We start from the raw sequence: 57671 nt of genomic DNA on the forward strand, positions 1-57671 counted from the left end.
ACATTTATAATACGTCCCCTTTCATCATGATAAGTTTAGTCTTACCATTACAGACTATGAGAAAAAGGGGAGACGTGTACTGATGAAATGACCTATTTATACAGAATAAGTATAAAACTATGTATGGCTGTCAATTAGTACACTTTAATTATAATATGGCTAACCCTTCAAATGCACCGAGGGTAATTTTCTATAAAAAGGAATAGAGACTGTCTTTTAATGATGTAAATAAAACAATCGTTAAACAAAGGACTACAAAAAATAGAAATAAAGTCGTTTTATACATTTCTCCGCTCCGCTTTCACCTTAAATTTATATGATGTAAAGGTATGAAATGAATGCCTCGGAATTTCACCCTCAACTCTTTCCATTTTACACATAATAGTCGAAGGCTACAATATTTGTATCCATATTTTTTTTCAGCCTTTCGCACTAAAAGACAATTCCGATCCCCTTATCTTATACAGAAATACCCTTAGATTCCTCTTTCTTTTCGAGCCGCCGGATCCTCTTTTCCAATTCCAACTGTTTTTTCCCTGGAATGGTCCCTTCCCTCACCATCTCTTGTTGTGCAATTTTTGCACATTTTAGAGCAGTTCCGACTTCCTTAAATTGATGTTCATATAATTTTGCACATTCAATTTGTGCCTGTATCCTTATTTGCACATTCCCTTTTAGGGCGACTTCCTTCCAAATTTCCAATGCTTCATTGAATTGTTGTTGCTTCTTTTTCTGGAAGGCTAAGGCATGGCCTGCAATTATCCGATCTTCCTCATTTCCCGCTTCCACTATTTTTTCATATGTCTCGACTGACTCCTCTTTTTTACCCAGATAAGCGAGCCAGCGTGCAATTTCCATGGACTCTTCCGTATATCCATCGATTTGGAGAATTTTCCGGGACAAATGAATATACAATGTTATCAGTGATAAGATATCCAATTCATTATGCTTCATGATTCCAAACAAAATTTCTGGATTCTTCCTCTCAACAAAATCAAAATAAATCATCGGTGCCAAATATCCAGGAATATCATCCTCCCTATGCACACCTAGAATATCTGTTTCGACTACTGATAATTTCACTCGTTCCAATTTGTTTTTCCAAAGGCGTCTTGAAGCATGATATAAATCGAAATGTCCGAATTCCGGTAGTTTTGGTACATGTTCCTTTACCAAAGTATGTCTGGTTTTTAGCTGGGGCCAATCAAAGGATTTACCATTATATGTGACAAGCGTTTCGTAATTGATGTTTTCCAGAAAGCTCTGGTAAAGCGGTATTTCACTTCCGGGCTGCGGAAGGATATGTTGTTTCACGACAACTTCTTCACCTTCTAAATAGGCATAACCTAGTAAAAAAATGGTGTTGCCGGCTCCGCCTCCAAGCCCTGTTGTTTCCGTATCGAAGAAAAACAGGTCTTCACTTTTAACGCCCTTAGCGGATAGTGGATGCTCCAAAGAGGTTTGATTCCACTCTTTTACGATCTTTTTCAGCTCAGAAAATGCATATAACCCGTGTTTATGATTTATAGGGTAGCGGACCTCCCTAATGAAACAATAGTCATCATCGAAATGAAAGGAAACGGTATCGTTCTCCTGCCACTTTTCAAGATAAGGAATTTCTTCATTCACTATATGGTTATTTTCTTCTTCGGAAGGATGTTTCACTGGCTCCAGGTTCATATGCGTTTTCATACGGTTCAATTTATTTTTTAATGACATAAACTACACCTCTTTTCACTTATCCCCGCAAACTATGCTTGTTTTTCCTTGAAAAATTGACCCAATAACTGTTTTGCATCACTCTTGGCCGTTTTCGTGGCGGATTCCGTTCCGATACAGGAAGGACAGCCGCTTTCACAAGTACAATTATCGATCATGGATATGCTTTCCAATAGAATGACTTCAGAGTTTTCATATACCTTATCACTTAAACCAATGCCTCCCGGATAACTATCATAGATAAAAATTGTTGGTTTTTCATTATGCGCTGCCTTAACCTGCGGATAAACATGGATATCATGTGGATCGCACATAACATATAGCGGAATCATGTAATTAAGAGCATGGGAAGCGCCTATCATTCCTTGTTCTATTCGATTTTCGTCCCATTCAAATATATCGGGCTCCATGGAAAGCATGGCCGAACTCGTGTGCAGTTCCATCTCAGGGAGACTGATTGGCCCCGAACCAATATTTTCATGAGTTTCAAATTTGATTTTTTTGAAGATCGTAGGCATCGCCCGGATGGCGACATCACCAAAGGCAGCTGCTGTGGAAGCAAAAGTTCGCTGTTTATCCACTTCCAATACAGACAACTGAACGGCAAGGTTAGCATCCGTATAATAGTCCACATTGACTTCACGTACATAAGCTTTTTTTTCCTCCCAATCAAGTTCTTCCACCTGAAATTGCATTCCCTGGTGCAAGTAAATGGCTTCATCGTGGAGAAGGGTCATTGCACTGAACGTATCCATTTCACCTATGACCCGATTAACCGGTGCGTTCGTTTGATCGATGATTACGACATTTTCCTGTGCCGCAGAACGCAGGCTGATATTGCTTGCGGGAAAAGCATCGTTCATCCAATGCCATTTGTCCCCATTCAGGTGTAAGACCCTTTCTTCCGTAAGGAATTCCAGTACGTCCATAATCTCTGTTTTTCCAAAGGTATCGCCTTTTTTAAATGGCAGCTCATATGCTGCACATTTGACATGATCAACCAAGATCAAAAGATTATCTGGATTGATTCTTGCAGTTTCTGGATTTCTGGTAAAAAAGTAATCGGGATGCTGGACGATATATTGATCAAGGGCACTAGAACTGCCGACCATGATGATCAGTGCTTCACCATGCCTTCTTCCTGCTCGTCCCGCCTGTTGCCATGCACTGGATATCGATCCAGGGTAACCAGTCATTATGCAAACCTGGAGCTGGCCGATATCGACACCCAACTCAAGTGCATTCGTAGATATAACCCCATAAATGGAACCATCCCTGAGGCCCTGTTCAATTTCTCTGCGCTGTGTTGGCAGATACCCCCCGCGATAGCCCCTGATCGATTTTGGCCCCAATTGCTTTGAGACGAGTTCCTGTAAATAGGTCAATAGAATTTCCACACGAACCCTACTTCGCGCAAAAACGATCGTTTGAATTTTATTCTTCAAAAATTCATTTGCGAGCTTCCTGACTTCCAAAACCGCACTCCTTCGAATGTTTAGTGGTTTATTGACTATTGGGGGATTGTAAAACACAAAATGCTTTTTCCCACTTGGGGCCCCGTTATTATCGATGAGGACCATTTTTTTTTCCGTAAGCTCTTCTGCCAACTCTTTTGGGTTATTGATCGTAGCGGAGGTACAGACGAAGACAGGGTCGCTTCCATAAAACTTGCAGATCCTTTTTAATCTTCTTATGACGTTAGCGGTATGACTTCCAAAAACGCCGCGGTAAATATGGAGTTCATCGATGACCACATACTTCAAGTTTTCAAACAAAGAAACCCATTTCGTGTGATGCGGCAAGATTCCGGAATGGAGCATATCAGGATTGGTGATCACGATATGCCCGGCCTGTCGGATTTTTTGCCTGATATTTGAAGGTGTGTCCCCGTCGTACGTATAACTATTTATCTGAGCATCCATTTCATGAATCATTTCGTTCAATTCGCTTTTCTGATCATAACTCAGCGCTTTTGTCGGAAAAATATACAGTGCTCTGGTTTTTTCATCTTCAAGTATTTTTTGAAGGACCGGCAAATTATAGCAAAATGTTTTACCAGAAGCTGTTGGGGTGACCGCTACAAGGCTATTGCCACTGACAGCTGTATCAAATGCCGTTGCCTGATGCGTATACAACCCATTAATTCCCCGTTTTTCAAGAGCATGCTTGATCTTATCATTCATTCGATCGGGAAAAGGGACATGTTTTGCTTCTTTCGCTTCAATTACTTGCCAATGTACAATATTATCTTTAAAATTTTCATTGGTTTTTAAATCCGTGATGATTTCTTGTAAATTTTTTCGCAGTTTCATATAACCACCTCATACTCCTATTCTATCGAATGAACGTTCTATGCAAAAGGGAAACTATTTCCTATTCAAAAAAAAAAGCAAGAAACGGCAACAGCCCGTTTCCTGCTTAGACTTTTTTCAGTTAATTTTTCTCGACATAGCGAATGATTTCTTCGATTAGTCTGTTTGGAGCTTCCAGCATTCCCATATGGCCGCTCCCCTCAAGTATAACTTCATTAATATGACTCCCTTTTACAGAAAAGGTTTTTTCAGCGGGAATCACCTTATCTTGTTCACCTGCAACCAAAAGGACCGGCAGCTTGGTATCTTTAAGTACATGATTTCTGTCTGTTCTGTTCCTCATGGCATGCAAAGATCCGATTGCTCCACTTTCACTGGTTTTATAACCGATTTCCTTAGTATGTTCAATATTTGGATCATCGGAATGAGCGAAAAGCTTTGGTACAAGTCCGTCAATGAAAGCAGGGATTCCATCCATTTCGATTTTCTCAACAGATTTTAAACGTCCCTCCTTACCAGCCTCATCATCCGGAAAAGCTGTAGAATGAATCAGTGAAAAACCAGACAATTTCCCAGGAAACCTTTCGGCGAATGCCAAGGTGACATATCCCCCTAGTGAATGACCAAACATATAAACCTGTCCGATTTTCAGTTCTTCCAAAAATGACGCAATATCAGCAGCCATATCTTCAATTGAGAAAGATTTCCCTATTTCCTCACTTGACCCATGTCCTCGTAAATCAACGGCAACAACCCGGTATTCATCCTTTAATTCAGCAATGATGTCACTCCAATATTCATGACTTCCACAAAATCCATGGATAAACAACAACGTTTTATTTCCTTTCCCGGTATCTATGTAGGAAAGCTTGCTATTTTTTGTCTTATTCATATCAATCCCTCATTTCCTTTATTGATCATTCAGTAACTTTATTCCCTATAGACCCGTATCTAAAACCCAAGAATGCATTCACAATTCTTCAGTCCTCACATAGCCTATAGGCAAAGGAATTTTTTAGGAAGGAGCACCGTGATGACCTCTTCTGAAAAAAAAAATAATCGGAATCGAATAGAACCCTTTACCCATTTCATTAACAAAATGGATCGACTGTTTTCCGAAAGGCCACCTAAAGGCATGCTGCAATCCCTTGACGATTTCTTCGGTTCAACTAAAGAACGCAGCTTTCCGGTTGATGTTCACGAGACGCTTTCAGAATATACCCTTACCGCTACCTTGCCTGGTATTGCACGCAGCCAGATTTCAATTGATGTGCTGACCCATGCAGTAACCATAACTGCAAAGCATGTAGATAGGAAGCACAAAACTCAAGGAATGTTTCAAAAAGAAGTTTCAGCAGGTACATTTTCAAGAACCATTTCCTTTCCAAAAGCGATTGATGAAGCAAAAGTGACCGCACGACATCGCGATGGCATCCTCACGCTTCACCTTCCCAAAATCAGAGGGAATCGAATTGAAATTAATTAGGCAAGATTAAAAGCAGACTTTAAAAAGTGGCTGGGTCACTTGTAAGTCTGCTTTTATACTTTATTCACCATTTAAACTTTGAAGAAGCCCCCTACTCCTTTGACCATTGAAGATACTTGAGAAACTGTATTCATCATTTGTCCAGCCGTATTCATCATCTTCGTTATATCCATTGAGCCATCTTGTGTTTTGAATTGATTCATGACCGATTTGATACCCGATGGCTGTGGCTTTTGCATGAACTGCTGCTTAGGATAAGGATTATAAGCCTGCTGCTGACTTTGTGGGGGCCGTTTAGCTGGCTGCAGCGGATTGGCGAACGGACTAAAAGCTTGCGGCTGCTGATTGGACTGCATTTGTGGCATTTGTGGCATTTGTGGCATTTGCGGCATTTGCGGCAGTGGCTGCATTACACTGGTGCCCGGATAAGCTCCCACAGGCATCGCCTGTTGCTGAACTGGTTGGAATGGGTGATAGGCCGCTTGCTGATATGGATCATGATATGGCGTCATATAGCCCCCTGTATCCTGGGGAAGATATGGATACATAAATGGTTGTTCAAGATTATGATTATTTGGCGGAGGATACTGCATTGGCTGCTGGTACCCTCCCCAATATTCCGGCATTGATTGAGGATACTGTCCTTGATTTGGGGAGACTTGGTTAAAACCGGATCTCATCATGTTCAATGAGCCCTCCTCTTTTTTCATTACATGGTTCTGATAATATATGAAAAAAGAGGAAATATAGTGTAGGTGATTTTATGATAAAATCCGATCGATTTCCGCTTTTACATTATGAAGGATAAATTCGACCGATTGGATATGACTTTTAAATCGCTTGTAACTGGTTTTAGGAAAGAATGCCTGAACGGCTACATCAGAAAGGTTATGAGCGGTTTGTTCGATTTGCTCGGGGAAAAGATGCTTAAACTCGGTTTCTTTCATCCACTCCTTCATTCCAGTTTCCCATTCGATGCAAACGGTCCTGACTTGGTCTGCGAAGGGCTTGACTTCCGAAAAGAAATCCTTTTCCTTTCCTTCCTTGCGTACACCCTCATAGATATCATCGGCTTGGACCGTATATTTTATTAATTGTTCAGTCAATAGCTGCAGTTTTTCTTTTTGCACAATATATTCCTCCGCACGTTTGTTTCCCTTTAGTATAATCCAGTTCTTTATAAAATGATATTCTGTTGGCTTATACGTGCAATTCAGTTAAAACCTTGTGATTAATTATTGATTTTTCCGGAACAATGGAAAAGGAATGGTTTTCACCTTCAGCATTCACCCAATAATCCTCGGCTTTTTCAATGGCTTCCTGGGCTTCATTAACTAATGTATATTGCTCTGCCCATAGTTTGCACCGGACTGTATTTACAGTTTCCCCATATGAAATTTCCAAACGATCCAGGCTGGTACTGATCTCAGCTATCATCCTTAATATTTCCTCTGTTGCGACACTTTTATTGACCATGCTGATCCCTCCCATTCTTTACCTGTACTATTCTTTTTTTTATCACAAAGCCCTTCATGACTGACAAAACTAGAAGGGAATCGGCAAAGAAAGTGTAATTCACTTAATTTATTATGCCCTTCGACAACAATGGCAGAATGAAGAATGGAGTTTTAAACAAAAATACAGACAGGAGGTGATTTTATGCAGTCGAATGAAAGCAGACAGCAAAAAAACGAAAAACGACAAAAGCCGCCCACTAAAAAGGCAGGAACGGGGAACCCGAAACTTAGTGGAGAAAACCGCCCCTCAACGTAAGTCTTAAATACTGTACAATAAACAGGGAAGGCTTAATCGACGCCTTCCCTGTTTCCTTTTATAAAAACCAATTCTTGATCATTGCTACTGTGTGCAGCTGCTTTTGTTTATGGTCATACCAATCGGTCAATTGCGGGTCTTCTTCCCATTGAGGTTCAATGAACCAATCCTTTTTAATCTTTTTTTTCAAATCCCATTGCTCCGTCTCACACACTTGATGATGAATCAATGGATAAACTCCCCTCAGCATCGGGGTTTCATAGTACCTAGGCTTTTTTCGATATCGTTCATAATCATATCTAGCCCCAGTTGGTTCAGTCCTGCAGGAAAATTCATGAAAAAGCGGAAACAAATCTTCAGAAAATAAAAGGCCAGCCAACCTTTTCCCCAATTCAATCCTTTTATCGATATTTCTAAAATGCGAAACGGAAGAGCCATACAGTCTTCCATTGCAGGTAGGAAATAAGACAGTGCTAAAATGCATCCAGTCCTGCAGGAAAAATAATATAGAATGAAAAACGAAAGATTGCTTTTTAATAACCGGTTTTTCAATGATATTTTGTTCATTTATTATAAGCGCAGTGACTAATCTTTCACGATTCCCATATTTCCAAAAGGAATACCATTCATTCGTCATGAATTTAGTAATAAAAAAATAATGACATAAGTGAAAAAAAGGACGTTCATACTTCGTCGAATAATGATAGAGAAGCAATTGCGGATAAGCATCTTGAAATATTCTCCAATTGGCATCTTCATACGTTAGAAATAAATGATGCCTGTATTTGGGGCTAAGCAAATGGGAAAGCCAAATCCCTTCAAGGTCACACATATTCCAGCCTGCATTTCTAGAAACCATCCCCGCTAAAAAAGACCATTGTATTTCTGGATGCATTTTGAAAAATTGTTCATATGCCTTTGTTCTTGATATATTATCCCTATTCCCTTTAGCGGTTTGGACTTTTATGGAATGGAGCAATTGCTTTTCCGTCTTTAACATTCGCATCTATGTGTCCAGCCTTTCTATAGCGATGAATTGTGACATATAGTTGTACATTAATCCTATCGTTCTAAGAAACAATTCTTTTTATTCACATATTGGATTCTTTTTTTGCTAATATAGATAAGTGAAAAAAAGGAGGGGTAAAAGTGGCATTTCATTATCCCAACGGACGAAGATTTGTACCGCAGGCTATGGAAGAAAAAAAAAGCCCACTAAAAAAAATCAGTTATAGCAACCGGGGAAAAACATTGGAAGACGATTTGAACGAAACCAATCAGTATTATTTAGCACACGGCATTGCCGTCATCCATAAAAAACCGACACCTATTCAAATTGTCGATGTCCACTACCCGAAGAGAAGTGCTGCAGTCATTAAAGAAGCCTACTTCAAACAAGCGTCGACCACCGATTACAATGGTGTTTATAAAGGAAAGTACATTGATTTTGAGGCAAAGGAAACGAAAAACAGCAGTTCGTTCCCACTGAAGAATTTTCATGACCATCAAATTGAACATATGAAACAGATCATTCAGCATGATGGAATTGCATTTGTCATCATCCGGTTTTCCGCAATGGATGATATATATCTAATGAGTTCTGAACAACTGAGTTTTTATTGGAAAAGAATGAAAGACGGTGGACGCAAATCTATAACTCTTCAAGAGGTTGAAAGTAGTTCACGAAAGATTACTCTTGGCTTTCAACCGAGAATTGACTATATTAAAGTAGTAGATTCGCTCATCGCAGAAAATTTTTAGTTTTTTTAGAAAGGCAGGTTAGCTGTAATGGCTGAAAAATATAATACGAGAGAAGAACGCCGAAAACAGAGTCAGACACAAAAAAAGGAACCGAAGAATGGACCTAAAAAGCCAACCAATATGCTTAAGCGCATTTTCCTTATACTAGTCACGATCGGAATTATAGGCTTGGTTGCCGGAGGAGCTGCAATGGCTTACTTTATAAGCGATGCTCCAAAACTTGACGAAAAGCTTTTGAAAGATCCAGTCACATCCAAAATTCTGGATGAAAACGGAAAATTGCTAGCTGAAGTCGGAACGGAAAACCGGGATTATGTAAATTATGAAGACATACCTGATCTTGTCGAAGAAGCTTTCCTTGCTACGGAAGATTCCCGCTTTTATGAACACCACGGGGTGGATTTCTTACGTCTGGGCAGTGCCGTCATAGCCAACTTCAAAAACGGATTCGGCTCAGAGGGTGCAAGTACATTGACCCAGCAGGTTATCAAGCGTTCTTATTTAACACCTGATAAGACCATTAAAAGGAAAGTCCAGGAAATGTGGCTATCCATTCAGCTTGAAAGAAAATATACAAAAGAAGAAATTTTCGAAATGTATGTGAATAAGATCTTCTTTGCAAACCGTGCCAACGGGGTCTTAACTGCTTCCCAGACTTATTATGGAAAAGATCTAAGCGAATTGAAATTAAACGAAGCGGCCATGCTTGTCGGATTACCGCAAAGCCCAAGCCGTTATGACCCTTATAAATACCCTGAACGTGCGAAAGAACGCCGTGATATTGTCCTGCACTTAATGAATAAACATGGATATATCACCGAAAATGAAATGAAAAGTGCACAAAGCATCGATATAACAGAAGGACTTCAAGAAATCGATAAAAGTCAAATCGATACGACTGCTTATGATGCATTCATCGATTTGGTAATTGAGGAAGTCGGAGATATGGGTGACTATAACGTCTTTACCGATGGTTTGGAAATCCAAACGACCATTGATAAAGATGCCCAGGAATATGTCTATAACATGTTGAACAGTGATGAAATCATTAATTATCCAAGTAAAGATCTCCAAGCTGGAGTCACCTTACTCGATACTGAAACTGGTGAAATAAAAGCAGTGGGCGGCGGCAGGAACACGACAGTTAAACGTGGCTGGAATTATGCAACGGATGCCAAGCGTTCACCTGGTTCGACCATTAAGCCAATTTTGGATTATGGTCCTGCCGTAGAATATTTAAATTGGTCCACCTACCATCAAATCAAAGATGAGGAATATAGTTACACTGATGGAACACCGCTTAAAAATGCTTCCGGGCGACATTATGGTACCGTAACGACTCGCGAAGCACTGGCACGTTCATTAAATATCCCTGCCTTAAAAACGCTTCAAGCAGTCGGATTGGACCGTGCGCGTGATTTTGCCACTGACCTGGGCATTCCTTTTGAAAAGGAAATAACAGAATCAGCAGCATTGGGTGGCGGTAAAGACGTTTCTACTCTTGAACTTGCCGGTGCATACAGTTCATTCGGAAACAACGGTATCTATAATGAACCGCATAGTGTGAAAAAGATTGTTTTACGTGACAAAACAACCATCAAAAACAAGACTGATTCGAAGCCGGTCATGAAAGATTCCACGGCTTTCATCGTGACGGACATGTTGAAGAGCGTAATGAAAGAAGCTTATGGAACAGGAAGGTTAGCCAATATACCTAATCTCCCAGTAGCCGGTAAAACGGGTTCAACCAATTTCACGCCTGAACAGCGTGCAGCGAACAACATCCCATCTTCCGGTGTAAAAGATAGCTGGATGGCGGGTTATACAACCAATTATACAGTCGCAGTATGGGCTGGTTATGATAATGCATCAGGTGAGAAATTGGAGTATCTGGGTGATTCTTCTCAAAGGATCCCTAAATCAATCTTTAAGAATTTAATGGAACATATGGCTCAATCAAAAGAAACGAAAGACTTTGATCAACCTGACAGCGTTGTAAAAGTTGGAGTCATAAAAGGTTCGAATCCGGCTGTTAAAGCCAATGAATATACGCCAAGCAGTAAAATCACTTATGAATACTATGTTAAAGGTCACGAGCCAACACAAGTGACGACAGAATATGAGAAAATTGACTCACCAGGCATTAACGCTTCTTACAATCAAGAAAGTAATGCAATCAATCTATCATGGTCATATCCTAAAGGAAATGCCCAATTCGAGGTTATGATGTCCGTTGATGGCGGAGCGCAGAGCGTGTTAAAAAAATCGAAGGATACTAGTTTAACGATCCCTAACCCAACCCCTGGAAGTAAATATACTTTCTCAGTGGTAGCGTTAGTGGATAACCAACAAAGTGATCCTGCAAGTACATCTGTCGAAATACCGGCTGAAGCGGCGGAACCTGAGGATACTGAAGAGGAGATTGAAGATCCAGCCGAAGGTGAAGATATGGAACAAGAAACTCCTGCTGAAGGCGAAGAAGATAAACAAGATGAAGACAAAAATAACAATGGCAACAATGGAAATGGTAATGAGAATGGAAACACTGATAATAATGGCAATGGAAATGGCAATGGAAACAATACTGATGATGGAAATGGCAATAAGGATGATGAAGACGTTGAAGGCGGGGATCCTGGCACCGACCCTGGGACGGTAGAAGAAAAACCAGTCGAAACCCCTGACCCGGACCCTAATCCTAACCCGGACCCTGATCCAGAAAAAGAGAAAGACAAGGATAAAGAAAATCAAGATTGACTAAAAAACGTCTAAGCTTATAGCTTAGACGTTTTTTTATTCTTATTTTTGATCATGAACTTCACATATTGTTTTTCAAATTCTCGGAACAATTCACTAAGTTGTCTATACGAATGGAAAGAAGCAGGTCTTTCAAGGATGAAAGACAGCCTTTCGGCCAGGTTCACCGGAATATGATTTAAAGATTTTATTTGTAGCCGGAAATCACTCAATACCACTGGCTTTCCATGCATCCAGAAGACTGCAGTTAAAAATAATCCTATACCCTGCTTCATGAGTCCCAAGGTCCGTCCCACTTTTCGCTCTGAAAATAGCAAGCTGCATTCTGTATCGATTCCCTTCCATTTTTCCATTAGTTCCTTTACATGAAAAGCCCCCTTAGTCCAAGGAGTATACGACTCAACATCATTATAGTAAAGTAACTCATATGGAAAAGCCTCGAATGGGATCGAAACACTCCACCCTGCATAGTGTTCTTTTTCCAAGATGGTTTCCTTTTCAGGGAAAAACAAAGGATGGGCCAATTCTGCAGGGACTTTTAATGATATGGACTGCGTCAATTGGCCTCTTTCCTTTTCATTCTTTTTTTTCCTTCACGGCATAATTCGAGAAGTGGGCAGGTTTCACATCTTGGTGACTGTGCCTTGCAATGATAGCGTCCAAAGAATATCAGGCGGTGATGCGTAACGGACCATTCATCCTTTGGTATCTTAGCCATCAACGTTTTCTCAACATCGAGGACACTATCCTTCCAACGGCATAATCCCAGGCGCTTGGAAACACGCTCTACATGGGTATCCACAGCTATCGCTGGCACATCAAACGCAACGGAAACGACTACATTAGCCGTCTTTCTGCCCACGCCAGGCAATTTAACAAGCTCATCACGATCTCTGGGTACTTCCTTACCGTAATCTTCGATCAGCATGCGCGACAACTTTTGTATGTTCTTAGCCTTGTTACGAAACAAACCGATTGAGCGAATGTCATTTTCCAACTCTTCTATCGGAACGCTTATGTAATCCTCAGGCGTTTTATATTTTTGAAATAAATCCTTAGTGATTTTATTGACTAATACATCCGTACATTGAGCTGACAGGGCAACGGCAATCACCAATTCAAATGGATTGGAGTGATTCAGCTCACAATGGGCATCCGGAAACATTTCCCCCATTGTATCCAGACAATATCGAATTTGAGCTTTATTCAACATATTGGTTCTCCTTCAATTTACATTACTGCTCGAGCCAGTTATAAAAAGGCACATCTTTCAATGGTTGTGCAGTTTCCGTCTTCCGATCCCTCTTTTGATGAACTCTAAATTTTTGTCCTTGCTCCCTTGCCTGTTCCAAGGTTTTTATTCCATTCTTTTTCCACTCGAATAAAATTCGATCAATGTATCGGAAATTCAATTTACCGGAAATGACAGACTCCCTAAGAGCTGACTTAATGATCTCAGGCTGATGGTCGTCCTCCATCCACATTGCCAATGTCTCACATTCAAATGGAGATAAAGGGCGGCCGAACTCCTGTTCAAAAATTGTATAAAGGCTCTCCCCCGCTTTTTGGACCTCAGCCGACTCTGACTGTTTCAAAGTTTTTAAGAAACAGTCCATCATTTTTTCATAAAGTGGAGACAACGAATATTTTTCCTGTCCGATTTCTTGACTCCCTTCAACAACCATTTCAACAAATCCCCTTTGAACCAAACGCTGGATTAGGAATAGACATTCCGTTTCCTGCAATGTCATTCGGTCAGATAGTTGGGATGGTGCAGGGAAATGGTTACCTTTATCGATAAAGCTTTGCAATTGTAATAATAGGACCATTTCTTGTTCATTCAGTCCCATTGTCTTATAGTTAGTCAACAAAAAGGATGGAATCGTTATCGTTCCTTCCTTAAACCACGCATATAAATGTTCTTTATTCATGTTTTTGGACACCTCTGATTAAGTATAACATGAATATGGCTCCCCGAATAAGCTTATAATTTTAACAAAAAACGGTTATCTGCCCAATATGACCAGATAACCGCTTCTTTAAGAGATCAAGGATATAAACGATTTAATAGACGTGGGAACGGAATGGTTTCACGGACATGTTCAACTCCACTGATCCAAGCAACAGTACGTTCTAACCCCAATCCGAAGCCCGAATGCGGTACAGATCCGTATTTTCTTAATTCCATATACCATTTGTAAGCATCTTCGCTCAAGCCATGCTCGTTGATTCTTTGTTCAAGCAATTCCAGATCATGAATCCGCTCCGAACCGCCAATTATTTCCCCGTATCCTTCGGGAGCGATCAAATCGGCACAAAGAACGACTTCTTCCCTGTCAGGAGCAGGCTGCATATAGAAAGGCTTGATTTTGGTTGGATAATGAGTTATGAAAACTGGCTTTTCATAACTTTCTGCTATTGCAGTTTCGTGCGGCGCCCCAAAATCATCTCCCCATTGGATATCATCAAATCCTTGTTCATGAAGGAACTTAATGGCTTCATCATAAGTAATACGCGGGAAAGGAGCTTTAATTTGTTCAAGCTTTGCTGTGTCACGGCCCAGGGTATTCAACTCAAGCTGACAGTTTTTCAATACAGATTGGATGATGGAAGATACGAATTGTTCCTGAACCTCCAGATTTTCTTTAAATTCGATGAAAGCCATTTCCGGTTCAATCATCCAGAACTCGATTAAATGCCGTCTTGTTTTGGATTTTTCTGCCCTGAAGGTAGGACCAAAAGAAAATACCTTCCCTAGTGCCATTGCTGCCGCTTCCATATAAAGCTGTCCACTTTGTGAAAGGTATGCATCCTCATCAAAATATTTAGTCGCGAACAATTCACTCGTTCCCTCTGGAGCGCTTCCTGTTAAAATTGGGGGATCAACTTTTACGAAACCTTCTTCATTAAAGAATTCATATGTAGCCCGGATTATTTCATTACGGATTTTCATGACTGCATGCTGTCGTTTTGAACGCAGCCACAAATGGCGGTTATCCATTAAGAATTCAGGACCATGCGCTTTAGGTGTAATTGGATAATCCAATGATTCATGAATGATTTCAATATCTTTCACTTGTAATTCAAAACCGAACGGCGAGCGTTCATCCTTTTGAATGACACCTGTTACATACATGGATGTCTCTTGCGAAACCGATTTCGCACGAGCGAAAACTTCTTCACCCACTTCAGCTTTCACGACCACTCCTTGAATGAAACCAGAGCCATCACGGATTTGAAGAAAAGCAATTTTCCCACTGGAACGCTTGCTGGCAAGCCAGCCTCCAATGGTAACTTCTTGATCGACGAATTTGCTAGCATCTTTTATTGTAATTTTCACGGAATTTACCTCCAAAAATAGCTTAACTTACTATGTAATTTACTCTACTTATTATACCCATAGCCCTGCTTACAAGCAAATAAATCAATTGAAGCGGAAGTTCCACGCCTTTGATACCACTTTCAGGTTTTTTGAGCGTATTCACCAGATTGCATGGTAGATACTACACTAACGAATTTGCTGACATGGTAGCCGTCCAAGCCAGTATGATCACCTCGATATATGTATCGATTGGCATTTCAGCTTTTAAAACTATGATTGAACCCTATCATCATAACTTTTAAATATCTGCTACAGGACCTGTTCAAATATCTATTTTCTTGTTCCCAGACCATTGATGGAACAACCACCTATAAGCAGTTATGTATGTGCTGTTGGGTAGAACAATGCCATTAGGTCCTTTCATCGTATTTGTAGCCATCGTTACCCAAAACAAATTCCTTAAAGTAATCACTTCCCCCCAATATAGGCACGAACACCCCTATATTGCCATTACAGTAGCATGCAGAGATTACAGCCATAAAGTCCAATTTTTTCGGATACTGTGTGCAGCCATGAATGCATATCGGTTCAACTACCCATTCTTAAGAATCTGAACCCAAAGGGAATTTCCACATTATTATAAGAGAATCCTCCTATGAGTTATGACCAAGGAAGATGTCTGGATGCTCTACTAACTAAATGTTCAAGACATTTTTCAGTTAAAACCAATCTTTTTAACAATTTTTGCATAATTATACTGAATAATCTAAAAATGTTGAACTTAAACAAAAAATCATATACGATATCATATATGATTAATAATAAATCAAGGGGTGAGTGTCCATGGCAAAAGCAAGAGTGAAACTCCAAAAATCTGAATATTCTGAAGAAGTGGAAATATTGTCGAAAAAGTATTTATTAATGAACGGTGATAAATATGAAGTATCTCAAATAAAGTTGGATATCCCTATTTCAGGAACGGTATATGGGACATTATTAAACTATAAAGGATCATTGGATGCATTCAAGGAGAAGTTCCACCAAGCTCCTTATAATGAACCTCCTAAAGGGCCGATCCTTTATATTAAACCTAGAAACACGTTATCTTCTTTTTCAAATCCAGTTCCCCTTCCAAATGGCATACCTGCATTGGAAATCGGGGCGGCACTTGGAATAGTTATCAATAAAACGGCAACAAGAGTCAAGAAAGAACATGCACTGGATTTTATAGAAGGTTTTACGATCGCCAATGATATTAGCATTCCGCATGAAAGCGTTTACCGCCCTGCGATCCGCTATAAAGCACGTGATGGATTTTGCCCGATCGGTCCCTGGATCGTATTCAAGGAATCCATATCCAACCCCGATTCTCTAGGGATCCGTGTATATATTAATGGGGTGCTTAGGCAAGAAAATTCAACTTCAAATCTAATTCGCTCCATCTCCCACCTAATTGAGGATGTAACAGACTTCATGACTTTGAATCCGGGTGACGTCCTTTTAGTAGGAGTCCCAGAGAATGCACCACTGGCAAAAGCCAATGACCATATTAGAATAGAAATTGACGAAATCGGATATTTGGAAAATACAATCATTTCCGAAGAAAAACTATCAATGGAGGGAATTTTATGAAGAGAGCACGTATAGCCTATGCAGGTGCCATACATCAAGCAAGTGAATATAATGGCCAGCTCCAATTGGCGGATGGCCGGATTGTCCATGAGCAAGATGTTGTCTGGCTTCCCCCAGTGGAACCGCGGACTGTGTTCGCACTTGGTTTGAATTATGCAGACCATGCGAAGGAGCTTGCTTTTAAAGCCCCGGAAGAACCCCTGGCGTTCTTAAAAGGTCCCAATACCTTTATCGGCCACCGTGGGCAGACAAGACGGCCTGCTGATGCATCTTATATGCACTATGAATGTGAACTGGCAGTCGTCATCGGTAAAAAGGCGAAGAACATAAAAAAGGAAGAAGCCTTTAAGTATGTAAGTGGATATACCATTGCAAATGATTATGCAATACGGGATTATCTTGAGAATTACTATCGACCTAACTTAAAGGTTAAAAATCGCGATACCTGCACCCCCATCGGTCCTTGGCTAGTAGATGCCGAAGATATTACAGACCCTTCAAATCTTGCCATCAAGTCATATGTCAACGGAAAATTGACTCAGGAAGGCAACACGAAAGACATGATTTTCAGCATCGCTGATTTAATTGAATATTTCAGCAGCTTCATGACATTGAGTCCAGGCGATATAATATTGACAGGCACACCGGAAGGATTGGCGGATACTGCTGTAGGCGATGAAATCATCACTGAAATTGAAGGTATCGGAAAACTCGTCAGCACAATAGTCGGTGACGATATATTTACAGAAGGCGGGGATCGGCCACATTTAAAATCCATAATTAACGGAAGGGACTAATTACATGCCTCATATTATTATAGAGTATACGGATAATATCAAAGATGAAATCCAGATTGACAGCTTATTGAGCAAGGTGAATGATGTACTGATCTCCTATCCTTCGATCTTTCCAATTGGCGGCATCCGATCCCGGGCCATTGAATTGAAGCATTATCGTGTTGCCGATGGTACAGAAGATGATGCCTTTGTTCATGCCATACTAAAAATTGGCGCTGGCCGCCAGGATAGTGATAAAACCAAAGTATGTGACCAACTTTTTGAAACGATGGAATCCCATTTGGCATCCCTCTTTTCAAAAAGATATCTTGCCCTCTCCATGGAACTTACGGAATTCAGTGATTTTGGCACATATAAAAAAAATAATATTCATGATCGATATAAATAAATGAACTATTGGAATTCCGACTGTACAATAAAAGGCCTTCCCGATCATCGGGAAGGCCTTGAAATGATCGGATACCGCTACCGGTCTCAGTTGATTTCTGCAAGATGTTCAGTACGGTTTAAGAACTCCTTGACACGATCCACATATTCCTGTTTATCATAGCCGTTATATAAAGCGCTGGCCATACGGACCGGATCCCCAAAAAAGAATCTTTCGTACAGTGTTTGCCTGGTTCCAAATGAACTCATGCATACATCCCATGCGAGGCGATACAATTTAACCCTGTCATAGGCTCCACCATTAGCGGCCTGAAGATATTTATCCAAATCCGGTCGAAGCTCCGAATTGAAATCGGCTTCATTAGGTATCGCCATTAAGCCACTAGCACCAAGAAGCTGCATTATTTCACTGAATCTAGGGTAAATCTTCGGATAATAATTACGGGCTATGTTTAACGGTGTGAAATCAGGTGTCATCATTCCCCACTTATCCACTTTCGCGTTTGCTTCCGAAGCTGTAATGAAAGCTTTTACCGTTTCAAGGGCTATGATGACTTCCGAAATTTTCTCCTGAACATGCTGGTATTGCCCTATATTGATGGTCTCCACCATTAGTTGCAAAATCCCTAGAACGAACTCGGTTTTGACGATATTCTTCGATACTACCTGATGGGTCATATGAACAACCGCATTGCTTTCATTATAAGCCTGGTTGCAAATGCCGACATCCCCATATGCAAATACCCGATTCCAAGGAACAACTACATCATCAAAAACGATAATCGAATCCATTTCCTCAAATCGTGAACCAAGTGGATGGTCGAAATGTGATTTTCCATAGTCAAATGATTCACGACAGATGAATTTTAACCCCGGTGTATTATTTGGTATGGAGAATGCGAATGCATAAGGGTTTTCTTCTTCAGATGGTTTAAGCAATGTTGAAGGGAAAACCATGATTTCATCCGTAATTCCTCCTTGTGTAGCTAATAACCTGGCTCCCTTTATAATAAGCCCTTCCGAATTCTTGCCGGCAATCCGGGCAGCGATGTAAGGGTCCGGAAGCTTTGCCGCACTAACTCCCCTATTTACCTGTGGTTGAATCAGGGTATGTGTCAACGACAAATCCTTTTCCCGGCAGAGCTCATAGTAATCTTTCATATTTTTCGCAAATGCCGAATCCTGGTTGCCGAACATATCCGCCGCAGAACCGTACGCCATCATCCCACTGTTGATATAATCAGGGGAACGTCCCATCATTCCATTATTATGTCTTGCCCATTCTTGAATCATTTTCCTCCTTTTTTCAAGGTCTTCCTTAGTACGGGGCTGCATGAATGAGGTTCCTACTCTTTCATTGGAAGTTGGTGAAATATAAGTCATGATGTCTTCTTTCCCAGAATCATGTTGGAGGTCATATAATTCCGCCTGTGTTTTCATGACCCCTTTAAAAGCTGGATGTTCACTGATCTTATCCTCTACTTGCTCCCCATTGATCCATACATTCGCCTTTGCTTTGTCTACCCTATTAATATATTCTTTACCCGTTTTTGCCGGCATGATTGTATCCCCCTTCAGCATCAATAAACGAAGCGCTTACAAATGAATAATTTCAAAAGTTCAATTAATTAATAGAATTGCAGTTAAGTGTGTGCTGAACATGAATGATATCCAAATCCATCTACAAGAAATTTTCCATTAAAAATTTCAGTAAGCAGTTCTTCCATAATATAGCGGTTTTCCATTTTATATTCACCAGTTCATTTTTTCCCTTAACCGGTAAACAGTTGGTATGATCGGATGAATTGTTTGTCACGGAAACGTGAACACATGCATAGTCACTCCAAAATCAGAGTCAACGTTAGCTTTGACGAGACGCTCATTCATTCACCCTATATCCGCGCTGCAATCAGATGATGAATTCAGGCTTGCTTTTTTCCAGGATCGGTTCTTCAAGAGTAACTTCTTCACCTGATATAATATCAAGAACAGCGGAAGCCTCATCAAACCATGAATCCGGAGCTTTGGCTCCCCAGAATGTCTGACGCCTTGGATCATTCAAATCCCAATGGATTGGTTCTGTATCTGGGTCGGACGTTAAGTAATCCCCATTGTATAATTCGATCCTATGACCGTCCGGGTCTCTTAAATATAGGAAGAATGCATTGGATAGGCCATGTCTTCCGGGGCCGCGTTCGATGGACTGTGCATATCCGAGTGATGCCAGCACATCACATGCATGGATAAGTGCAAGGGGATCTGGCAGAAAGAAGCCTACATGATGAAGTCTTGGACCGATTCCGTTCATGAATGCCTGGTCATGGACCGTTTGTTTTCTATGTAGCCATGTCGCCCATAATTGACCTGACTCATCAACAGTATCTTCCGAACAGGCAAAACCTAATTCCTTCACATAAAAATCATGGGCTTTTTGCACATTTGTTACACTACAATTCACATGATCGATCCTTTGGACCCTTGAACCCCTATGCAAATCGAATCGTTGCAGCAATCTCTCGGCTTTATCCATTTTGCTGAAAAATTCCACTGGCAATCCGGAAATATCCTGAACTCGAAGCGATTTGCCTAATGCATGCTGTGTTCCTTCTTTCATCCACTTCATTTTCATCCCCTTTGAAAGGAAAAAAGATTCCAATTCTTTAAGGTCTTCCTCTTTTTCAACTTTGTATCCTATCGCTTCAACGCTTGGCTTTTTTGCCTTTTTCAAGATAAGCGAGTGATGATGCGCTTCCTCTAAACCACGTAAATAAATGTGTTCATTTGTTCTTTCCGTTTCAACAAAACCTAAAGCATCCACATAAAAGGCCCTTGATTTATCTAAATCTGTTACATTAAGTATCGTTCTCGCAACACGAATAATAGAAAAATTCATAGTATTCTCCCCTTCTTTTGAAATCCGAATTATTTTTCAGCAGAAGAAACGGCATTTCGTTTCGAATCCCCGAATTTTGGAATATGGTGTTCTCCAATCGCCACGTGGATAACTTGTGTTTCTGTATAAAATTCAAAGCTATAATGGCCACCTTCACGTCCAACCCCACTATATTTCGATCCTCCAAATGGTATCCGTAAATCTCTTACATTTTGAGAATTCACCCAGACCATCCCACTATCGACAGCTTGAGCAAATCTATGTCCTCGTTTCATATCATTGGTCCATACATAAGCAGCAAGCCCATACTTTACATCGTTGGCCATTTTCAGTACTTCCTTTTCCGTCTTGAAAGGAATGACTGCCATGACAGGTCCAAAAATTTCTTCCTGTGCTACCGTCATATCATTTGTACAGTTCAAGAGAAGCGTCGGGGCGATAAAATTCCCTTCTTTAAATTCACCCGGTATGACACCGCTTACAATTTCTGCCCCTTCATCTTTTGCTATATCCAGATAACGGGAGACATTATCAAAATGATTCCGATGGATCAGCGGTCCAATTTCCGTTCCTGCTTCCATTGGATTTCCAATTTTGATATTATGAACACGTTCCTTCAATTCTGCAACGAACTGGTCTATTATCGATTCATGGACAAATAACCTGGAATTAGCCGTGCAGCGCTCCCCATTGAATGAATAGATTCCCCAAACCACTGAATCCATGGCCTTTTCCAGATCGGCATCTTCAAAAATGATAGCTGGTGATTTACCTCCGAGTTCCATGGAAAAACGTTTCATTGTATCCGCACCATTTTTAATGATTTCAGCGCCAGTAGTCGTTTCTCCGGTAAAGGATATCAATTGGACATCAGGATGGGCGACCAAGGAAGCTCCTGCTGTCTCCCCAAAACCGTGAACGATATTGAATACGCCTTTTGGCAAACCGGATTGGTCCACGATTTGAGCCAATTTATTAGCTGTCAACGGAGACCATTCCGCCGGTTTAAGGACACATGTATTACCTGTAGCCAGAGCCGGGGCGATCTTCCAGGTTTCTAACATGAAAGGCGCATTCCAAGGAGTGATCAACCCCGCCACTCCTATCGGTTTATGAATCGTATAATTAATGAAAGTGTCATCCACTTGATACGATTCTCCTATAAGCCTGCTTTTCACCATTTCAGAATAAAAACGGAAATTCTCCGCTCCCCTTGCAGCCTGTTTTTTTGTCTGGCTAATCGGCAACCCTGTATCAAGTGATTCCAAGTAGGAAATTTCTTCGGCATTTTCTTCAATTAAATCAGCAATCCTATTAATGTATTTCAATCTTTCTTCCACTTTCATCTTTCTCCATGGACCGTTATCGAATGCATCTTTTGCAGCAGCTACCGCTAGATCAATGTCCTGTTTAAACCCTTCTGCCACAATATTGATTACTTGATTATTAAAAGGGCTAAGATTTTCAAATGTTTTCCCTGAGGTACCATCAACAAATTGACCATTGATGTAATGTTGGACATCTTGCACGGGATAAGTTGGCATGATAAATCCTCCTTAATAATTAATTCGGGAAGAAGCCAAAAATAGTATGAAATTCTGCTACCTTCCCAATCTACCAATTATGAGCCGATCACTTGGTCAATAAGTCCGTATGATTGAAGGGTTTCACGCAGTTCCTTTTCTAATGGTTCCGAAGGCGGGCCCATAGGCGGCCTTAATGCAGGATTGATTTTTCCCATCATCCCCATCGCTGCTTTTAAAGGTCCTGGATTTGTTTCTTTAAACAAAACATCATTCAATGGCATTAATTTATAATGGAGGTCCAGAGCCTTATTCACATCACCTTCCACCCAATGGTTATAAATTTCCGCCACTTCTTTAGGAGTGATATTGGCTGTAGCACTTATATGTCCAGCTCCTCCTATAGCCAGCATTGGATAGCATAATAATTCTATGCCTGAATATAAGAGAAAATCCCTTCCACAATTCAATAAGACACGGTTCACATGTTCGAAATCCTTATTAGATTCCTTTACACCAATAATATTTTTACAATCTTCAGCAAGGCGTGCCAATGTCTTCACTTCTAAATTCGTCGCCGTTCTTCCAGGAATGTTATAAACGATAAGCGGGATGTCAACAGAATCAGCTACTGTCTTAAAATGATTGTAAAGTGCCTGTTGATTGGGCTTATTGTAATATGGAACGATCACTAAAGCAGCATCCGCCCCCATTTCCTGTGCCCTTTTTGTCAAATGCAACGTTTCTTTCTGATTAGCAGATCCAGTACCAGGAGCGACTGGAACACGGGAATTTGCTGTTTTAATGGCCGTTTCCATCACTAATTCCCGCTCCTCAATCGTTAGAGAACTGGGCTCGCCTGTAGTCCCGCATACCGAGATTCCATGGGAACCGCTTTCAATATGCCAGTTTACCAGATTTTCAATTGCTTTTACATCCACTTCCATCTTGTCATCAAACGGAGTGATTACAGGAGCGATGGATCCTCTTAAACGGCTTTTGATTTCTTCGTACATTTTTCCTACCACCTTTTCATTATTTGAATATTCGGAATAATATAAGTGAAAAAATCGGCCTTGCTTTTATAAATAATCGATCGACTATTATAAAACAAAGCCTTGATCATCAAAGTGCCTGATCGTGATTAGTTTCCGACCTCTGCTTGAATGTACTTATGGCATTCAGTTTATGCTTTCTCACCAATGATTCAATATCTTCAAAAGACGCTTTTTCCTTTAAAAGCTTTATGATGCTTTCATGTTCAAGAATGGATTGGACTGCGCGTTGCGGCACCATGGTGAACATTGACTTTCTGACTCTATTCATTCTTTGTTGCGCCTGTTTAATTTCCTCAATTAAAAAGGAATTTCCGCATCTTTCATAAATTTCAGCATGAAAACACTCGTTTAACTTACCAAACAGCTCTAATTCAAAGTTATGGAGCGCTTTTTCCATTTCTTTGTTTAATTTAATTAGATTTTCAAAATCATGATCATTCATCGTTAAAGAACTGAGTGCGGCTGCATAGCCTTCAAGCAAAGATAAAACAGAAAGAGTTTCAATGTATTCGCTCTCATTTATGCTTGTAACCACAGCTCCACTATAAGGCTTATATTGAATAAGGCCGTCAGATTCAAGTTGTCTGATTGCTTCCCTGACAGGAATCGGACTTAAACTAAGTTCTTTTGCCGTTTGATCGATAATGATCCGCTGTCCAGAACCGTATGTTCCATCCAAAATTAATTTACGAAGGTGTTCATAAGCAATTTGCTTTTTGTTGGGGTTTTTGTTTTTATCTTCCATATTTTCATCATATATGAAATCATATATGATTGCAATCGGTTTTCATTAAAAATCATATATGATTTTCCTTTTTCCTTTGCAAGCTTGATTTGCATTATATAATGTTCAGTTACCTATGAAAGGTTTGATGTGATAAAAACTCCCTTTAAAAGGGAGGGGTATTAATTCCACTAAAAAAAACCTGCAGCCCCTGTTGTAGCCAGGTAGTCTGCAGGTTTTTAAAAAAATTATGCCATTTTTGATGTAACGAATGAATGGATTCTTTCAACGGCTGCTTCAAGCAATTCCAATGAAGTTGCATAAGAGAGTCTGATGTTATCAGGTGCACCAAATCCTGAACCTGGAATAACAGCCACTTGTGCTTCCTCCAGCAATGCAGTCGTAAACTCTTCGACATTGCTGTAACCCGCTAATTCAACTGCACGTTTAACGTTCGGGAATAAGTAAAATGCCCCTTGTGGTTTAATGCAGCTAATGCCCGGAATCTCAACCAATTTATCATATATCTTATTCAAACGGCCTTCAAATGCCTGACGCATTTCTTCCACAGGCTCCTGCGAACCTTCATAAGCAGCAATTGCTCCATATTGAGCGGTTGTCGTAGGGTTGGATGTGCTATGGCTAGCAAGGTTCGTCATTGCCTTAATGATGGACTCTTCACCGACTGCATAACCAATTCTCCAGCCAGTCATCGAATGGGATTTAGATACACCATTGATGATGATCGTTTGCTTTTTCAATTCCGGTGAAATCTCTGCAATGGATGTATGTTCAGCATTTCCATAAACCAACTTTTCGTAAATCTCGTCGGAAACGATCAAGATATCATGAGCTAGGCAAACTTCCCCGATAGCCGCTAGTTCTTCCCTGGAATAAAGCATGCCCGTTGGATTGCTTGGCGAGTTGATGATAACAGCTTTGGTTTTTTCGGTAATCGCTTGTTCTAATTGTTCCTTAGTGATTTTATATTGGTTTTCTTCCGTTCCGACAACATAAACTGGCTTTCCGTCAGCAAGCTTGATTTGCTCAGGATAACTTACCCAATACGGTATCGGAACAATCACTTCATCTTCTTCATCCAGGATGGCTTGAAACAATGTGTAAAGTGCGTGCTTTGCACCAGAGCCAACTAAAATTTCAGAAGGTTTGTATTCCAGGCCTTGATCACGCTTCAATTTAGCTGCAATTGCTTCTTTTAGCTTCGGCAGACCAGCGGATGGGGTGTATTTTGTTTGACCTTCATTCATGGATTGAACGGCTGCATCTATAATATGTTGGGGCGTATTATAGTCTGGTTCACCTGCCCCCAAACCAATTATATCAAGACCTTGGGCCTTAAGTTCCTTTGCTTTTGCCGTGATGGCCAATGTTGTTGATGGGGTTAATGACTGAACCCGGTTCGCTAATTTCATTGTAAATTAATCCTCCATTCTAAATGCTTCGATAATACTTAAGCCATTCCCCAGTTTTAAAATCGTAATAATCATAGTTAAAACGCTCTGATTTATCAAGATAAGTTACTTCCCAAAGCGGAACGTTCTTTTCCATGCCTAGCTTAACTGAAATGATTTTTTGGGGATTGAGCTTTTCATTGACAATACTTAAGATTTCTTTTTTTGATTTACCATCTTTATAGTTTTCCACTACTATTTCTTTCTTCTTGTCCTCAGGAAGCCAGACTATTTTTTTAGTCCCTTTTTCTCCCTTACCAATGATGACAGAGTATGAATCCTGCCCATTATAAAGGTAGAAATCTTCCATAGTCACAAGGCCGCCCTCTTCCTTCGCCTTTTTAAAAGCCTCATCACCAGCTTCTTTTTTAGGCTGCAACGCTTTAATATATGCCCCGCTGACAAATCCGATAAAACAAAGGACCAGGATAGAAGCAATAATCAACCATTTTTTCAAAGCTGCTTTTCCCTCTTTCTATGTACGATAAATTGTAAATATCGCTTTTTCTTGATCTTCGGAATCCAATGCCAGACCGAACATTAAATCATCTTTTTTCAATGTTCGGTTCAAAGAATCCACAATTTTATACAGATCAGGAGAATGTTGCAACCTGACTGTTGAAATTACTTCAATTTTACTTTCCATGAAAACGCCCCTCCATTTTTAAATATTGTCAACAACCACTGGTATGAAAAGGATTTGAAGGCTTTACCACCTTTCACATTATACCAGTTCATAAGTTATTTTTCTTTATAAATTGATAAAAATTCAATTGGATTAATGAATAATCTAAAGATTCTTTATATCCACTCTTCTATCATATCAGCCATTTCTATTATTGAGGCTTGATGCCAGTCGACTGCCGGAATGGCCTTTTGAAATTCGGGACCATATTTGGCAGTGACGATGCGGCGATCAAGAATAACCAAAATCCCTTTATCTTCTGGAGTTCGTATAAGCCTGCCGAATCCTTGTCGGAACCTTAACAGGGCTTCAGGTAAAGAATACGCAGAAAAAGCATTACGCCCTTGCTTTTCGAGAAGTTGGCATTTTGCAGCTGTCACTGGTTCATCCGGAGGAGAAAAAGGCAGCCTGACAATGATTAAACAAGATAAATCCTCGCCTGGTATATCGACGCCTTCCCAAAGGCTGGTTGTCCCAAAAAGGACGGCTTTTTCGAAATTTTGGAAATTCCTGAGCAGCCTCATACGGCTTCCACCAGAAATCCCTTGTGCAAACAGGGTGAACTCATCCAGGACACCAGTGTCTTTAATGGAATGATACGTTGCCCGCAGCATCTCATGGGAGGTGAACAATACCATCATCCTGCCTTTAGCTGCCTGAGCGGCGGCAATAATATGGTTTGCTGCGGTTTCCGAGAATTCCTCCACCGTTAAGCAATTGATATCCGGTATATCATTTGGAACCAGAACCTTTACGAGTTCCTTATAAGGAAAGGGCGAAGGAAAACTCGCTGTCTGAATAAGCTCATTCTCTAAACCGAGTTGTTCTTTAAAATAATTAAAAGAATCCTTCACCACAAGGGTTGCTGATGTCATGATGACACTTTTTTGGCGCCCGAAATAGGAATCCCATAACCATTTACTTCCTGAAATCGGCTGAACCGTAAGAGTCACCCCGTGCTGAGGTGCTGAATTCGTATAATCAAGCCAATAAATATTTTCTTCATGAGGCTTAATGAAAAATTCATGTAGGGAGTCCCTGGTATCCTGCAAATGCCCAAGCAGCACTTCAATATCATTTAAGTAAAATAATGAATTTTTACCCAAGGGGGACTCTTTATTCAATAAAAGCGCCAATCTTTTCTCTAATTCCGTGATGATATAACCTAACAAGTCAACCAATCGCTCAGCCACCAGGATCGCTTTACCCCATCTGCCATCATCTATTTTGAATGAAAGCCGTTTCGGACTCATGGAACGGGAAAGTTTTTCCGCCTGACTGGAGATGTAATAAAAAAGCTGTTCGAATTCATAGGAAAAGTCACTAAGCTTTTGATCTAATTCATGCGAAGACTTCCCATCCGTCAGTCCATTATTTAAGAGTAACCTGTCCAATTTGTACAATAATTGCTTTTGATCTGATGTCCCTAGTCTATTCAAAACCGTCTTCACCGAAATATAATTAAGCCTGCTCCCAAGCTGTTTAGATGCAGCCTGTTCCAAATGGTGTGCTTCATCGAGTATCAGATACCCTTTCTTGGGAATCAAAGCGTCTTCTGTAAGTAGATCCGTCATTAAAAATGAGTGATTAGTGATGATGATATCCGCCTTGGTCGCCGTTTTTTTTGCCCTTTCAAAAAAATCCAATTCTAGCCAGGGCTGTTTTAAACCGGCGTATGTAAGACCATCACTTTGCAGCCTATTCCAAAACAGTTGACCGCCGCTTGTGAGATTCAATTCATCTTTATCGCCTGTTACGGTTTCAGTAAGCCAAACCAATATCTGCATTTTAGTTAATGCCGTTTCATAATTATCTTCCTTTTCACGCAATGCCCTTTCGAACTTTGCCAAGCTCAAATAATTACTTCTTCCCTTTAACAAAACAGCTTGAAAGGTAAAAGGAAGGATTGACTTAAGCTTAGGGACTTCGTTTTGGAGAAGTTGATCCTGTAGCTGAAGCGTATACGTCGAAATGACGACCGGTTTTTGATGTTTTCTTGCAAAATAAACGGCTGGAAGCAGGTAGCCTATGGATTTTCCAATACCTGTCCCAGCTTCAATGATTGCATCTTGGCTGGATTCGAAGGAATGGTGAATCATGTTCATCATATCAAGCTGACCGCTTCTTGCTTCAAAAGCAGGGAATGCACTTTGAAGCATGGAGATTTTTTCCTCATCATCGAGCGGGAATTCTGACTCCGTGTCTTTATGGTCACTCTCTTCTTCGGCCTTTTTAAATGCAAGGCCCCTATAAGTTATAAGATCTGGTGAATGGACTTCTGCTTTAGCAAGTTTGCTTGCTATGCAAGCATCTATCAATTCGGAAATCTCACTTTGTAAGGAATAAGATAATCGATATAATTGTTTAAGCGTCATCACCGGAAGATTCATCAGCTTTTTTTTCAATTCCAATAATAATAGAGCGGTGGCATATGCATCACTATCCGCTTGATGGGGCCTGGAATGATCTAGGTTTTCTTCTTTAGCCAGCTGGTGCAGCTTATATCCATCGGATGTTGGCTTTAATATTTTCGCTAATTCTACTGTATCAAGGGTGGAACCATAAAACGGCTCAAACCCACAGCGTACTAGTTCTTCCTGTAAAAAAGATAAGTCAAATAAAACATTATGGGCAACAAAACAAGCCCCTTCTATCAGCCGGGCAATATTTTCTGCGACATCTTCAAAGTCAGGTGCATTTTTTACCGTCTCGTTGCTTATTCCGGTCAATTCTTCAATAAACAAGGAAATTTCCTGTCCAGGGTGGATGAATGTCGAGTATTCATCAACAATTTGGTCATTTTCGATGACCACGCCAGCAAATTGAATAATTCTATCCCCTTTTTTCGGAGAATTCCCTGTTGTTTCCAAATCGACCACTACATATCGTTGCATCATGAATTGTACACCTCAAACTTCGCTTTCTCCACTTCCTGATGGAATTCTCTTATCTTTTTTATACCATAATAATCGTAATAAAGGAAACAAGCCGTTCATCATACCTATTCTAAAACCCGTTCCACCATTCATCATCCGCCGAAAAGGGCCGGCACCCGTGCATGATTCTGCACAAGTGCCGGCCCTCCGCTTACATGATTGTAGCTGCAGGTTCTTTTGAAATCAGTTCAATGATTTTGTTATTTTCATCCATGATCGCAACTTTTGGTTGGTGATCTCCCAGTTTATCCTCGGCAACCATCACGTAAGAAATGATTATCACGATATCATCCGGCTGCACCAGTCTTGCTGCCGCTCCGTTCAAACACACGACACCGCTCCCCCGTTCACCCGCAATCACATACGTTTCAAGTCGAGCACCATTATTATTATTCACGATGGTGACTTTTTCATTAGGCAGAATACCCACCGCATCGATTATGTCTTCATCAATTGTAATACTGCCAACATAGTTCAAATTAGCTTCAGTTACCCGTGCACGGTGGATTTTTCCATTCATCATCGTTCGAAACATCACATTTCCCCCTGATCTTCATGAATTATTCTACATTTAAAGTAATATTATCTATTAGCCTTGCATGCTTGAACTTAACGGCGATTGCAATGATGACGTTTCCAGAAAGCATTTCAATTGGTTTAAGTTCCGGATATTGATAGATTTCAATATAGTCGATCACCCCATTTGTATGGGCACCAATATGTTCACTTACCAGAGCCGTGACGGTTGCAGTATTTCTTTCACCTGATATAATCGCATCTTTGGCCTTTAATAAACTTTGGTACAGCTCTTTAGCTTCCATTCGTTCCTGATCTAATAGGTTAACATTTCGCGAGCTCTTCGCTAACCCATCTTCTTCTCGTACGGTATCTACAGCTACAAGCTGGATCGGGAAATTAAAGTCTTTGATCAATCCATCTATCACAGCGACTTGCTGGGCATCCTTCTTCCCGAAGTAAGCTCTATCAGGAAGGATGATATTGAAGAATTTCGTCAAGACCGTAGCTACACCATCAAAGTGTCCAGGCCTTTGTCTCCCGCATAAACAATCCGTCCTGCTTTGGACAACAACTTTGACTGATGGTTCTTCACCGTACATTTCGTGGACTGTTGGATAGAAGAGATAATCCACTCCGGCATTGGCTGCGACATTTTCATCCCGTTCCAAATCCCGTGGATATGTTTCAAAATCCTCATTTGGTCCAAATTGCAACGGATTAACAAATATACTCAATACCACAATATCATTTTCTTTGCGAGCCTTTTCCATTAGGGTTGCATGCCCCTCATGTAAAAAGCCCATTGTCGCTACATAGCCAATGCTTTGGTGATTGCTTTTTTCCTCCCGGAGCGCCTTTTGCAAATCTGCTGCTGATGTAAAAGTTTTCATCTTTTCCCTCCGTAAAGTTCTGTAAGCTGCTCTTCCTTCATCGTAAATGTATGTTCTTTCGACGGAAAATCTTTAGATTTCACTTCATTGACATACCTTGTTATCGATTGGCCAATCAGTTCATTCGCATCTCCATAAACTTTTACGAATTTTGCAACCCGATCTACCCCATACTTGATGACATCATGATAAACGAGGACTTGACCATCCGTGTCTGCACCTGCCCCAATTCCAATGGTAGGAATCCCCAGGTTCCTTGTGACGAGTTCCCCCACTTGATATGGTACACATTCAAACACTACTGCCATCGCACCTGCCGCCTCACACTTTTTCGCATCTTCCACAAGCTGTGCTGCAGCTTCGGCGTCTTTTCCTTGCACTTTATATCCGCCCAGAACGCCGACTGATTGAGGAGTCAAGCCAAGATGGGCTACAACCGGGATGCCCGCCTTCGTCAATGCTGATATTTTATATACAACATCGCCTGCTCCCTCAAGCTTTATGGCATCCGCATGACCTTCCTGCATGATACGGGCTGCATTCTTAAGTGTTTCATCCATGGATAGGTGATAGCTCATAAAGGGCATATCAGTCACGACAAATGTATTTGGGGCCCCGCGTTTTACTGCTTTTGTATGATGGATCATGTCATTCACCGTAACAGGGATCGTAGAGTCATAACCCAAAACGACCATTCCTAAAGAATCACCGACTAAAATCATGTCTACACCTGATTGTTCGGCTAACTTTGCCGACGGATAATCATAAGCCGTAAGCATGACAATTTTCTCTTGATTTTGTTTCATTTTCAAAAAATCTCCGGACAATTTCATTACGTTTCCTCCTTATAGTTGGAGGAGATGAAAACATCAGAGTAAACTGGTGTCTATACATTCATACGCAAAAAAAGACTGACTAAAAAAGTATCTGTTTAGCTAAGAAAAATGGCTTAAAAAGCCAGATTTCGTTCAATAAACAGCACTTGTCATTTTAGTCAATCCCTTTGTTCCATCAGAAGTTTCATCCCTCCGTCCCAGTCCAAACTCTGGATCAAGGCAGATTTTCAAATAATTTGGTATTTATGGGGGTGCAGTTCACATGAGATACTGCCCACTTGCATTATATCAAGCCAAATTCAATAATTCTATTTATTTTTCGCGGATTTGACAAAAATCTACTGAATTTCAATATCTGCAGAATAAATCGAATGTACTTTTCCTTTTCCGTCTTCAAGTAGTAAAACACCGGAATCCGTTATGCCCAATGCTTTTCCGACAATCGTGTCATTGACGGTACTGGCTTTGATAACCTGTCCAAGGCTGATCGCATAACTCTCCCATAGGTCCTTTATTGGCATGAAGCCTTGTTCTAAATAGAGTTCGTACAAGTTTTCCAGACGAAACAATGCTCGTTGAATGACCTTGGACCTTGAAACCGTCCCTCCACTTTCTATGAGAAGGGAAGACGCTTTTTCCTGCAGTTCTTCAGGAAAATCCTCCAATTGCTGGTTGATATTCATTCCAATTCCGATAATGACAGAATGGATTCTATCTGACTCCGCCTGCATCTCCGTCAGGATGCCCACCACTTTCTTGCGATTCACCAAAATATCATTCGGCCACTTTATTTGTGGCTTCAAATCAGTGGTATCCTCTATAGCCTGAGCCACGGCGACCGCGGCCAATAATGTAAGTTGTGGAGCCTCATGAATCGGGATTTTCGGTCTTAGTATGAGACTCATCCATATGCCGCTGAATTTTGGGGAATGCCAAGATCTCATCAATCTTCCTTTTCCGGATAATTGTTCCTCGGCAACGACGAGGGTCCCCTCCTGAACACCTTCATTTGCTAGTTGATGCGCAATTTTTTGAGTGGATTCCACAGTTTCCTTATAGTGGATCATTTTGCCGATCGTTTTTGTTTCCAAGCCAAGTTGTATTTCACTTTCTGACACTTTTTCCGGCGCTGATATGATCCGGTAGCCTTTTTTCCTAACGGCTTCAACATTATAACCTTCACTGCGCAGGTCTTCTATATGCTTCCATACTGCCGTACGCGAACAACCAATATATTCTGCAATTTCCTGACCGGATATAAATGCACCATCCGCTTTTGAGAGGGCTTCCATCAACTTTGTTCTTAACTCAGATTGCATTTCTCCAGCCACCTCTTTATTTCTTCTTTATCATTTCTTAATTCTTCATTCAAGACAGCTTTCAATATTTTTTCCAAGTATTCTTTCACCCATGGACCTGGTTTCTCTTGTTGCCAATTCAATAAATCCGTCCCCGTTACGGCAAGATCCGACATATGTTTAATAATGAGTTCATTGTAGCGTAGATGTGCATTCTCCTCTGCACGCGATACATTTCCCCCAGTCAGTGCTGCCCTGACTTTAGCAGCTTGTACAGTTACGCCATGACCTGCCTGAAATACATCGATAGCTGAATTTTCAAAAGAGGGTTCTTTCTTTACTAGCTGTATGATACGTTGAACGTTTCTTATCGTTTTCAATGGCAGCTTCCATGCCCTTAATGCCTCTTCCATTTCCCGATCACTTGTATGAACCATGATTACTGACCATATTTCTGCCGCTTCAAGTTGATGAAGCGGAAGATTTAGTAATTTACTTAAATGCTCCTTCTTACTGGAGAATTGAGGCAGGTATCGATATAATCCGCTTTCTAGCAAGAGTGAGAGAGCCCTTAACTTATTGGATCCGGCCAATAACTTTTCAAATTCAACCAGGATTCTTTCGACAGCGATTTCACTTATGATCTGGGCGTTTTCTTTAAGGGAATCAAAGGTTTCTTGATCCAGTTCAAAATCAAGTTGACTGACGAACCTTAATGCACGCATCATTCTCAAAGCATCCTCATGAAACCTTTCATGCGGGTTGCCAACCGTGATGATCCTTTTTTCAGTCAAATCACGCTTTCCATTAAATGGATCGATAATGTTTCCGGACTTATCCATGGCCATTGCATTCATCGTGAAATCTCTTCTCCGTAAATCCTCAGTCAAAGAACGGACAAATTGCACAGAATCCGGTCTGCGGAAGTCCGAATACCCGCTTTCCGTTCTAAACGTCGTAATTTCGTATGTACCCGAATCCGTAATTACAAGGACTGTTCCATGGTCAATCCCGATATCAGCCGTTTTAGAAAAAATCAGTTTGATTTCCTGGGGTGTTGCGGAAGTAGCAATGTCCACATCGTTGATGGGCCTGCCGAGGATATAATCCCTTACTGAACCACCAACGAAATAGGCCTCGAATCCTGCTCCTTCAATCAATTCGAGAATGGGTACTGATTTTAAGAATAACTGATCCATCAGCATCCCCTCCCTATTCCATAGATTTACTTTCAAGTGCTTGAAGGTAGATGGCTTCATACTCTGACATGATTGTAGCCGAATGAAAATTGGTATTGGCCCTTTCCAGCGCAGCCTCAGAAAAGCGTTTATGCAAAATCGGGTCGCTTAAAAGTCCAATCGCTTTTTCTGCAACCATTTTGACATCACCCAATTCACAAATATAACCAGTCTCCCCATCTACGATGACTTCAGGAATTCCCCCGATATTCGTCCCGATACAAGGAACTCCACATGCCATCGCCTCGAGAAGCACGAGTCCGAAACTCTCCTTTTCAGATAATAGGAATATCAGATCACTGATTGAATATAATTCGGCAAGGTTATCCTGCTTGCCAAGAAACAAGACCGATCCATCGATCCCAAGATCTTTAGCCAATTTCAAAACGGTTGTCACTTCCGGTCCGTCACCTACGAGCAGAAGCTTGGCAGGCATTTTCTTTTGTGTTAAATAAAACGCCTGGATGACATCTTTCACACGCTTGACCGAACGGAAATTCGAGACGTGTATGATCACTCTTTCATCTTCCCTGATTCCGTATTCATCCCTCAGGTATTCTGAATTGGATTTATGGTAATCCCTTTCATCAATAAAATTATAAACGGTTTTGATTTCCTTATCCGGTGCGATTAAATCATGCGTTTCCTGGACAAGGGAATTAGATACCCCTGTAACGACATCGGACTGCTCTATCCCGAACTTTATCAAATTGGTCAATGAGGGATCATGGCCTAATACGGTTATGTCCGTACCATGCAGTGTGGTCACGATCTTTACTTCATTACCTGACATCTGCTTTGCAAGGATCGCACAAACAGCATGTGGAATTGCATAATGAACGTGAAGGATATCTAGTTTCTCCCGTTTTACCACATCCGCTATCTTGCTGGCAAGGGCCAGGTCATATGGTGGATATTGAAAGACTGAGTAAGAGTTCACTTCAACCTGGTGATAATAAATATTACAGTACATCTTATTCAAGCGAAAAGGGAGGCTTGATGAAATGAAATGTATTTCATGTCCTTTTTCTGCAAGCATTTTACCTAATTCAGTTGCTACGACACCAGAACCCCCAACTGTAGGGTAACAGGTAATTCCAATTTTTAATTTCATAAGATTATTTTTCTCCTAACAAGTCGGCATCGATCAGTAACGGTTTTTTTGTCATGAATCCTTCCGCATAGGCGACACCCACTTCTTTTCCGAACATCCGCTCCCGTGCCTCCACTGTCTCGATATAGCCATTCACTAGCGGGGTTTCAACAGTTCGTTCACTTTTTTCGAATTGGCTGCCATAGGCTCTAAGACTATCCAGCTTTTGTGATATTGAAGAAGTGATGTCCACGACGAAGTCCGGTTTGTGAAAACCATTTATCATAAAATAGTACATATTCTGGACACGATGAGAATCCAGGCCTTCTTCTTCCATATACTTTCTGACTCCTGCCGAAAAAACTGCTTCTTCGACCAATTTGGCACAGTTTCCATGATCGGGATGGCGATCTTCAAAAAAAGGGGCAAATACAAGGGCAGGTTTATATTGACGAATGACTGTAATGATTTGATCTATGTATTCCGCTTTCATATATAAACCCCGGTCGGGTAAATCAAGGGAAATCCTTTTCACCCCAAGGATTTCAGCAGCCTTATCCGCTTCCTCCTGACGCAATGGAACGGTTCCATTGGATGACATTTCAGCTTTTGTCAAATCACAAATGACAATTTCCTTTCCTTGCTTCACATATTTAGCAATCGTGCCCCCCATACCTATTTCAACATCATCCGCATGCGCGCCGAAAGCCAGGATATCTATGTTACTTTTGTTTATCATTTATCTCACCTTGTTTTTTCCGTAGTTTTAGCCAGTCCATATACCCATGTTTCAAACCTTGTATCAGCACTTCTGCCGTGCCCATATTTGTCGCTAAGGGAATTTCATAGACATCGGATAGGCGTATAAGCGCTGATACATCCGGTTCATGTGGCTGTGATGTCAATGGATCGCGGAAAAATAGGACCATATCCATTTCTCCGCGCGCAATCATTGCACCTATTTCCTGATCTCCGCCAAGAGGTCCTGAATGAAAACGATGGACAGGCAGTGATACTTCTTCCATAATTCTTTTACCAGTCGTACCTGTAGCAAATAATTCATGCTGCTCAAATACAGCTTTATAGGCTGTTATAAATTGAATGATATCTTCTTTTTTCTTATCATGGGCAATTAAGGCAATTCTCATCGTAAATCCTCCTTCTCCCTATTCGATAATATTTTCCAGGCCGTATACAAGAACATCCAATTTCATGACGGTATCGACAGCTAGTTTGACTCCTGACATGAAGGATGCTCGATTAAAGGAATCATGTCGGACCGTCAATAGCTCTCCCTCACTTCCAAAAAGCACCTGTTGATGAGCAACTAGGCCCGGAAGGCGTACACTATGGATATGCATACCGTCTACATTTGCTCCTCTTGCCCCCTGGATGGTTTCTTTTTCATTTGGGTGTCCTTGTTGTTTTGTTTCACGTACCGCTGCAATCATATCTGCCGTTTTGGAAGCCGTACCAGAAGGTGCATCCAGTTTTTGATCATGATGCATTTCGATGATTTCCACATCCGGGAAATACTTTGCGGCCATTTGTGAAAACTTCATCATCAAAATGGCTCCGATTGCAAAGTTTGGCGCGATGATGCAGCCGATGCCCTTTTCTTTTGTAAGTGAATCAAGCTTTGCTAAATCTTCCTTTGTAAAACCTGTCGTCCCCACTACAGGGCGGATGCCATGATTAAGTGCCGTTTCGGTATGAAACATCCCCACTTCAGGTGTAGTTAAATCGATCAATACGTCTGCTTCAACAGAAGAAAAGCATTCATTTATATCCGAAAAAACAGGTGCTTCAATACCGTGGAAACCTTCTATTGCGGAGAGGCTTTCCCCGTTATACTTACGATCTATGACAGCGGCCAATTCAAACCCTTCTGTCCCATGTACGAGCTTCACCGCTTCATTTCCCATTCTGCCACGAGGACCAGCTACAATTACTTTCACTTTACTCATTTTTACCTTCCCCTTCCATTTCCTCTTCTTTTCTTGTCCATCTATCTTTATCACGGGTTGTAAACTTTTCCATGACCTTATCATGTGAGCTTTGAAGGTCAATCCCTAAAGAATTGGCAAAACAAATTAACACAAAAAGCATGTCCCCCAATTCCGCTTCAATACTATTCTCTTCCTCGGTTGGTTTCTTCGGTTTTTCACCATGGTAGTGATTGACTTCCCTAGCCAATTCCCCAAGTTCTTCCGACATGCGGGCAAGCATGGCCAAGGGGCTGAAATATCCTTCTTTGAATTGTCCTATGTATTGGTCGACTTCCGCTTGCATTTGTTGGAGCGTCTTTTGCTTTTCCATATAGTCACCCATTCTTGATTTTCGTTTTCAAACATTATACCTTCTCCATGTTAGCTAAAAGTGAAACGGATGACAACAGATACGTTTGCGAATCAAAATTGCCCATAGTTGGTTAATTAGTTATAATAAGTAAATTACTGATATGCTAACCTTTGGAGGTATGGGACATGCTTTTGGGCTTAAAATTGAAAAATACTATATTCATCCTTTTTGGGGCTGGAATCTTCGCCTTTGGCCTTGTGCATTTTAACATGCAGAACCACTTGGCCGAAGGCGGATTCACCGGTCTCACCTTGATTATATATCAACTTATCGGGATAAATCCTTCTTATTCTAATTTGATTTTGAATATTCCCCTATTTTTAATAGGGTGGAAATATTTAGGCCGCACATCTTTCTTTTATACGATTATCGGAACAGTCGGCCTCTCCGTTTGGCTCTGGGTTTTCGAGAGATACCAAATCGATATCGATCTCGGAAACGATTTGATGCTGGTGGCATTGTTTGCCGGGGTCTTTGTTGGTGTCGGGCTCGGGATCATCTTTCGTTACGGAGGGACAACAGGCGGAGTAGATATCATTGCCCGTTTTGCCCACCGTTACTTAGGAATGGGCATGGGACGGACCATGTTCATCTTTGATGCAGTTGTAATTGGCCTGTCCATCCTTACCTACCTGGATTACCGGGAAGCGATGTATACCCTCGTTGCCGTATTTATAGGCGCTAGAGTAATCGACTTTATGCAAGAAGGAGCCTATGCAGCCAGAGGTGCAATGATCATTAGTGAGAAGAACAAGGAAATTGCCGAGAAAATCATGAATGATATGGAGCGTGGCGTAACGGTATTACGGGGATACGGGTCCTTTACACGCAATGACCGGGAAGTCCTCTATTGTGTTGTTGGGAAAAATGAGCTTGTCCGCTTAAAAAATGCCATAACATCGGTGGACCCTCATGCATTCGTATCTGTAAGTGAAGTGCATGACGTATTGGGCGAGGGCTTTACACTTGATGAGAATAAGAACCCCATTGAAAGGTAATCGAGGGGCTGGTGGCATACCGAATGGAATGTAATCCTTTTGAATGTTTCCCCGAATACCTGACTTTTATAAGCAATGTACAACAAATATTTTTAAAAAGCGTTTATAATTGCATGTTAAAAAGGACCCCATCCCGTGATGGCGTCCTTTTATCATTAATCTTCTTCTCTCATTCCTGTATACATAAGCAGAAGACGAACTAATTCCAGTACGGCTACAAGAGCGGCAGCAACATAAGTCATTGCAGCTGCACTTAATACTTTTTTCGTTTCCCGTTCTTCATCATTTCGGATGACCCCAACTGAAACGAGTTGATCCATCGCCCGTGAAGAAGCATTGAACTCAACCGGCAGTGTTATCACTTGGAAGAGAACAGCGGCTGCCATGAAAACGATACCCGCCAATAGCAACTCAGGAATTGAGGCTAACATCCCGATTAATATTAAAATCCAAGATATGTTAGAACCAAAGTTAGCTACCGGTACTAACGCATGGCGGAAACGTAAGAATGCATATGCTTCTTTATCTTGAATCGCATGTCCAACTTCATGGGCTGCAACCGCTACACCGGCAACTGAATCGCCGTGATAGTTATCTGTTGATAAACGCACCGTTTTATCCCTTGGATCATAATGGTCCGATAGCATTCCAGGTGTCTCTTCGACCCTGACATTGAACAGTCCATTTTGATCCAAAATGGCCCGCGCCGTCTCAGCACCATTCATACCAGAAGAAGCCGGTACCTTTGCATATTTTTTATACGTGCTTTTCACTTTCATTTGTGCATAAATCGGGATTAAAATGATAATCGCCAAATAAATGAAATACATGGTATCCTCCTATGACTATAATTACTCTTAATTCTATGGATTGAGGGCACCCCTGTCAAATATAGTGTTCTCTTCCCCTGTCTTTTTAATCATTATGTTCTTTCCTTGGTTTCTCCCTATCACCTTTATATTTTCTCCAGCCTACATAAGAAAGCGTCATAATGATGATACTGCCTGTCGATATGATGACCCACCAAAGGGAAGGATCTGCATCATCTTCCCCCATTTCATCAAAAATGGAGGTTAGTTCGCTTTGTAATGCATCCAGTTCCTTTTGACTCTCTCCATCACTGATTACTTCCGGTCGGTATTGGTTGATGTATTGAATCCTCGTGTCCAGTTGCTGCATCGTTTCTTTAGAAAGGTCGACTTTCAAGCTAGGATATATCATTTCATATTGTGAAAGGAATAAGTTCAATTGGCTATTGAATGTAATCGTGTCTTGATTGATGGCGGCATTCTTTGTCTGCTGGAAAGAATTCATCATTTGATCCTCCATCTCTGTCCAAAGGGGCTGATGGGTAGACTTGACCGCATCAACGACAAGCCGGAACTTTGTTACAGAATTAACCTTTTCGGAATCTCCCTTATTCATATCCTTTATTGTCATCAACGCTTCATTATGAGCTACAGTAATAATTCGAAGTTCGTCCATGTCAAGGATCTGCTCTTTCGCTGTCTCTTTTAAAAACCGATCAGAAAAAAACGTCAGCATCTTTTCCGAATCTCCATATCGCTTCAACTTGGCCATTTCCAAGGCACTATCGGAAATGTTATCTAATTGCTCCAAACTTGAAGAGGATTCTGCATAGACAGGGAAATGTAAGACGACAAATAAAACAGCAATGGTTAATATGAATTTTTTCAACATGCTACTCGTCCCTCCTCATATCTCTACTAAAACGATATGAAAGAACAAACATGAGTAGACCTCGTTCAACACAAAAAAAAATTAACCCTGCTTTTACAAAGCTGTATACAGGGCTAACTTTTTAATGGATGAAGGATAGGGTGATCCGCTTTTTTCTATATCCAAAATACCAGCCGACAAAAATGGAAAGTATGCTGAGCCAAAAAGTAAAATAACCTATCGAGTTCATATATACCAATAGATCACGATATATTGGCATCATTTCAAAAACATAATCGATTATGTCATTATGTATGGTCCAAATCCCTGCGACTATCAAATGCCAAGGTTTTATTCGATAAAATGGTGCATATAATACCCCTTGAATCGCCATTCCCAAATGAGAAGCCATTAACATATAGCCTTCCCATGGCAATGAACCTGTTGTCACTAATGTCATTAGATTCATAACAACTGCCCATATACCATATTTGAATAGTGTTATTATCGCCAACGCTTCCATAAGTCCAAAGTTTCTTTTTAATAGGAACCCCAATAAAACAAATACAAAAAACAGGCTAGCTGTCGGGCTGTCCGGTACAAAAGCCAAAAAAATGGCCGGAGTGTTTTCCAATTGACTTCCGTACCAATAATATCCAAAGGCTGTTCCGAATATATTTATTATTAATAACAAAAAGAGCATTTGCCGATTTGCAAGCCAACTGTAGATAACATTCATTCTTTTACCCTCACTTACATACTCATGTATACTCATTTTACATTCCATCACCTTGAAAACCAAGCATTCATTTCAATTTCCTTTCATTTACGCTTCAATTTACCAATAAAAAAGCCGACAACCGTAGTCGTCAGCTTTTCATTTACAGCATATGAAAGAAAATGCTGTTGATGGTTATATTATTTTGCTGATAATCCAGATACAAATTCAGCTAATGTTGCCAATTCTTCATCTGTACCTTTGAACATGCCAGCTGGCATGGCACCTTGGCCTTCGCGAGCGATTTTAGAGATTTCTTCTGGCTTTAAACCTGTGTCAATTAAGCTTGGCGCTCCAGCTCCACCAGTTAATTCTGCTCCGTGACAGCTAATACAGCCACTAGAATCCATCAGTTTATACCCATCGCTTTCTTTATCAATGTCTGCACCTTCTACGATTGCTCCTTGCTTCTTGGAAGCTTCCCAATCGTGATGTGCCGCAGACTCCCATGTTAAATAGAAAACACCTGCCATTGCCAATAGCATGAAGCCTACAGCAAAAGGACGTTTCGCTGGGCTCCGCTCTGGACCACGATCTAAAAAAGGTGCCAAGAGCAATGCCCCGAAAGCCAAACCAGGTATTACCATGGACCCGATTGCATTATAAGGGCCTGAAGCATAAGTATACTTAAGTAATTGGTAAAGGAATAGGAAATACCAGTCTGGCAGCGGAATATACGCTGTATCTGTAGGATCTGCTATCCTTTCCAATGGCGATGGATGTGCGATTGTCAGGCATAGATAACCTACAAGAAATACGGCTCCGACCATCCATTCTTTTAAAAGGAAATTAGGCCAAAATGCTTCAGTTTTCCCAGGATATTCTGAATAATCTTTCGGAATATTCGGTTTACGGTCCGCGGAGATACGCGAGTCACCTACGAATTTCATACCTTTCCCACGATGCATTGAACAATTCCCCTCCTTTATGAAAAGGTTTTTTTGGTTCTTGATTCACCATTCTTTTATAGTGGACCTGAAATACCTTGTTTTCGGATCATTAGGAAATGAGCCGCCAGTAAAGCAAATAATGCTGCAGGCAGGAAGAATACATGAATTGCAAAGAATCGTGTCAATGTCTGTGCTCCAACGATGGTTGGATCTCCTGCTATCAATGTCTTGAGTGCCGGTCCCATTAACGGTACCGATTCGACAATTGTCAACGTAACTTTCGTTGCGAATAGCGCTTTCATATCCCATGGCAATAAATAACCAGTCAAGCCTAATGCCAGCATGATGAAGAAAATCAATACGCCGACCATCCAGTTCAATTCACGCGGTTTTTTGTAAGCTCCCTGGAAGAAGACACGAAGAGTATGTAAAAACATCATAACGATAACTAGACTTGCTCCCCAGTGATGCATACCACGGACAATTTGACCGAAGGCAACTTCATTTTGCAAATAATAAACAGATTCCCAAGCGTTTTTAATGTCCGGGACATAGTACATCGTCAAGAACATGCCTGACAAGATTTGGATGACCGTAATAAAGAAAGTTAACCCACCAAAACAATATACGAATGCAGAAAAATGATGTGCGGGGTTAACATGTTCAGGAACCTCATGGTCAGCAATATCCCGCCATAATGGCGTAATATCTAAACGCTCGTCCACCCAGTCATATAACTTTGTTAGCAATGTTTACGCCTCCCCATGCGGTTTTAGTTGACCCAAATAAAGAATTCCATCTTTTTCTTTCGTTCCATAGACATCCAATGGTGAAACCGGCGGTGTCCCTTTCACGTTCACTCCATCTTTCGTATACCTGCCGTAATGGCAAGGACAGAAAAATTGATTCGGATTAGACTTATCCGTATTCCATGCTACCGTACAGCCTAAATGCTTACAGATTGGAGATAATGCAACGATATTGCCATCATCCGTTTTGTAAACCCACGCTGTATTTGTTTCTTCAGACTCATACCACCCATCGACCTGCTTGAAACTAAAGTCGACACGGGTTGGTTCGGTAGTCAGTTCACTTACCTTCTGCTTAGTTGCAATGTAATCCCCGCCTTTATCTGCTGATAATACAGGATCAATTGCAAACCTAACCATAGGCATCAACATACCGGCCGCCATAAATCCACCAACGCCAGTAAGTGTGTAATTAAGGAATTGACGTCGTGAAACATTATGCTTGCTCATGCGTTTTCCCCCCTCTATTACTATACTGAGAGCCCGAAAGGACCAATAAATAGCAACACTATAAAACTAGGACATTTCCATGATATCTCAATAATTTACCAAGGTCAATATTTGTAAAACCCAAAAGGTGGCAACTATGTGTCAAATAATGCGAAAAATCCTACTTTTTTTCATTTTTCCAATTATAAGTGAATATATCAAGGATCTGGAGAACCTGCTGGTTAATCATTTCCCTGGCTTGTTCAATTTCAAGCCCCTCCAGGGGGACGGCAGGAATCCATACTAAATTATTTTCCAATTCCCGCTCTTCCTTTTTCCACTCGAAATCTGATGTAAGAAAAAAAACATGCTTGAAATTATTTTCTTTCACTTCATTGGCCCAACCCTTTAACCGCTCAATCTTATCCAATTCATCACTTAAATAATGAAATGTTGGCAATAAAAGAATTCTTCCTTTCATCTGCTTTTCAAGTTCCAAGCTTAAAATGGTAAGAAATTCATTCATTGAACCCGTTTGCTTCATTTGCGATCCAAAAGATAGGGGAACCAAAGGAATTAATACGGTATCCACATATTCTTTAGATTGCATATACATGTCAAGATCTTTTGCTGTCCACTTCATGCTTTTCTTCACTCCCGATTTTTTAAATCAACTCCTTATCATTTTACCATTATTTTTATAACATCTTTACCATATACCCATAGTCTTTACAAAAATGTGGATTTTATCAATGTTTTATAAAAAATAAAAACCTTTCCTGATTACGGAAAGGTCATTTTATTTCATCCAAGTACTTTTAGTTGATTCAATTGTTCGGTTAAATCCTTAAATGCTTGTTCATCATGCTTATCAAGTGCTTCATCGATTTCCTTTAGCAGACGATCCCTTTGAAAATAAAGCATGCTTTTTTCTAAAAATTGTTCAGCCAGCAGCTGATCTTTTTCGTTCGATGCCGTAGATTTCGGCATGAAGGGATTATTTTCCAATACCGCTGCATATTGATAGGAAGAGTAAGCGGATTTAAAATTGAGCTGAATATAAATGTCTTCATCCCGATTTAACCGGATATCATGAAAAGATTTCTCTGCATCGGTCGTCATGATATTGGACTTATAGAACCTGAAAGGGACTTCATCCACACAATGTGTCGACATAATTAGTCCGCGTGGGCAATATTGGGCATTTTCTACAAAATGAACCTTTTTCATTAGTTGATCATGACTCATTAAGTAATTCAATATCCACACGCATTCTCTTCGTTTTAGTTGATAATGATTTAAAAACCACCGAATAAAATCCTTCTTCTCATTCACAGAAACAGGGGCAGCCACCATGAATTCCCTCCTCTGTCTTGATTTAGTTTCATTTCGCTTATCTACAGTTCATCTGTACTTTCACCTAGCCGCTCCAAAATCATCGCATACTCATCATTTGCTGGGTTTATCTCAAGCAGCTTATTAAATACTTCTCTAGATGTGGCTCTGTCTCCTTCTTCAATTAAAAAGAAACCATAGTCTTCCAGGAAATCTTGATTGTTCTTGAATGAATTATATGCTTTATGATAGCTGGTTAATGACTCTTTAAATTGTTCGGTGTGTTGATAAGATACAGCAGCTATCCAGTCAAACTGCGGATCATCCTCTCCATACCGCCTTACTTCACCAATACACTCGAGTACATCTTCATACCTTTCGTGGTGCATATACAGTTTCAAGAGGGTAAGTGCAGCTTCCAGGTATCCTGGATCAATGGCAAGAGCTTCTTTAAATAGATTTTCCGCCTCTTCATCAAGTCCGCTTTTCAAGGCAATTTTTCCACCGAAGAAGTAAAGTTCCTTATTGAATTCATCAGCCTTGATTCCTTCTTTGACCGTTTTCAGGGCATTTTCCAAATCCTCAAGATGTTCATAACTCTTTGCCAGGTATAAATATAGGGAATGGTATTCATGATCTAATTCTTTCAGTTCAACAAACTTTCGTACCGCTGTCTCATAAAGACCTGCCTGAAAAGCCGTAAATGCATATTCAAATAGGGTATTGATTTCAAGTCCATCATTCAAGGCCTTTTCAAAGTGCGGAAGGGCCTCCTCGAATTTCCCAGAACTGCTTAATGCTTCAGCAAGCCTCTGATTGACATTAACTCCAGCGATTTCTTGTTCCTGTTCCAAAACCTTTATGTAATTTGCAATGGCTTCCTGATCCCTTCCTTGATGAAAGAACAGTTCAGCTAGCGCAAAATCAATGATGATCTCATCGGGAAGTATTTCCTTTGCCTGCAGTAATTTTCGTTCACTGACCTCATCCATCCCCTGTAATTGATAAAGGTCCGCTTCCAAAAGCAAAGCACTTGGATATACTTCATCATCTGCACTTACTTTTTCAAGCATCAGCATCGCTTCATCTTCCTGGTCCATGTCAATCAGGATTTCCGCCAACGAAACAATCAATTCTCCTTCATCAGGATAGAGTTCCAGAAGATGTTCAAAAAGATCCTTTGCCTCCTCCACAAAACCAAGCTGGAGCATTTCCTCGGCCAGCAACAATATGTCCTCTGCTGACTCTGATGATTTAATACGATTTATATGTTTAAGAGCTTCTGTTAATTCCCCTTTTTTTAAATGCTGTATAACTTGTTCCACTGTGTTCATTGTTGATTCCTTCCTTTTGCATGATTGACTTGGTCTCTAGTCATACACACTCACGTCATTATGTGACATTCTCTGCCATCAAGACAAAATACCCATGTTGCAATAGTGAGATGCATAGTAAACAGTATTTATTAGTTTACCATACTGTAGCCCTGTATTCCATTGATGAAGTCCCCTCCTCATTCTCATTAAAAAAAGGTTACTAGTTAATTCTCCATGATCCATTCATTCTCCTTTTTGATCAGGAATCCCTTTTTCTTAATTTTCATGATTAATACAGGCAAAAACGCCTAAATGTTAGCGCTTTCAACACTTTAGAGCGTTTAAAAAAAAAGTTTACAGACCAAAAAGGTTTGTAAACTTTTTTAATATTTACTTTATCAATTCCGTCAAATGCTCAAAAAATTGTGGATATGATACATCTATGGCATCAGGGTCGGCAAGTTCCACTTCCCCATTCGTTATCAAAGCTGCAACAGCGAGCATCATTCCGATACGATGATCTCCATGGCTTGTAACCGTACCTCCATTCAGGGCATTACGTCCTTTGATAATCAATCCGTCTGCTGTCGGAGTTATATCTGCCCCCAGGATGGAAAGCTCATTTGCGACCGTATCAATTCGATTGGTCTCTTTCACTTTTAGTTCTGCTGCATCCTTGATTGTCGTTATCCCTTCAGCCTGTGTTGCCAATAGTGCAATTACCGGTATTTCATCGATGAGACGGGGAATTAGATCACCGCTGATGGTGGTTCCTTTTAGTCGGGAGCTTCTGACAATGATATCTCCTGCAGGTTCACCTACGCCCGTCTTCTTCTCAATCGTAATGTCCGCCCCCATCGATTTCATGACTTCGATGATTCCAGTTCTGGTCGAATTAAGACCCACATTCTTTAGTACCACTTCGCTATTTTCCGTAATCGCTGCAGCCACCATGAAGAAAGCCGCTGAAGAAATATCACCCGGCACATGGATGGCCGTTCCTTTGAAGACTTGATTTCCGCTTACTTTAATCGTTTGACCGTCTTTTTCGATTTTCCCGCCAAACTCTTGGATCATTCGTTCTGTATGATCACGGGTCTCTTCCGGTTCGATAATGATCGTTTCCCCTTCAGCCTGTAGACCAGCCAGGATTATCGCAGATTTGACCTGCGCACTTGCCACAGGTAATTCATAGCGAAACCCTTGTAGTTTGCCTCCTCTTATGAAGAGCGGGGTATATTCGGCTCCTTTACGGCCATCAATGACCGCTCCCATCTGACGAAGTGGGTTGACCACCCTTGTCATTGGACGTTTGGCTATCGATTCGTCACCTGCCAAAACAGCCGAAAAATCTTGACCCGCCAAAATGCCCATCATTAACCTGATCGTTGTACCCGAATTTCCGACATCAAGCACTGCTTCCGGTTCCTTTAATCCATTAAAACCCTTGCCTTCAATTCTGACGTGCTGGCCTTCTTGTTCGATATGGACTCCAAGCTGCTTAAAACAGGAAATCGTACTTAAACAATCGGCTCCTGGAAGAAAATTAGAGACTGTCGTTTCCCCCTCGGCAAGGGCTCCGAACATTATCGAACGATGGGAGATGGACTTGTCTCCCGGTATGGCAATCGAACCACGTAATGACTGGATGTTCGTTTGTAATTTTTTTGTATTCATACAACCATCCTTCCCTATTAATATCATGCTAGGATCGTTTCATAATCTGTATGTCTTGAGATACAATCCGCGGCTTTTATGCGATCAACATCCGTTTGGAAGCTGATGACCAGCACTCCGTATATCTCTTCCCTGGTTTCTATGATCCTTATGTTTGTAATGCTGATACCTTCTTGTGCCAAATATCCGGTAATTTCAGAAATTATCCCGGCATAATCCGGTATATCGATATATAAGTCATAAAACGCTGGTATGGCGCCTTTCGCATGGGTTGGCAAATCATCCCTGAAAATCTTTGCATCAGTAAAGAATCGAAGGATTTCTTCACTATCTTCATCTGCTACCAGCCCTTTTATATGCTCCATTTCATTAAGCCAATCATTCATTAATTCTAGTAACACATCCCGGTTATGTAACAAAATGTCACGCCACATTTCCGGACTGCTTGAAGCAATTCTTGTAATATCCCGAAAACCACCTGCAGCAAGCCTTGAAATCAACTTATTTTCCTTACTATAATTTTCTGCCTGCTTAACAAGCCCCGATGCGACAATGTGCGGAAAATGACTAATGACTCCAGTCAGTTTATCATGGGTAGCAGGAGTGACAACCAAAAAGTTCGCTCTTGTCCCTTGTAACCACTCTTTCAGTTGCTCCACTTTTTCTTCTTCGATGGAATCGCCGGGAGTAAGCAAATAAAATGCATGTTCAAATAAATGAAGTTTGGCTGCTCCGGCACCGCTTTTATGGGAACCAGCCATAGGGTGCCCTCCGATGAAGGCCACCCCTTTATCTATCAATGGTTTTGCTGCCTTAACGACTGTATCCTTCGTACTTCCTGCATCCGATATGATTACATCACTTTTTAAATCCATTTCAGCCAATTGAGCTAAAATCTTGACGGTTTCATTTACAGGCACAGCAAGTAGAATCAAATCAGCTTCACATGCTCCCGCTTCCAGAGATGATACAGAATCATCAATGATCCCCAATAGCATCGATAGTTGAATATTCTTTTCACTTAGGTCCGTACCAACAATCACGGCTTCAGGATGTGCATGGCGTACAGCCATGGCCAATGATCCGCCAATTAGACCTAGACCTATTACAAAAACCTTTCCCTTCACTCTTCTCTCCCCCGCATCTTTTATGCTCCTCTAGGTTTGATAAAACCTTATAGCAGCGAATCAGAAGGTGCCTCAACTTCATTCAAGAAAGTTTTAATAGCGTTAATCATTCCTTCATTTTCTTCAGTAGAACCAATTGTTACCCTTAGGCTGTTAGGAAAACCGAAAGATTTCCCCGATCTTGCAATGAATCCGCGCTCAAGCAAATATTGAAACACCATGTCGGCATCCTGTTTAAAATGGATAAAGATAAAATTACCTTGTGACGGGTAATAAGCTAAATTTTCTTTACTGCAAAATTCATAGTACCGCTTGAGCCCCTTCTGATTTTCTTCCTTGCATTTTTCAATGAAAGCTTGATCTTCCAAAGCGACTATAGCAATATTCTGTGCGAATGTGTTGACATTGAATGGTTCCCGGGATGGATCCAGTTTCTGAATGATATCCTCATCAGCTAATCCGTACCCTACCCTAAAACTGGCTAGACCATAAATTTTTGAAAATGTACGAAGTATGATCAAGTTTTTAAATTTATTAATCCATTGATTCGTTCTCGGGTAATCCTCAGCCGTTGCATATTCACAATAAGCTTCATCCAGAACGATAAGAACATCTTCCGGAACTTTTTCGATGAACGATAATAAGTCCTGTTCCGAGATATATTTACCTGTAGGATTATTTGGTGTACAAAGCCAGACAACCGCGGTTTTTTCATCTATAACTTTTAGCATTCCTTCTAGATCATGAGCTCCGTCAATATGAGGAACTTCCCTGATTTCCGCACCTTCAAGCGTGGCATTATGGCGATACTGCGAAAAAGTGCCTGTTGCCATGACCGTATTCTTCCCGGCTCCCAATATGCTTCTGGATATGATTTGTATGTTCTCATCAGATCCATTCCCAAATATAAGCTGAGTTTTCTTTCACACCTGTATGTTTTGCAACAGCTTCCCTAAGCATCGTTGCATATCCATCCGGATAGATGGCAAAAGAATGGGTTGAATTCCTTACGGACTCCTTGACCTTTTCCGAACAGCCAAAAGGATTTTCATTTGAAGCTAATTTCGTGATTTTTTCCAACCCGTATAATTTTTTCACTTCATCAGTGGATTTTCCCGGTTGATAAGACTTCAAGGAAAGGACCGCTTCATTCCATTTCATGTCAATCACCTCTATATTTTTATCACTTTAAAGTAAGAAAGTGTGAGAATAGTATATCATATTCATAGCTTTAAAATCATCTTATATCTGCTTTGTCAAATCTGGCCGTAATACCGTAGCCCCTGCCTGATATACATGCTGTATCTCTTTTTGAGATTTCGTCGTATTTACGTGAATCATGACCCGGATGCAAAATGGCAAGGAATTGCTCACCGGTATTTCTTTCATGCATGTAACCGGTACATAAGTCCAGCCTTCGAATTTCCTCAAGGCTTTGGCAGGGAAGACAGAACGAATCTCTTCCGTAGCAGAAAAAAATACAGAAGCCACCATATCGGGATCAATCTCGTTGACCTGAATGATCTCTGCCATCAACTTTTCGACAGCTGAAATCACTTCCATTTCTGTGTCTCTTTCTACTGTAGTGGCACCCCTTATTCCTCTTATCACACATAGTCCCCCTTCTCCTGAACTCTATATCATATCCGCCATTTCCTCTATCAGATCAGAGTCGCCTATATCCATTAGTTGCGGTGACCCCACTTCGTTTAGCAGGACAAAGGTAGCTGCATCATTGACTGATTTTTTGTCCGTTTTCATTAATTCCAGTAGCATTGCATGTTCAAGTCGGGTTGGAATGGTCATTTGATAACCTAAAGAAGAAACCCAATTAATAAACTCATCCAGTTTAAAATCGAGACCCACTTTCTTTTTGCTTAATTTAAGAGCATATACCATCCCGATTAAAATGGATTCCCCATGCGTAAAGTTTCCATATCCCATTGAACCTTCCACTGCATGCCCAAGCGTATGACCAAAATTCAAAAAGGCACGAATGCCGGTTTCCTTCTCATCCTCTTCGACAATTTTAGCTTTGATGCCGATCCCTTTTGTAATCATTGTTAGGAATTGCTCATCCGTAATATCATTCAAATCCACAATATTCGACTTTAACCATAGATAAAACTCATTATCGGCTATCAAGGAATGTTTAATGACTTCGGCAAAACCTGACCTTAATTCTTTAAGCGGCAGGGTTTTTAAGAATTCAAGATCATATATGACCGCTTCAGGCTGGTGAAAGGCCCCAATCATATTTTTTCCTAGTGGATGATTGATGGCAACCTTGCCGCCCACTGCACTATCGTGGGCGAGCAAAGTCGTCGGTACCTGTATGAATGGAATCCCTCTCATAAATGTAGCCGCAACAAATCCAGCCAAGTCACCGACCGCACCACCACCAAGGGCGATAATCAATGACTTGCGATTAAGCTGTTGGGATAAGCAGTAGCTTTGGCATTCATAAAACACATCGAAAGTTTTAGCATGCTCCCCCTCTGGCACAACATGATGCAGGACAGGTTTCCCCGTCTTGACAAGGGCGTTTTTCACAGTTTGCAAATGAAGTTCCGCCACTTTCTCATCAGTTATAATCAGAATCTTGTTTAGATGATTTAATTCATGTGTTATTAATTCAGGCAATTCATTAATCGCCTTCTTGCCAATTAAAACCGGATATTGCTTGGAAGCCGTTTTTATTTGGATGGATTCCATGATTTAAAACTCCTTTACTTCTTCCCGATAAGATCTAATGTATTCAGCTAATTGCTCATATCGATCTGAAGGGAATTGATCAACGATGGCAGCCGCCAGTTCCCACGCAACTACTGCCTCGGCAACTACTGCCGCTGCAGGAACTGCACAACTATCGGAACGTTCCACACTTGCTTCGAACACTTCCTTCGTGTCAATATCAACACTTTTCAAAGGTTTATATAAAGTAGGGATCGGCTTCATTACACCGCGCACAACTATCGGCATTCCCGTTGTCATACCGCCTTCAAAACCGCCGAGGCGATTGGTTTTCCGGTAATAACCCTGTTCTTCATCCCATGCGATTTCATCATGGACATCACTGCCGAATAGATGGGCCGCTTCGAATCCAAGACCTATTTCCACCCCTTTAAATGCATTGATGCTCATTATCGCTGCTGCAAGTTTTGCATCAAGCTTACGGTCATAATGCACATAACTCCCTACACCCACCGGCATTCCTTCTACAATGACTTCAACGATGCCTCCGATGGAATCTCCTTTTTGTTTCGCTTCATCAATTGCATCCTTCATTTGTTGCTCTACGTTTTTGTCAAAACATCTTACAGAAGATTCTTCTGTAACCTGTTGCAACTGCTGAATCGTTTCGTATTTGGGGGGTTCTGCCTTCACTCCACCAATTTCCAAAACATGCGATGCCACTTCTATTCCCAATAGAGACAATAGCTTTTTAGCGACAGCCCCAGCTGCCACCCTTACAGTCGTTTCACGGGCTGAAGACCGTTCCAAAACATTTCTCAGATCACGGTGACCGTATTTAATCCCACCGTTCAAATCGGCATGACCAGGGCGAGGGCGGGTGATTTTACGTTTGATTTCTTCAGCCTCTTCCTCTGAAAGCCCTTCACTTCCCATGATCTTTGTCCAATGCTTCCAGTCGTCGTTCTCAACCACCAAAGCCACCGGTGAACCTAGTGTGTAGCCATGTCTGATTCCCGAAGATATGAAAACCTGATCTTTCTCGATTTGCATCCTTCTTCCACGCCCATGCCCTTTTTGCCGGCGTCCTAATTCTTGATTAATATCCTCATTCGTTATCGGCATTCCTGCCGGTAATCCCTCAATTATAGTAGTCAGTTGCGGACCATGTGATTCTCCCGCTGTTAAATATCTCATCTTCCAGCCCCCTTTTAGCACTTTAAAGTGTATATGTATCAATATACCACAATTTTATGAAATGTGGGTATATGTAAAACGTAAAAACCATATTGTTTGAATTTAATCACTTTTCTATCTATTTTACAAGTACTTAAACATTTTCGATATAGTTTAATCTTTCAAATTGAAGTTCTACTGGATTTGCTATTACACGACAAACGAAAAGGGACTGAATGCTCTGTGCAGAATCAGTCCCTTTCAAGGTATTTACTTTTTCTTATAAAAAAATGTGTCGATCGTTTCAAATTGATATTTTCCTGGGGTGAATATTTGCTCGGTACTTCCTACAAAAAAAACCCCGCCGCCTTTTAGTGATGCACTGAATTTTTCATATAATAAACTTTTGGCTTCTTCAGTGAAATAAATCAAAACATTGCGGCAAACGATTAAATCGAATCCCTGTTCGAACCGATCTGCGAGAAGGTTTTGCTTTTTAAATGTCACTCTCTTTTTGATTTCATCATCGACACGATAAAAATCCGCTTGTTTTTTAAAGTATTTCCTTTTTATTTCTTCAGGTACTTCATTTAAGGATCGGTCAGGATAAATTCCCAATTTCGCACGCGCCAATACATTTTCATCCAGATCCGTCGCCAATATCTCTATCTGGTTAATTGGAACGAGATTGGATAGTATCATTGCAATCGTATATGGTTCCTCACCAGTAGAACAGGCGGCACTCCATATTTTCAACTTTTTTTTGCTTCCTAATAACCCAGGAAGGATTTTTCGCTCCAACACTTCCCATCTTTTCGCATTTCTATAAAATTCTGAAACATTGATTGTCATTCTATCCAAAAACTCATTTAATACTCCCGGACTTGTTTGAATGTCTTTATAGTATTCACGAAATGAATGATATCCTCTTTTTTCATATAGAGAAGTTAGTCGCCTTTTCATTTGCCCTTCCTTATATGATGCCAAATCAATCCCTGTCAACATTTTGATATTACGAATAAACTCTTCATATTCTTGAGGCATTCCTACGACTCCCCTGCACATAATTATTTTAAGTAGTTCTACTCTTTATATATCGGAAAATGCCATATTTTCTTTAAATTAAATAAGCTCAAAACAAAAAAAGCGGGTTCCATCTCATAATGATGATGGAACCCGCTTTTTTTATGTGTGTTCGTATTAATTAATAAACCCACTCGTTTACAAGTTTTGAATACTCAACAAGTTCTTCTTCTTTGAAGAATAAACCGATTTCACGTACAGCGCTTTCAGCTGAATCAGATCCGTGAATGATGTTTTTGCCAACAGTTACGGCAAAATCACCACGAATTGTTGCTGCAGCTGCATCTTTAGGGTTAGTAGCACCCATCATTTGACGTGCAGTAGCGATTACATTTTCACCTTCCCAAACCATTGCGAAGACAGGACCTGAAGTAATGAAGTCCACTAATTCGCCAAAGAAAGGACGTTCTTTGTGTTCGCCGTAATGTTGCTCAGCCAATTCCTGAGAGATGACCATTAATTTTGCTCCTGCAAGAAGGAAGCCTTTCTTTTCAAAACGGGAAACGATTTCACCGATTAAATTACGTTGAACGCCGTCAGGTTTAACCATTAAAAATGTTCTTTCCATGAATGTCACTCCTAATATGTATCATTGTTATTTGCCTATATAAGGCAATCCTTTTAGAATATTACCATTGTTTGATGAGTTTCGCAACTCCCAGTATTAAAACTTTCTTTTTCCGATATTTTTCGCGATATCGGATAAAGTTTTTCTGGCTTTAATTGCAGGAAGACCTTTCAACTCAGTAAAAGCCTTTTCTAAATACATATCACTGATCCTCGCAGCCTGTTCAATGGCACCGGATGATTTTATCTCATTGATTATGTGGGACATTTCGTCTTTTGGCGTATCTTCCCGAACTGTTTCGATAAGCCTTTTCAACTTTGGATCTTCCATTGCAATCAAAACTGGTAAAGTGATATTTCCTTGAATCAAATCACTTCCGGCTGGTTTACCAAGCTCTTCTTCCGAAGCTGTAAAATCCAATATATCATCGGTGATTTGATAAGACATACCGACATAATATCCGAATTTAAATAGCTTTTGGTGAATTTTCTCTTCAACACCGGCTGAAATGGCTCCCAACTGGCAGCTGGATGCAATGAGTAATGCCGTTTTTCGTTTGATCCTTCTGAAATATATCCGCCAATTCTGTTCGAAATTGTATTTATCTTTTATTTGTTCAATTTCCCCAAGGCATAGTTCAACCATAGTATCAGCAAGAATTTGATGCGCAAGGGGCGACTCTATCACCGCCATCATTTCCAGTGCACGAGCAAAAATGAAGTCGCCTGTGTACATGGCGACGCGATTATCCCATTTTGACTTAATGGTGGCAGATCCCCTGCGTAAATCTGCATCATCTACAACATCATCATGCACAAGGGAAGCTGTATGGATCAGTTCCAATGTCGCTGCGACATGCTTTACGACATGTATATCATAATCGCCAAACTTCGCACCCAAAAGGACGAATACCGGACGGATCCGCTTTCCACCGGATTGCAGTAAATGTAGGGAAGCCTCCCTTAAAACAGTGGAATCCGCTTCAATTGCGGCTTCCAGTTCTTTTTCTATTAATTGCAAATCTGCATTCAAAAACGAATACATCATTTTAAATTTCATACATTCCACCCAGCTTTGTCCATTCCTATTATGCTTATTTTGAAGACTTGTACCCGAAATGTGTTGCTGCAACACCGCCGAAATGGGCCTTGTAACTGACATTATCCATTCCTGCCTGCTTGAACATGCTTTCAAGCTTTTTCATGCCTGGGAAATCTCGAGCTGATTCCTGCAACCATGAATATTCGCTATAACTTTTTGCGAATAATTTGCCGAACATGGGCATGATGAAACGGAAATAAAAGTAATAGCCCTGTTTAAAGCCAAGCATCGTTGGCTGTGAAGTGTCCAGGCAAACGACCATTCCACCCGGCTTGGCTACCCGGTTTAACTCTTTAAGCACTTGCATGTAATCAGGGACATTCCGCAGCCCGAAACCAATCGTGACATAATCAAAGCTATTATCCTCAAAAGGAAGTTCCATTGCATTCCCATGCATTAGGGAAACTTGATCTAAATTGAGTTCTTTCACCTTTTGTTCGCCGATTTTCAGCATGTTCTTACTAAAATCGAGACCAACAACCTTTCCTTCCGGTCCTACTTCGTTAGCAAGGGCAATGGTCCAGTCCGCTGTTCCACAGCATACATCAAGTGCATGGGCGCCTTTTGGGACATTCATGATGGCCATTGTAGCCTTCCGCCATTTAAGATGCTGTTTAAAGCTGATGAGGGAATTCATCTTGTCATAGTTTCCGTAGATCTTTTCGAAGACATGATGAACTTTTTGCTCTTTAGACTGCTCCATGACTCACCCTTCTTTCACATATGAATTTGCTATACTCTCTGTTTGTTCCAAGATGACTTTCACTCTATCAAGAAGTTCATCATCAAACTTTGCAAGTTTCCGCATCGAGCACTGTACGGATTGCCTGGCATCCCTCAGGCACTTATCGAATTGGGCCCGTACCTGTTCTTCTTTTTCCGAAATGAGTACGTCCCCACTAATCGAGTCTTCAAAAGGCATTGCCCTTAGGACATCAAAAACTATAGATTGACCCGTTTTCAGATAGCTCCGCTTCTCGGCATGCAGCCTTTTCAAAAGCAGCAGATCTTCCGATATGTCTATCCAGGCAGGCTCATTATAGTAATCCGCCAGTTTATGGATCAGCGAAGCCTCGATCGCTTTTATCGTCATTAAAAGCGTTGGTACATCATTAATGGACCCTTGTTGATAAAGAATGATTTTATTATCATTTATTTTTTTTATTGCGCTTGAAAGTATACGGATCATATCAACATTACCCACACTGGCAAGCCCTTGATAGTATAAGCCACTATAGTAATCTCCAGCAAGCACTTGTAATTGGCGATTTTTCAATACCTCAGGCAACTCGATTCCATCACCCGAATTCGAGACGATTTCATGGGTATCCAGAGCTATTTGCACTAACATGGTTGAAATGATGTATTGATTCCGTTTTTCGTTTAAAACGTCCAAATCGTTAAACAATCCCCAAAGCAATATCAGTTTATCTTCGTCCAAGCTTGGCTTTTGTATATGCTTCAATAAATATGGATGTTGAGCTTTCGTTTCTATTAATCGTTTTAATTGCCTTATGTCGTCCGTTATGTTTAACAATTGAGATCACCCTTGCATCCCCGAAAGATAATTTTTTTCATACATATTGGTTTCTGTCTGTGTAAAATACACATTATTATACCATAAAAACAATCAGATGAAATGGACAACGTTTATAAAATGAAACTTCCAAAAATAAGGAAACCTTCATCATTTGCTCTTCAAGAAAATGGATGCGGGAAATTTACGGCTTGTTAAACGCGATATCAGATGATTGATTTATATTTAACCAATTAAATTGGAGCTATCATTTATCAGGTGAATTCTTTTTAGAATCACTTTCTATCTCCCCGAATGGAGTATAAACTTTTGCATGGCCCCTGATTTTAATCGCCGAGGTATGCTCTGTGAATTGTGCGATCATCACCTCTCCTGAGTCAAGTTTTTCGGAGTGATGAAACTTGGTGTCCGTACCTCTTGTTAACCCGATGACATTCACACTATCCTCAATGGCTTTGATTACGACAAAATCATTCAGAATCTTTTTTTCATTCATTTTTTTCCTGCCCCCAAGTCCTTAGTCTTTTATGAATGCCAGCACTTCCGCTCTAGTGCGGTGATCCTTCGCAAACGTTCCCCTTACAGCTGAAGTCACTGTTTTAGATCCGGGTTTTTTTACACCTCGCATGGTCATGCACATATGTTCAGCCTCTACTACAACCATTACACCATGAGGCTCAAGCTTTTCCATTATCGAGTCAGCCACTGTCGAAGTGATCCGCTCTTGAAGTTGCGGACGCTTTGATACAGCCTCAACCGCCCGTGCCAATTTACTTAACCCAGTTACTTTTCCGTTTTTCGGGATATATGCTACATGTGCTTTTCCGTAAAAAGGGACTAAATGATGTTCACAGACTGAGTAAAACGGAATATCCTTTACAAGTACTAGTTCTTCATGATCCTCTCCAAAAACAGTATCGAAATACTCTTTTGGATCCTGATTAAGTCCAGAAAAAATTTCTTCATACATTCTGGCTACACGGCCAGGAGTATCAAGCAAT

General features: G+C 40.8%; 59 protein-coding genes and 1 pseudogene (2 of these 60 cut by a window edge). 7 read left to right on the forward strand and 53 right to left on the reverse strand.

Going from position 1 to position 57671, the window contains the following annotated elements:
- The 4 genes from ACDZ29_RS27300 to ACDZ29_RS27315 form a co-directional block, all read right to left on the reverse strand.
- On the reverse strand, window positions 1-4 hold the 5' portion of the coding sequence (locus ACDZ29_RS27300) for a CotD family spore coat protein (RefSeq protein ID WP_289325566.1). 500 nt of this gene lie to the left of the window's left edge; 4 of the gene's 504 nt are visible here — the first part of the coding sequence; its start codon is at window positions 2-4; the stop codon falls past the left edge of the window.
- A gap of 455 nt (window positions 5-459) precedes the next feature.
- Window positions 460-1719: a ribonuclease H-like domain-containing protein gene (locus ACDZ29_RS27305; protein ID WP_289325567.1), complete on the reverse strand. Its 1260-nt coding sequence runs from the start codon at window positions 1717-1719 to the stop codon at window positions 460-462.
- A gap of 32 nt (window positions 1720-1751) precedes the next feature.
- Entirely contained in the window at window positions 1752-4031 is a 2280-nt protein-coding gene (locus ACDZ29_RS27310; protein WP_375089393.1) for a DEAD/DEAH box helicase, read from the reverse strand.
- A 121-nt stretch (window positions 4032-4152) separates the two neighbouring features.
- On the reverse strand, window positions 4153-4923 hold the full coding sequence (locus tag ACDZ29_RS27315; protein ID WP_375089394.1) for an alpha/beta fold hydrolase: 771 nt from the start codon (window positions 4921-4923) through the stop codon (window positions 4153-4155).
- Between the two features lie 141 nt (window positions 4924-5064).
- On the opposite strand from ACDZ29_RS27315, the gene ACDZ29_RS27320 reads away from it, so the two are divergent.
- Window positions 5065-5517: an Hsp20/alpha crystallin family protein gene (locus ACDZ29_RS27320; protein WP_370015660.1), complete on the forward strand. Its 453-nt coding sequence runs from the start codon at window positions 5065-5067 to the stop codon at window positions 5515-5517.
- A 71-nt stretch (window positions 5518-5588) separates the two neighbouring features.
- Here ACDZ29_RS27320 and ACDZ29_RS27325 read toward each other — a convergent pair whose 3' ends face one another.
- From ACDZ29_RS27325 to ACDZ29_RS27340, 4 genes are all read right to left on the reverse strand, one after another.
- Window positions 5589-6200: a YppG family protein gene (locus ACDZ29_RS27325; RefSeq protein ID WP_375091232.1), complete on the reverse strand. Its 612-nt coding sequence runs from the start codon at window positions 6198-6200 to the stop codon at window positions 5589-5591.
- 78 nt (window positions 6201-6278) lie between these two features.
- Complete coding sequence (locus tag ACDZ29_RS27330) at window positions 6279-6647, reverse strand: YppE family protein (protein WP_289315871.1); 369 nt, start codon at window positions 6645-6647, stop codon at window positions 6279-6281.
- Between the two features lie 70 nt (window positions 6648-6717).
- Entirely contained in the window at window positions 6718-6993 is a 276-nt protein-coding gene (locus ACDZ29_RS27335; protein ID WP_375089396.1) for a hypothetical protein, read from the reverse strand.
- A 355-nt stretch (window positions 6994-7348) separates the two neighbouring features.
- Window positions 7349-8290, reverse strand: coding sequence for a DUF2515 family protein (locus tag ACDZ29_RS27340; protein WP_375089397.1), 942 nt, complete (start codon window positions 8288-8290; stop codon window positions 7349-7351).
- Window positions 8291-8439: 149 nt separating this feature from the next.
- Between ACDZ29_RS27340 and recU the strand changes: the two genes are divergently transcribed.
- Window positions 8440-9051: a Holliday junction resolvase RecU gene (gene recU, locus ACDZ29_RS27345; protein ID WP_289315868.1), complete on the forward strand. Its 612-nt coding sequence runs from the start codon at window positions 8440-8442 to the stop codon at window positions 9049-9051.
- A gap of 27 nt (window positions 9052-9078) precedes the next feature.
- Entirely contained in the window at window positions 9079-11808 is a 2730-nt protein-coding gene (locus tag ACDZ29_RS27350; RefSeq protein ID WP_375089399.1) for a PBP1A family penicillin-binding protein, read from the forward strand.
- A gap of 17 nt (window positions 11809-11825) precedes the next feature.
- Here ACDZ29_RS27350 and ACDZ29_RS27355 read toward each other — a convergent pair whose 3' ends face one another.
- The 4 genes from ACDZ29_RS27355 to asnS form a co-directional block, all read right to left on the reverse strand.
- Window positions 11826-12368: a YpoC family protein gene (locus tag ACDZ29_RS27355; RefSeq protein WP_375089401.1), complete on the reverse strand. Its 543-nt coding sequence runs from the start codon at window positions 12366-12368 to the stop codon at window positions 11826-11828.
- The gene (nth, locus tag ACDZ29_RS27360) at window positions 12365-13021 is read right to left on the reverse strand and encodes an endonuclease III (protein ID WP_375089402.1); all 657 of its coding nucleotides are present in this window, start codon (window positions 13019-13021) and stop codon (window positions 12365-12367) included. The genes ACDZ29_RS27355 and nth overlap by 4 nt, the downstream gene beginning before the upstream one ends.
- A gap of 22 nt (window positions 13022-13043) precedes the next feature.
- Window positions 13044-13739 carry a DnaD domain-containing protein gene (locus ACDZ29_RS27365; protein WP_289315865.1) on the reverse strand — a complete coding sequence of 232 codons (696 nt, stop codon included), beginning with the start codon at window positions 13737-13739 and terminating at the stop codon, window positions 13044-13046.
- A gap of 116 nt (window positions 13740-13855) precedes the next feature.
- The gene (asnS, locus tag ACDZ29_RS27370) at window positions 13856-15148 is read right to left on the reverse strand and encodes an asparagine--tRNA ligase (RefSeq protein WP_289315864.1); all 1293 of its coding nucleotides are present in this window, start codon (window positions 15146-15148) and stop codon (window positions 13856-13858) included.
- Window positions 15149-15973: 825 nt separating this feature from the next.
- On the opposite strand from asnS, the gene ACDZ29_RS27375 reads away from it, so the two are divergent.
- From ACDZ29_RS27375 to ACDZ29_RS27385, 3 genes are read left to right on the forward strand one after another with little or no spacing between them, the layout of a single operon-like run.
- On the forward strand, window positions 15974-16762 hold the full coding sequence (locus ACDZ29_RS27375) for a fumarylacetoacetate hydrolase family protein (protein WP_375089403.1): 789 nt from the start codon (window positions 15974-15976) through the stop codon (window positions 16760-16762).
- The gene (locus ACDZ29_RS27380) at window positions 16759-17559 is read left to right on the forward strand and encodes a fumarylacetoacetate hydrolase family protein (protein ID WP_375089405.1); all 801 of its coding nucleotides are present in this window, start codon (window positions 16759-16761) and stop codon (window positions 17557-17559) included. The genes ACDZ29_RS27375 and ACDZ29_RS27380 overlap by 4 nt, the downstream gene beginning before the upstream one ends.
- 4 nt (window positions 17560-17563) lie before the next feature.
- Window positions 17564-17947 carry a 5-carboxymethyl-2-hydroxymuconate Delta-isomerase gene (locus ACDZ29_RS27385; protein WP_289325579.1) on the forward strand — a complete coding sequence of 128 codons (384 nt, stop codon included), beginning with the start codon at window positions 17564-17566 and terminating at the stop codon, window positions 17945-17947.
- An 86-nt stretch (window positions 17948-18033) separates the two neighbouring features.
- On the opposite strand, the gene hpaB is transcribed toward ACDZ29_RS27385, so the two are convergent.
- From hpaB to ACDZ29_RS27480, 19 genes are all read right to left on the reverse strand, one after another.
- Window positions 18034-19506, reverse strand: a complete 1473-nt coding sequence (hpaB, locus tag ACDZ29_RS27390; RefSeq protein WP_375089407.1) for a 4-hydroxyphenylacetate 3-monooxygenase, oxygenase component — start codon at window positions 19504-19506, stop codon at window positions 18034-18036.
- 349 nt (window positions 19507-19855) lie between these two features.
- Window positions 19856-20839 (reverse strand): 3,4-dihydroxyphenylacetate 2,3-dioxygenase, encoded by a 984-nt coding sequence (hpaD, locus tag ACDZ29_RS27395; RefSeq protein ID WP_289325581.1) that lies wholly within the window; start codon window positions 20837-20839, stop codon window positions 19856-19858.
- A gap of 29 nt (window positions 20840-20868) precedes the next feature.
- Window positions 20869-22383 (reverse strand): 5-carboxymethyl-2-hydroxymuconate semialdehyde dehydrogenase, encoded by a 1515-nt coding sequence (gene hpaE / locus ACDZ29_RS27400; protein ID WP_289325582.1) that lies wholly within the window; start codon window positions 22381-22383, stop codon window positions 20869-20871.
- 77 nt (window positions 22384-22460) lie between these two features.
- On the reverse strand, window positions 22461-23378 hold the full coding sequence (hpaI, locus tag ACDZ29_RS27405) for a 2,4-dihydroxyhept-2-ene-1,7-dioic acid aldolase (protein WP_289325583.1): 918 nt from the start codon (window positions 23376-23378) through the stop codon (window positions 22461-22463).
- 109 nt (window positions 23379-23487) lie between these two features.
- The gene (locus ACDZ29_RS27410; RefSeq protein WP_375089409.1) at window positions 23488-24165 is read right to left on the reverse strand and encodes a GntR family transcriptional regulator; all 678 of its coding nucleotides are present in this window, start codon (window positions 24163-24165) and stop codon (window positions 23488-23490) included.
- Between the two features lie 227 nt (window positions 24166-24392).
- Window positions 24393-25577 carry a pyridoxal phosphate-dependent aminotransferase gene (locus tag ACDZ29_RS27415; protein ID WP_375089410.1) on the reverse strand — a complete coding sequence of 395 codons (1185 nt, stop codon included), beginning with the start codon at window positions 25575-25577 and terminating at the stop codon, window positions 24393-24395.
- 19 nt (window positions 25578-25596) lie between these two features.
- Window positions 25597-26061, reverse strand: a complete 465-nt coding sequence (locus tag ACDZ29_RS27420) for a DUF5590 domain-containing protein (protein ID WP_375089412.1) — start codon at window positions 26059-26061, stop codon at window positions 25597-25599.
- Between the two features lie 30 nt (window positions 26062-26091).
- On the reverse strand, window positions 26092-26262 hold the full coding sequence (locus tag ACDZ29_RS27425) for a YpmA family protein (RefSeq protein ID WP_064505144.1): 171 nt from the start codon (window positions 26260-26262) through the stop codon (window positions 26092-26094).
- 155 nt (window positions 26263-26417) lie between these two features.
- Window positions 26418-29198, reverse strand: a complete 2781-nt coding sequence (dinG, locus tag ACDZ29_RS27430; protein ID WP_375089414.1) for an ATP-dependent DNA helicase DinG — start codon at window positions 29196-29198, stop codon at window positions 26418-26420.
- Between the two features lie 190 nt (window positions 29199-29388).
- Window positions 29389-29772, reverse strand: a complete 384-nt coding sequence (gene panD / locus ACDZ29_RS27435) for an aspartate 1-decarboxylase (protein ID WP_289315852.1) — start codon at window positions 29770-29772, stop codon at window positions 29389-29391.
- Window positions 29773-29797: 25 nt separating this feature from the next.
- Window positions 29798-30646, reverse strand: a complete 849-nt coding sequence (gene panC, locus ACDZ29_RS27440; RefSeq protein WP_375089416.1) for a pantoate--beta-alanine ligase — start codon at window positions 30644-30646, stop codon at window positions 29798-29800.
- Complete coding sequence (gene panB / locus ACDZ29_RS27445) at window positions 30643-31479, reverse strand: 3-methyl-2-oxobutanoate hydroxymethyltransferase (RefSeq protein ID WP_375089418.1); 837 nt, start codon at window positions 31477-31479, stop codon at window positions 30643-30645. The genes panC and panB overlap by 4 nt, the downstream gene beginning before the upstream one ends.
- A 341-nt stretch (window positions 31480-31820) precedes the next feature.
- Window positions 31821-32801: a biotin--[acetyl-CoA-carboxylase] ligase gene (locus tag ACDZ29_RS27450; RefSeq protein ID WP_375089420.1), complete on the reverse strand. Its 981-nt coding sequence runs from the start codon at window positions 32799-32801 to the stop codon at window positions 31821-31823.
- On the reverse strand, window positions 32786-33979 hold the full coding sequence (locus tag ACDZ29_RS27455) for a CCA tRNA nucleotidyltransferase (protein WP_375089422.1): 1194 nt from the start codon (window positions 33977-33979) through the stop codon (window positions 32786-32788). Before ACDZ29_RS27455 ends, ACDZ29_RS27450 begins: the two co-directional genes overlap by 16 nt.
- A gap of 13 nt (window positions 33980-33992) precedes the next feature.
- Entirely contained in the window at window positions 33993-35132 is a 1140-nt protein-coding gene (bshA, locus tag ACDZ29_RS27460; protein WP_370015680.1) for an N-acetyl-alpha-D-glucosaminyl L-malate synthase BshA, read from the reverse strand.
- A gap of 4 nt (window positions 35133-35136) precedes the next feature.
- Entirely contained in the window at window positions 35137-35850 is a 714-nt protein-coding gene (bshB1, locus tag ACDZ29_RS27465; protein ID WP_289325593.1) for a bacillithiol biosynthesis deacetylase BshB1, read from the reverse strand.
- The gene (locus ACDZ29_RS27470) at window positions 35834-36259 is read right to left on the reverse strand and encodes a methylglyoxal synthase (protein ID WP_289325594.1); all 426 of its coding nucleotides are present in this window, start codon (window positions 36257-36259) and stop codon (window positions 35834-35836) included. The genes bshB1 and ACDZ29_RS27470 overlap by 17 nt, the downstream gene beginning before the upstream one ends.
- Window positions 36260-36277: 18 nt before the next feature.
- Window positions 36278-37078, reverse strand: a complete 801-nt coding sequence (dapB, locus tag ACDZ29_RS27475; RefSeq protein ID WP_289325595.1) for a 4-hydroxy-tetrahydrodipicolinate reductase — start codon at window positions 37076-37078, stop codon at window positions 36278-36280.
- The gene (locus tag ACDZ29_RS27480; protein ID WP_370015684.1) at window positions 37071-37442 is read right to left on the reverse strand and encodes a nucleotide pyrophosphohydrolase; all 372 of its coding nucleotides are present in this window, start codon (window positions 37440-37442) and stop codon (window positions 37071-37073) included. The genes dapB and ACDZ29_RS27480 overlap by 8 nt, the downstream gene beginning before the upstream one ends.
- Before the next feature lie 155 nt (window positions 37443-37597).
- Here ACDZ29_RS27480 and ACDZ29_RS27485 point away from each other — a divergent pair, with 155 nt between their 5' ends.
- Window positions 37598-38470 carry a YitT family protein gene (locus ACDZ29_RS27485; protein WP_289315842.1) on the forward strand — a complete coding sequence of 291 codons (873 nt, stop codon included), beginning with the start codon at window positions 37598-37600 and terminating at the stop codon, window positions 38468-38470.
- A gap of 155 nt (window positions 38471-38625) precedes the next feature.
- Here ACDZ29_RS27485 and ACDZ29_RS27490 read toward each other — a convergent pair whose 3' ends face one another.
- The 22 genes and pseudogenes from ACDZ29_RS27490 to folE all read right to left on the reverse strand — a co-directional run.
- Entirely contained in the window at window positions 38626-39300 is a 675-nt protein-coding gene (locus tag ACDZ29_RS27490) for a zinc metallopeptidase (protein ID WP_375089425.1), read from the reverse strand.
- An 85-nt stretch (window positions 39301-39385) separates the two neighbouring features.
- Entirely contained in the window at window positions 39386-40171 is a 786-nt protein-coding gene (gene ypjB / locus ACDZ29_RS27495) for a sporulation protein YpjB (protein WP_289315840.1), read from the reverse strand.
- A 121-nt stretch (window positions 40172-40292) separates the two neighbouring features.
- Entirely contained in the window at window positions 40293-40889 is a 597-nt protein-coding gene (locus ACDZ29_RS27500) for a DUF1405 domain-containing protein (protein ID WP_289327342.1), read from the reverse strand.
- Window positions 40890-41068: 179 nt separating this feature from the next.
- Entirely contained in the window at window positions 41069-41836 is a 768-nt protein-coding gene (locus tag ACDZ29_RS27505) for a menaquinol-cytochrome c reductase cytochrome b/c subunit (RefSeq protein ID WP_289325598.1), read from the reverse strand.
- A 56-nt stretch (window positions 41837-41892) separates the two neighbouring features.
- Entirely contained in the window at window positions 41893-42567 is a 675-nt protein-coding gene (qcrB, locus tag ACDZ29_RS27510) for a menaquinol-cytochrome c reductase cytochrome b subunit (RefSeq protein ID WP_034307974.1), read from the reverse strand.
- 3 nt (window positions 42568-42570) lie between these two features.
- A complete protein-coding gene (locus tag ACDZ29_RS27515) occupies window positions 42571-43077 on the reverse strand; it encodes a ubiquinol-cytochrome c reductase iron-sulfur subunit (RefSeq protein ID WP_289325599.1) in 507 nt (168 codons plus the stop codon).
- A gap of 160 nt (window positions 43078-43237) precedes the next feature.
- Window positions 43238-43699: a YpiF family protein gene (locus tag ACDZ29_RS27520; RefSeq protein ID WP_370015686.1), complete on the reverse strand. Its 462-nt coding sequence runs from the start codon at window positions 43697-43699 to the stop codon at window positions 43238-43240.
- A gap of 161 nt (window positions 43700-43860) precedes the next feature.
- The gene (locus ACDZ29_RS27525) at window positions 43861-44412 is read right to left on the reverse strand and encodes a ReoY family proteolytic degradation factor (RefSeq protein WP_289315836.1); all 552 of its coding nucleotides are present in this window, start codon (window positions 44410-44412) and stop codon (window positions 43861-43863) included.
- A 41-nt stretch (window positions 44413-44453) separates the two neighbouring features.
- Complete coding sequence (locus ACDZ29_RS27530) at window positions 44454-45725, reverse strand: lipopolysaccharide assembly protein LapB (protein WP_289325602.1); 1272 nt, start codon at window positions 45723-45725, stop codon at window positions 44454-44456.
- 372 nt (window positions 45726-46097) lie between these two features.
- Window positions 46098-47384, reverse strand: coding sequence for a 3-phosphoshikimate 1-carboxyvinyltransferase (gene aroA, locus ACDZ29_RS27535; protein WP_375089427.1), 1287 nt, complete (start codon window positions 47382-47384; stop codon window positions 46098-46100).
- A 23-nt stretch (window positions 47385-47407) separates the two neighbouring features.
- Window positions 47408-48511, reverse strand: coding sequence for a prephenate dehydrogenase (locus tag ACDZ29_RS27540; RefSeq protein WP_289315833.1), 1104 nt, complete (start codon window positions 48509-48511; stop codon window positions 47408-47410).
- 47 nt (window positions 48512-48558) lie between these two features.
- Window positions 48559-49672 (reverse strand): annotated as a pseudogene (gene hisC / locus ACDZ29_RS27545) (histidinol-phosphate transaminase).
- 81 nt (window positions 49673-49753) lie between these two features.
- Window positions 49754-50122, reverse strand: coding sequence for a chorismate mutase (aroH, locus tag ACDZ29_RS27550; RefSeq protein ID WP_095389661.1), 369 nt, complete (start codon window positions 50120-50122; stop codon window positions 49754-49756).
- Window positions 50123-50146: 24 nt separating this feature from the next.
- Complete coding sequence (gene aroB / locus ACDZ29_RS27555) at window positions 50147-51226, reverse strand: 3-dehydroquinate synthase (protein WP_289325604.1); 1080 nt, start codon at window positions 51224-51226, stop codon at window positions 50147-50149.
- A gap of 3 nt (window positions 51227-51229) precedes the next feature.
- Window positions 51230-52402 carry a chorismate synthase gene (aroC, locus tag ACDZ29_RS27560; protein WP_289315830.1) on the reverse strand — a complete coding sequence of 391 codons (1173 nt, stop codon included), beginning with the start codon at window positions 52400-52402 and terminating at the stop codon, window positions 51230-51232.
- A gap of 249 nt (window positions 52403-52651) precedes the next feature.
- Window positions 52652-53425: a CheR family methyltransferase gene (locus tag ACDZ29_RS27565; protein WP_375089429.1), complete on the reverse strand. Its 774-nt coding sequence runs from the start codon at window positions 53423-53425 to the stop codon at window positions 52652-52654.
- 160 nt (window positions 53426-53585) lie between these two features.
- Window positions 53586-54032, reverse strand: coding sequence for a nucleoside-diphosphate kinase (gene ndk, locus ACDZ29_RS27570; RefSeq protein ID WP_034308008.1), 447 nt, complete (start codon window positions 54030-54032; stop codon window positions 53586-53588).
- A gap of 96 nt (window positions 54033-54128) precedes the next feature.
- Window positions 54129-55091, reverse strand: a complete 963-nt coding sequence (gene hepT, locus ACDZ29_RS27575) for a heptaprenyl diphosphate synthase component II (RefSeq protein ID WP_289325608.1) — start codon at window positions 55089-55091, stop codon at window positions 54129-54131.
- Window positions 55092-55125: 34 nt separating this feature from the next.
- Window positions 55126-55836: a demethylmenaquinone methyltransferase gene (locus tag ACDZ29_RS27580; RefSeq protein WP_375089431.1), complete on the reverse strand. Its 711-nt coding sequence runs from the start codon at window positions 55834-55836 to the stop codon at window positions 55126-55128.
- 3 nt (window positions 55837-55839) lie between these two features.
- On the reverse strand, window positions 55840-56670 hold the full coding sequence (locus tag ACDZ29_RS27585) for a heptaprenyl diphosphate synthase component 1 (protein ID WP_375089432.1): 831 nt from the start codon (window positions 56668-56670) through the stop codon (window positions 55840-55842).
- Window positions 56671-56917: 247 nt separating this feature from the next.
- On the reverse strand, window positions 56918-57166 hold the full coding sequence (gene mtrB, locus ACDZ29_RS27590) for a trp RNA-binding attenuation protein MtrB (RefSeq protein ID WP_076365643.1): 249 nt from the start codon (window positions 57164-57166) through the stop codon (window positions 56918-56920).
- A gap of 21 nt (window positions 57167-57187) precedes the next feature.
- A protein-coding gene (gene folE / locus ACDZ29_RS27595; RefSeq protein WP_285766234.1) for a GTP cyclohydrolase I FolE crosses the window boundary here: on the reverse strand, window positions 57188-57671 show its 3' portion. The gene runs 83 nt beyond the window's last position; only the last 484 of its 567 coding nucleotides appear in the window; its start codon lies beyond the right edge, outside the window; the stop codon is at window positions 57188-57190.

This window comes from Peribacillus sp. RS7 (assembly GCF_041956845.1).
Lineage (GTDB): Bacteria > Bacillota > Bacilli > Bacillales > DSM-1321 > Peribacillus.

Coding starts and splice junctions, on each gene's coding strand:
- ACDZ29_RS27305 (WP_289325567.1), bottom strand. CDS start 1,719: ATGTCATTAAAAAATAAATTGAACCGTATGAAAACGCATATGAACCTG.
- ACDZ29_RS27310 (WP_375089393.1), bottom strand. CDS start 4,031: ATGAAACTGCGAAAAAATTTACAAGAAATCATCACGGATTTAAAAACC.
- ACDZ29_RS27315 (WP_375089394.1), bottom strand. CDS start 4,923: ATGAATAAGACAAAAAATAGCAAGCTTTCCTACATAGATACCGGGAAA.
- ACDZ29_RS27320 (WP_370015660.1), top strand. CDS start 5,065: ATGACCTCTTCTGAAAAAAAAAATAATCGGAATCGAATAGAACCCTTT.
- ACDZ29_RS27325 (WP_375091232.1), bottom strand. CDS start 6,200: ATGATGAGATCCGGTTTTAACCAAGTCTCCCCAAATCAAGGACAGTAT.
- ACDZ29_RS27335 (WP_375089396.1), bottom strand. CDS start 6,993: ATGGTCAATAAAAGTGTCGCAACAGAGGAAATATTAAGGATGATAGCT.
- ACDZ29_RS27340 (WP_375089397.1), bottom strand. CDS start 8,290: ATGTTAAAGACGGAAAAGCAATTGCTCCATTCCATAAAAGTCCAAACC.
- ACDZ29_RS27350 (WP_375089399.1), top strand. CDS start 9,079: ATGGCTGAAAAATATAATACGAGAGAAGAACGCCGAAAACAGAGTCAG.
- nth (WP_375089402.1), bottom strand. CDS start 13,021: ATGTTGAATAAAGCTCAAATTCGATATTGTCTGGATACAATGGGGGAA.
- ACDZ29_RS27365 (WP_289315865.1), bottom strand. CDS start 13,739: ATGAATAAAGAACATTTATATGCGTGGTTTAAGGAAGGAACGATAACG.
- ACDZ29_RS27375 (WP_375089403.1), top strand. CDS start 15,974: ATGGCAAAAGCAAGAGTGAAACTCCAAAAATCTGAATATTCTGAAGAA.
- ACDZ29_RS27380 (WP_375089405.1), top strand. CDS start 16,759: ATGAAGAGAGCACGTATAGCCTATGCAGGTGCCATACATCAAGCAAGT.
- ACDZ29_RS27385 (WP_289325579.1), top strand. CDS start 17,564: ATGCCTCATATTATTATAGAGTATACGGATAATATCAAAGATGAAATC.
- hpaB (WP_375089407.1), bottom strand. CDS start 19,506: ATGCCGGCAAAAACGGGTAAAGAATATATTAATAGGGTAGACAAAGCA.
- hpaD (WP_289325581.1), bottom strand. CDS start 20,839: ATGAATTTTTCTATTATTCGTGTTGCGAGAACGATACTTAATGTAACA.
- hpaE (WP_289325582.1), bottom strand. CDS start 22,383: ATGCCAACTTATCCCGTGCAAGATGTCCAACATTACATCAATGGTCAA.
- hpaI (WP_289325583.1), bottom strand. CDS start 23,378: ATGTACGAAGAAATCAAAAGCCGTTTAAGAGGATCCATCGCTCCTGTA.
- ACDZ29_RS27410 (WP_375089409.1), bottom strand. CDS start 24,165: ATGGAAGATAAAAACAAAAACCCCAACAAAAAGCAAATTGCTTATGAA.
- ACDZ29_RS27415 (WP_375089410.1), bottom strand. CDS start 25,577: ATGAAATTAGCGAACCGGGTTCAGTCATTAACCCCATCAACAACATTG.
- ACDZ29_RS27425 (WP_064505144.1), bottom strand. CDS start 26,262: ATGGAAAGTAAAATTGAAGTAATTTCAACAGTCAGGTTGCAACATTCT.
- dinG (WP_375089414.1), bottom strand. CDS start 29,198: ATGATGCAACGATATGTAGTGGTCGATTTGGAAACAACAGGGAATTCT.
- panD (WP_289315852.1), bottom strand. CDS start 29,772: ATGTTTCGAACGATGATGAATGGAAAAATCCACCGTGCACGGGTAACT.
- panC (WP_375089416.1), bottom strand. CDS start 30,646: ATGAAAACTTTTACATCAGCAGCAGATTTGCAAAAGGCGCTCCGGGAG.
- panB (WP_375089418.1), bottom strand. CDS start 31,479: ATGAAATTGTCCGGAGATTTTTTGAAAATGAAACAAAATCAAGAGAAA.
- ACDZ29_RS27450 (WP_375089420.1), bottom strand. CDS start 32,801: ATGCAATCTGAGTTAAGAACAAAGTTGATGGAAGCCCTCTCAAAAGCG.
- ACDZ29_RS27455 (WP_375089422.1), bottom strand. CDS start 33,979: ATGGATCAGTTATTCTTAAAATCAGTACCCATTCTCGAATTGATTGAA.
- bshA (WP_370015680.1), bottom strand. CDS start 35,132: ATGAAATTAAAAATTGGAATTACCTGTTACCCTACAGTTGGGGGTTCT.
- bshB1 (WP_289325593.1), bottom strand. CDS start 35,850: ATGATAAACAAAAGTAACATAGATATCCTGGCTTTCGGCGCGCATGCG.
- ACDZ29_RS27470 (WP_289325594.1), bottom strand. CDS start 36,259: ATGAGAATTGCCTTAATTGCCCATGATAAGAAAAAAGAAGATATCATT.
- dapB (WP_289325595.1), bottom strand. CDS start 37,078: ATGAGTAAAGTGAAAGTAATTGTAGCTGGTCCTCGTGGCAGAATGGGA.
- ACDZ29_RS27480 (WP_370015684.1), bottom strand. CDS start 37,442: ATGGGTGACTATATGGAAAAGCAAAAGACGCTCCAACAAATGCAAGCG.
- ACDZ29_RS27485 (WP_289315842.1), top strand. CDS start 37,598: ATGCTTTTGGGCTTAAAATTGAAAAATACTATATTCATCCTTTTTGGG.
- ACDZ29_RS27490 (WP_375089425.1), bottom strand. CDS start 39,300: ATGTATTTCATTTATTTGGCGATTATCATTTTAATCCCGATTTATGCA.
- ypjB (WP_289315840.1), bottom strand. CDS start 40,171: ATGTTGAAAAAATTCATATTAACCATTGCTGTTTTATTTGTCGTCTTA.
- ACDZ29_RS27500 (WP_289327342.1), bottom strand. CDS start 40,889: ATGAATGTTATCTACAGTTGGCTTGCAAATCGGCAAATGCTCTTTTTG.
- ACDZ29_RS27505 (WP_289325598.1), bottom strand. CDS start 41,836: ATGCATCGTGGGAAAGGTATGAAATTCGTAGGTGACTCGCGTATCTCC.
- ACDZ29_RS27515 (WP_289325599.1), bottom strand. CDS start 43,077: ATGAGCAAGCATAATGTTTCACGACGTCAATTCCTTAATTACACACTT.
- ACDZ29_RS27520 (WP_370015686.1), bottom strand. CDS start 43,699: ATGAAGTGGACAGCAAAAGATCTTGACATGTATATGCAATCTAAAGAA.
- ACDZ29_RS27525 (WP_289315836.1), bottom strand. CDS start 44,412: ATGGTGGCTGCCCCTGTTTCTGTGAATGAGAAGAAGGATTTTATTCGG.
- ACDZ29_RS27530 (WP_289325602.1), bottom strand. CDS start 45,725: ATGAACACAGTGGAACAAGTTATACAGCATTTAAAAAAAGGGGAATTA.
- aroA (WP_375089427.1), bottom strand. CDS start 47,384: ATGAATACAAAAAAATTACAAACGAACATCCAGTCATTACGTGGTTCG.
- aroB (WP_289325604.1), bottom strand. CDS start 51,226: ATGGAATCCATCCAAATAAAAACGGCTTCCAAGCAATATCCGGTTTTA.
- aroC (WP_289315830.1), bottom strand. CDS start 52,402: ATGAGATATTTAACAGCGGGAGAATCACATGGTCCGCAACTGACTACT.
- ACDZ29_RS27565 (WP_375089429.1), bottom strand. CDS start 53,425: ATGCCTCAAGAATATGAAGAGTTTATTCGTAATATCAAAATGTTGACA.
- ndk (WP_034308008.1), bottom strand. CDS start 54,032: ATGGAAAGAACATTTTTAATGGTTAAACCTGACGGCGTTCAACGTAAT.
- hepT (WP_289325608.1), bottom strand. CDS start 55,091: ATGAAATTTAAAATGATGTATTCGTTTTTGAATGCAGATTTGCAATTA.
- ACDZ29_RS27580 (WP_375089431.1), bottom strand. CDS start 55,836: ATGGAGCAGTCTAAAGAGCAAAAAGTTCATCATGTCTTCGAAAAGATC.
- mtrB (WP_076365643.1), bottom strand. CDS start 57,166: ATGAATGAAAAAAAGATTCTGAATGATTTTGTCGTAATCAAAGCCATT.